The organism is Spirosoma profusum (assembly GCF_014699005.1).
GTDB classification, from domain to species: domain Bacteria; phylum Bacteroidota; class Bacteroidia; order Cytophagales; family Spirosomataceae; genus Spirosoma; species Spirosoma profusum.
In genome coordinates, this window is record NZ_JACWZY010000021.1 from 57,323 (window position 1) to 114,993 (window position 57,671).

Here is a 57,671-nt window from a genome sequence, read left to right on the forward strand (position 1 = left end):
GCTTCAGCGACACCGCTTGACTCGGTCAATTCTGTTTTAGCCATCGCTTCGATGGACGATCTGGCCACCTTTTTTTTCCCTGATAAGATCTGCTGTTTCGCTTCAGGATTTAGTTTATTCAGACCAGCGGCAAAATCACCATCCCGTTTAATGGTCCGGCTACTTACGCCATATTCCTTTCCGAGTACTGCAGAAACATCAACTAATTCAGCTGTTGATGTTTTATTTCCTCCACGTATCGACTTTTGTTGCAGATACCTAAGGCCTCGCAGGTAAGCTATTTGTTCCGTGGAAAGATTACGCCTTCCCAACTGGAAGTCAATCATATAATCTTTGGCTTCCTCTAAATTGGTAAATCGAAGTAGGTTAATCCGGTAATCTAACTTATGCTGTTGACTAATTCGATATCGATTGTGACCGTCAAGGAGAATATAAACAGGCCGATTCTCTTCATCAAGCTGGAGAACGCTTGAACTTGTCTCCCAAACGGTTAGCGGATCTTTTACTCCGTGTTTGAGAATATTTTGCTGCAGTTGATTATATTCTTCCTCCAGTAAGGGGGGGATTAAATCCCGAAGCTGGTCAAGAATCTGAATCTGGCTCTTGATATTTTCCTCGGTCGATAAAAGTGATGTTGGCAGCGAAGATGTTTTCTCGCGCATCGAGCTCATAAAGTCCTTTTTCATATCAAATCGTCATTATTTCAGTGGCCAGATGGTGATACTGCTGCCAAGAGACAGACTTGTTTGAATAGGTATATAAGTCTTCCTTGGCCACCTGGGATTGCTTAATGACGGTAGACACCTCAATGATGGACTGGTAGATGGGGAAGTTTCGGTAGGTATCCCGAATATGGCTCATCATACTTTTATGAATACTCTGGTTTTTATGCACCATGGTAAACACAATTCCTTTCACTGATAAGGTCGGATTAATGTATTTTCGCACTTCCGCAATCCGGTTAAACAGGCTTTCCACCCCGTGATAAGCACTTGCCTCGGGTTGAATAGGCACTACGCAGAAATTAGACGCTACCAGCGAACACGTTGTACAGATGCCCAGACTTGGCGGACAGTCTATAAGAATATAATCAAACTTATCCCGTTCATCTTCCAGTTTCAAGGCAAGGCGGCGATCTGCTCCAATGGAGTTCGCTAGCTCCGATTCCCGATAAGCCATTCGTATATCGGAAGGAGAAAGGAATAAATTACTGGAAATTTCAACCATTGGTAAGTCTGACCCCTCTAATAAAGCATCAATGACCTGTTCATCGGGGTCGTGAACGCCAAAGCATTGGGATAAATTGCCTTGTGAATCCATATCTACCAGCAGTACCCGGTTACCCAGCAAACTTAGGGCTTTTCCCACGTTAATGGTAGTTGTCGTTTTACCCACTCCTCCTTTATGATTGACAACTGAAATCACCTTGGCTTTATCAAACAAAGCATCCGAGTAGCCGTACCGACGCACGGCTTCATCCAGCACCGGTAAGTGCTTAACCGGGATGTCTTTTTGATCCGACAGGGCCTTATGGAGCGTCTTTGAGGGAATACCCGCTTCCTTTTCGATCTGGGATAGATTTAAGGCAGGTTTCGAACGCAGGAACCTAATAAGTTTTTCCTGGTTAATCATGGAAATAAGGATAAATTTTTATCTATTGTAAAAGTATAAAGAACTTTTTTTATCCAAAGTGGACGTCACGATTTTCTGATAAGATATTTAGTAATTCAATGGTTATATAAAATCATAGGCTAAGAACATGGTTAACTGCTTAGTATTTAAACAGCATAAAGTTAGAATCTCTGATATAGATCTTGAATTCTAATCTAAAGACGAGTTAATTAAATGTTTATTCTACTAATTTGATATCCCCTAATTACTAACCTATAGTGCAGACTTAACTGATCCTTACGTTCAAGGAATTCATCATATTCGAGAGCAAACAGCTGCCAACGTAAAACGTACTTTTTTCTAAGCCTGTTAAGTTGAGCACTTATCTGAAATAGGTTTTTAACGATCAATGGATTCTGATTGAATGCCATTTTTACGCCAACTAATTCATCTTTTTGATTAATGAAGAATTCTTCGCCTATGTCATCAATTAGATAGATTACATAAGTAATATCCATTTCACTTCCGTTCCCATCCATTCTTCGTATACTGTTGGTTTCTGTTGGATAAAATTGTAATACGTCATGACTACATTAACAAGTAGTTGAGTTACCGAGTCAACGCCAAAAATCGGCTTAAAAAGTTACCGCTTTGGGGAGGGTTGTACCAACGGGACAAAACTGTGTACCAACGGGACAAAACTGTGTACGAACAGGATTTACCTTTTTCGATTTTGAGCGTTATATACTAGGAGCTAACCTTACCAAAATGAGTGAACCGAATACTTCCAGCCCACTAGGTGAAGCAACGATCCATCAGGATGGTGAGCTGACTTTATCAGTAAGCAGGAAAATTGCTCCAGAAGCTGTTGACCTGTTGAAACGTACCATTTATGGAACACGGGGGGTTCGTTATCAACATACCAACCAGGAGGCCAAAATCCAGGATTTGACCAGGCCCCTGTTTTTTCATTTAAGGAAGGCTGGCCAGCTGATTGGCACTTATTGTCTGGATGAACGAAGCCTGGAACTGGGATCGAGTCTGACCACTGGGTTTTACGGTCGTTATTTAGCGGTGAATGAAGCGTACTCTGGCAACGGGTATGGTCGGCTGCTGAAGCAACAGGCTATTGCCTACGTTGAACAGAATACCCCCTCTCCATTTCTGTTTTATTCCTATATCGAAGGTAAAAACGAGCGTTCCATTGCGATTTCCCAGAAAGAAGGGTTTGAGTCAGTGGCCACCTTAAAAACCTATTTTTTTCGCCGGTATTCCCCTTTTAAGGATAAACGGTTTATTCAGGCGACCTCAGCGGATCTTCTTCAGATGCAACCTTTACTAAATCAGTTCTATGGTTCCTATGGCTTTAAAACATTCGCCCATATCGGGTATAAGGATCAGTATTTCGTTCTCAAGGAACAAGGCCAGATCGTGGCCGGCGTCCAGGCCAATCCGGTTTGTTGGCAATTTCATCAGATGGCAGGCTGGCGGGGGTGGATTTTGATGAATCTGGTCCCGCTGTTTTCAGCATCCCGGCGCTTTTTTAACCCGGCACGTAATGAGTTTCTGGTTCTGGAGGGAATGTATTTTCAAAAAGGCCGCCCTGAACTGCTGCCCATCCTACTGGAGAGCGTACTGGCTCATCATAACCTTCATTCAGCAATGTGTGAGATCGACCAGCGAGATCCCCTGTTGCAGCAGCTGGTGGATCCATCGATGGGACTCTTAAGTGGACTCGAAAAGGATGTCAGTACGCATGTGTTAATCAAAGCGAAAGGCCTTTCCGATTCAGTACTTCAAATTAAAACGCCCGTTTATGTTTCCTGCTTTGATTATGCCTAAATCTACAGACCAGATGAGAAGCGAAGAGATTGGCCTACAGGCGTTACTGGAGAGTTCCCGACAGAAGCTTACCAAACCCTTCGCCCGCACGCAGCGGACGTTGCTGGTGATGCTTAATTGCAGCTACATTTTGCTGACCCCCATCTACCTGATCATGGAAAAGCTGGCAAGTGGTCACTTTGTCCCCCACCCTATTCTAGGATACGTATATGCAGTTGTTGGACTGGCTAACCTGGCTTCCTTTCTTTACAACGGGTCAGTACTACTGGGAAAACAATCGATCCGCATTTTTGGAAAAAGACGATTGTTGACCAATGACAAACAGATTGACATTCTGCTCCGCTGGGCTAGCGTTATCTCGATCATGATGATGAGCGTCTGCCATATGCTAGGGCTAGGCAATCCCAGTAGTGATGCCATCTTAACGGATTTCGCTCTAGCTCATTCGCTCATTGTGCTATCAGCCATGCTACTGGGTCGGCAGGCCTCGTTCATCTGGTTTCTGCTTGTATTGAGCCTGCTCGTTTATGTGTCATTCGTTCAATATGGTTATACTCATCGCTTCAATTATTTAACGCCTACTGAATCGGCACGCTATGAGTCTGCGCTTGCACAGAGGAAACCCTGGGCTTTAGCCCGTCATCAGGAATTGAAAAATCATTCGCTCAACCCACCTGCCGTCTCCAGGTATTTCAACTCCTGGCTTGTCTTTATTGTGATTGCTTTTTTTACAGCTTACTTTTTTATGAGTATCACTCTGGACGTGTTCAATGTGATACCAACCGTGACCGAAGAAATTAAGGAGGCAATTAATACGTCCAAACGCCAGGAGTTGGCTCTGGAGCGGGAACGAAGCCAGGCTGAGGAACAGCGACTTCAGTTGCGGGAGCAAACGCTTCAGGCGGAGTTGAGAGCTCTTAAATCGCAGATCAATCCCCATTTTCTATACAACACCCTGAATTATTTCTACATTAAGAGCTCGGATACTTTACCCGACTTAGGGCAGGCGATTCTGAAACTTTCGGATATCATGCGCTACAGTATGCAGGATGATTTGAACCTGGTTAATCTGGATGGTGAAATAACCTACATGAATCATTTTATTGCCCTTCACCAAGAACGTAATAAAAACAAGCTTTTTATCGACTTTATCGTCAAGGGAATGACGGCCGAAAAAATGATTCCCCCCTTTGTTTTCATAAGCCTGGTCGAAAATGCCTTCAAGCATGGAAAGATGAATGAGGCTGATCATCCGCTGATCATTCGAATTGAGACGACTGACACCAGTATATGTTTTTATGCCAGTAATAAGAAAAATCAGAAGAATCGGCCTGAATCCAATAACATTGGTTTGGCGAACCTGATCAGGCGACTGGATCTAACGTATGAGGGTCGTTATTCATTTAACGTCAATCAGGATGAGAACCAGTACAGTTGTCAATTAATTATTCACACTTAATAACGGATCCACCTCTTTTATGGCTATCACCTGTATTGTCGTCGATGATGAGGAAATGGCAATCGAGCACCTGCTCAGCTATATTGACAAAGTGCCTTTTCTTAAGCTGGAAGCTTCATTCCTTGATCCCACGGAAGCGCTTACTTTTTTAGATGACCATCCCGTTGACCTGGTTTTACTGGACATTGAGATGCCCAATTTTGCGATTGATGGCATGGATTTCATCAAGATATCAGGCCACAAACACAACTACATTTTAACAACGGCTTATCCTAAATATGCCCTACCAAGCTACGATTACGATGTAGTTGATTTTCTCTGTAAGCCCTTTCCCTTTGATCGTTTTTTGAAGGCAGTTAACAAGGTCCGTTCCTTAAGTGAGTCGACTTCCGATGAGCCAGAATCGGATGACCATACCTATGTGCGGGTAGATGGTAAATTGCAACGTATTGACTTTACTGAAATACTCTGGATCGAAAGTGAGCGAACGTACGTATCCATTTACACGCCGACGGATCGGATCAATTTACACCTTTCCTTAAGTGAACTGGAAGCTTTACTGCCCTCCAAGCTGTTTATTCGGGTGCATAAGTCCTACATCGTATCCAAGAAGCGGATTGATTTGATTGAAAAAGAGCAGCTGGGTATCAAGAAAGAAAGTCAAACCAAGCTCATTCCAATTGGGGAGGCTTATCGAAAATCACTCATCAAGGCGATTTTCCCCAATAAAAAAAATAAACCCGCCTGATCAGGGAACGGGTTAACTAAATTGAATAATGGCTCATCAGGACTGTGGCTGCTGAAGCAGTTGGCGACGGTTATCAAATTCAACGCGTTCCACAGCATAAATCCGGCAGACAGGTGGGTACTTGGGCCTCAACTGGTCCATTTTTTTCATGGCCAGCTTGATGGCTTTAAATTCCTGAGGCTCCTGCTTATCTGTCGACGACAAACCGACTAGTTTACCATCACTTGCCAGGTAAAACTCCTTGCCTCCACCATCTTCAATATTGATCACATAAGTCATTAATTTGCTGGACGTCCGCTTTTCAGATCGATCCGTTGCAAAACTAATCAAAGTCGATTGGCTGATCATGCAGGTTTTAGGGTTTTACCGCTGTTTTTTGCGTTGGTGTCGGCTCGGCAACTCCCCCACTTTTGAGGTGCTGACTGGCCAGCTTCTTCTCCGCCTGAACTAGTCCGTCCAGGGCTGGATTTTGGATCGACTTAACGCTTTTCCCCTGCTCTAGAGTCAATTCAGCGAGTGACGTTAAAAATCCGAACTCCGTTCGCTGATATAAGCCAAACGAGCCTGTAAAACCTTCTGTTTCCGCCTGATTTTTAAACTGTTGGAAGGAGCGTGCCATTTTTGCGATGGAATTCCCGTTCAGCAGTTCCATCCCTGTCTCATCCTTAATGACAAAGCCAAACTTTTTTCCCAGGGTAATTTCTCGGGTAAGTTCCAGATTATAATCTTTGGTAAAGGATTTACTGATCTGAATCCGCTGATCAAGTTGGGTCAATTCCAGTAAGGTTTTACTGACGGCCGACAATGGACCTACTGCTTCCGGAATATTCAGAACGATTTGCCCCTGATTATAGCCCAGGGTTATCAACTGGCCATTTAATTCTTTTTTAGCCAGTGGATCCGCTTCCGGCGAAAACTGTGCCTGCACACTTTTATTGTACGTTTCAATCCGATCCAGCAATGCTTCCCGAATGGAACGGGAAGCATCTTGTTCGGGTAATAGATACCCAATCCGATTGATACCCGCTACCGTTGAGGTTAAGGGAAATTTGGTGGCTGATAGCTGCTGAATGAATTGCAGATCAAACAGGTGACCTTTCGAATCATTATCAAAGGCCAGGTTGATTTTCCAATCAGGCGCTTTATCGAACGAGGCGATATACCTCGTGATGGTATTGACCTGCTGAGCTGTCAGCTGGCCACCAGTTGAGAAATAAACAGCATTGAACTGATCGTCTCCCTGAATGGTCCGCAGCTGCTTATGCGAAAGTACATCGATACCACTTTCCAGAATAAAGAATTGCGCTGGCTTTTGGGGTGGATTCGATATAAACACACTGCTGTAGCGATCGCTGCCGGCAGCGTGTAATTTCACATTCTCATTGCGTAATTCTAGCCCTGTCACCTCCGTTGACAGACCGTTGTAGTAAGGGAAAGCTACGTTGCTAAACGTAACGTAGTTACGTTCCGGGTGCTCCTTTACCGTCATAAAGCTTTCAGATTGGCCTTTTTCGGGATCGAAGTAAGAGATTTGCGCAACGACTTTATTGACAAACTCGGGGCTGCTAATTGTCTGGGGAGCGATCTGACGGGAGGTCAGGTAATTACCGGCCTCCAGCGGACGGATATCAAAGATTTCTTTGGCAAAGGCCTGTTTTGGTTTATCATCACTTAACGTAACTGCCGTCTGCCGATTTCGTGCTACTAATGAAGGATCAACCCGCAGGTAGTCATAGAGTACGCTGATCACATTTTTGAATTCATGTTCGGTGGGCCGGTTAAAGGTGGAAAACACCGTGGTCAGCCGATTTCGGATAAAATCAATGACAGTACCCGAATCCGTGAAATCGCCGGCGCGCTGATAAACCTGCTGGGCAGCGTCCTGTGGATTCTTAATAATGATCTTATCATTATACTGCACATTTTCCAGTACCGGGCGGCTCTTACCTTTTTGTCGTTGAGGCTCATAGCCATACTGTAAGGCTAATTCAATGATCGACACATTTGCCCTGAGCTCCTGCAAGGGGATCAGGTTAGGAAATCGCTCCCTGAGCTCATCAAACTTTGTCATTTGGTAGTGAATGTGAAGATTAGTGAGCCTTTCTAGTTCTTTTTACTGATTGCTGTTCCGTTTTTTTATCTAGTAGACCCGTCACCGTTTCCAGTTGTTTATGACTGGTCGTTTCGAAGCCTGCTTTTGTTTCCTGGCTCAGGGTTTGATCGGTCTTTCCTCCTTCATTATTGTGTGCCAACTGCTGGTGAAACTGCCGATCGGGCTTCAATTGAACATCCATCCGGTTAAAGTCTGAGAACTGGAGGGATTGCCGCGCGGCCGACACCGATACGCTGGCCGTAAAGGGTTCACCCTGTTGATCGAGCAGGCCGCTTAGCCGCACCTGATGGCCCGAAGCCAGCTGAAGCTGTTGATCTTTGGTTAGATCAATGCCCAGCAATTTGATAGGCAGCTGTTCGGGTTTGACACGCCAGAACTCCAGGGTATTCGTTTGCTCATCTACCCGAAGATAGGTGGGCACCAGATTGCCATTTTCCAGAATTAGAAACGGACGAGGCAAAGCACCTTCACTTTTTAGTTGTTGCCGCTCACGCTCACTTAACTGGATGCCATCAATTTTTTCCGGAATAGATAGTATGGGCTCAATGGGGGTAACCCGTATATCGGGTCCATGCTCGGTCATCACTATACGTAAGCAACCCTCCAGCTTTATAGTTGGCGTTACAAAAATGGCTAAAGGAACCGTTTGTTGACCGGAAAACAAGGCTTGGGCCACCGTAGGATGGTTAGCCAGATGCTCTGGCCCCCAGCCAATCTGTGCCAGACTTTGCTCGATCTGCGCCCGGTAGGGCTCCAGTTCGTGGCGGAGAACGGCTGCCTGTTCTTCAAGACTGAAAAACTGATCAGTCTGGGCATATTGCCAGGCGGTTTGCCCTTGGGTGAGACTGGGTGCAATATTATCCAGTCCATCCACCTGACTACGCGCATAATTGATGGCTTCTGTTTCCATAAGATGGCGTTTGTAGAGTTGAAAATTGATGATCGGGTAAATGTATTAATTAAACTATCTGATAAAATTAAATTATGCAAATAAGCGCCTATAAAGTTGCATTATTTATAATTCAGTAGGTGAAGACATAAAAAAACAGGTCATTTATTGACCCGTTTTATACTAGTATCAGCTGAGCTGGCGCTATAAGCTCAACAGTTCAGCCGCCTGGGCTAATTCGGTTTCCGAACCAGAAAGATCTTTGTCCTCCAGCGGTTCATAGCCTAACTGACGTAGCTGATTTGTCAGATCCACATAACCTTTATTCAGCAACCGGCTTAGCTGATGAATCTGATTGCTGATCTTCAGAAGTTCATTGCCCGAAGAAATCATCATTGAGAGTCGACTATTGTCCTCAAACAGAATCCAATCCAGATTATAACCGTGGCCACGATAGAATAGCAAAAGGGCCACCAGCGCATGGGTTGTACCTCCGAGGCCATTTTCAAGCCGGTAGACCTTATGCTTCTCCAGACCGCATTTCTCCCCTACGTCCTGGGTGTTGAGTTTAGTACCGAGCCGGTCGCTCAGGTGTTTCCGCAGGTTGATCAACCGCTCGCTAATTACATCTGCCATTACTCGTCTCCAGTTTTGGGTTTACCCGGATCATCTCCGAGCTTGGGTCTTCCAGGAGCCTTATTGACTTTCTTTTCGAGTCTTGTGAGTTCAGATTCGACCAGCCCGTTAATGTCAGCTTTGATCTGTTTGTAATTCTCACGTACCCTGTCTTCCAGGCTCTGCTGAACAAAAATAGAAAAGTCCGGCAATTCCTTCACTTTTTGTTCTTTTTCAAAGTCAGCCACATCAATTGCTAACCGGGCGTGAAACGCCTTTTTATCACTTTCCTGGCCAACATTATCGGACAAAACGCCTGCAAACCAGCCCTGGCTAAGTTGTGCCATCTTAGCGGCCGGTACCATCCAGTTCAATTCCGTTGAAAAACCGTGCGTGGTGTCCTCCGACTGAATATTGATATTCTCTTTACGCTGCACGCTTTTGCCGATCCGGTTCTGCATGGCCTCTGCCGTTTTGTCAAAGACCTGACCTGAAATGATATTACCACAGGTGTTTTTAATCGACTCGGCTTCCTTGGAACCGTAGTCTTTCTCCAGCTGCGAAAAATCCTGCATACCAATCGTAACAGCTACCCGGTTACTACGAGCCGTTTGAATAAGCTCACCAATGCCTTTGAAATAAATGGTTGGTAATTCGTCGACGACTAATGAGGATGGATGTTGTCCTGATTTGTTGATCAGGCTCATAATCCTGTAGTTATACAGGCCCAATGCCGCCCCGTAAGTGTCTTTCACTGTCTGATTGTTTCCTAAACAAAGAATCTTAGGTTCCTGTGGATCATTGATCTCGAGCGAGAAATCATGCGCGCTCATCGTCCAGTAGAGCGCCGGGCTGGCCACCCTGGCTAATGCAATCTGCGCGGTCGATATCTGCCCCTCCAGCTGATCAACGGCCCCCCCCTGAGCAGCCGACGCAAAGGGAATTGTCAGGATGGCCAGATCAGGATGATTCATCAGAATAGGAATGATTTCCCGGTAGTTGCGCGTGGCAAGTTCGATTAAGTGCGGAAACGTGCAGTACTGTCCTTGATCATACGTCCGCAGATACCAGATCAGGGCGGCTACGTAGTTGATGGGGGATTCAACGAAGTACTCTCCTTGTCGGTCGATCCACTTTCGGTTGAGGTTCATCAGCATCATGCGTGAGGTTTCAACCGCGTGTGATATGCTAGGTAAATAGCTTGGATGAAGGGGATTACTGCGGTGCGACTTTCGGGGATCATCGAAATTGATGCAATAGAATTTCAGCTTTTTGGGGAGCTTCTTCTGATGCCGAATCAAGGCATTGTAGGCAACCATGGTGAGCGATGGGTATTTGAAATCATAGACGTACATCGACAGCCCTTTCTCAATGTGCTGCCGGATGACGGAATGAATAACTCCATAGGTTTTACCTGATCCGGGTGATCCCATCAGCAGCAAGGCCCGGAAGGTCGCTGATATATTCAGCCATCCTTTTCGCTTTCCCTCAAATTCGTACTCGGTTGGAATGTTTACCGAATAGGTGTTGGCCAAAAGCTGCTCTTCCTGGGGGAAGGTTTCATTAATCCGGTTAAAGCGGTCTTTCCCAAGCGAGGAATGAAGGAGCCGGTTAATGCCCTGCGTGCCCTTAATCAGATACAACATGCCGGCGATGGTGAGCACCAGGTACACGACGCTAAGGCTGTTGACACTTAGAAAGCGTAGAAAGATGAGGCTATTTTCGCGCAGGATCAACGTACTTCCTACGAACAAAACAAGTCCCAAAACTATCGTTCTGAAGACTGAACTACACGTAAGGGTCATTGATTTAACGCCCCGGTTGGCTGTTCCATAGGCGGCTATGAGACCACCGCCAAAAAGCTTGAGTGTCCATGGTGTAGTAAACACGCTTGAATTTTGGGTCGTCTTACTCAGCATGTTGTTGGTTATCGGAGATTCGATTCCAAAGCTGGCAAAGAATAGATTGAGCTCCACATACAGATGGAGACCTAAGCAGGCAAGTCCTGCCCATAGAAACATCTCCAAATTATTATTTAGCGGTTTGCGGTCTTCTCTCATTGTTTTTACTATTAAATGTTAGGGTAAGGTCAGTTTAGGATAATCGGGCTTTGTGGGCTCGTTTGAGCATCTTTTTAAGTTCGTGCTCACTTTCCTGCTCGTCACCATCTCGTCCGATGGCATACAGGAGTTGGCTTATAAGGTCCAGATTGGGCATAGGCTCTTGATTTTGGGTTAGATGTGTTTGTTTATTGGTAAAATCGGTTTCCTCTGTCTTATTAGTAAGCTTAGTAGTAGGTTCGGGGGCAAGCTCACGTTTACTGGGAGCTATATACGTTTCCCCCAATGCAGCTTTTAAAGATCCGGCCGTAAAGCTTTTTCCGAGCTCACTACCGGTATAAATCGCGCGGGATCGGACGTCGACGAACGAGAGGCCAAACAAGTTATTACCAGTGCCGAAATGGGGAATTACTTCGACACCTACTCCGGAAAGCCGCTGCTGAAAATTATCCCATCCCGTGCTTTGGGCTAGTTGATTAAAAGCAACTTTGCGAAGCCTGGCCACTTTATCCCCTTTCACTTTTTTCCCGGCATTCATCCGACGGCTAACCGTTTCCATAGTTGGCTGACGAGGCAGGCCGCTGGCTTTAAATGTGGCTCCCTGAGCGGCTTTATTGCTGTCAATGGCCGAATACACCAGCCCGGGCTTTTTGCCCTCCAGAGCCACTTCTGTGGCCCTTACGTTGTAAAGGTTCAGCAGCTGATTAAACTGAGAAAAACTACTGAAGGTGAAATCCTGGAGAATACCGTTTACGACGGTAGCAATATCCTGCTTAAGGTCTCCCCTACCGTATTCCACCGGCTGTAGCTGGCCACGCTCGGGACGAAGGGCGGCTTTCTGGGCTACCTGTAAGCCAAATTCCTTTTCGATTTGTTGCCGCAGCTTATTACTGCGTTCCCGCTCGTAGGTGTCGGAGATCTTCTTACCCACGCTATCGACGCGTACTGAAACAATGTGAAGATGCGGGTGATCGGTATCAAAATGCTGGTAGATCACGTAGGGTTGTTTCCCATAACCAAGCCCTTCCATGTACCGATCAGCAATAGCAATCATATCGATGGCCGAAGGTTTTTCACCTTTTGCCATCGATAAACTGGCGTGAAAAGTTGGCTTTCTTATTTTCGGGTTCAAATCGGCCTGCTGTTCCAGCTTGGCAGTTACTGTAGCCAATCCTAATTCCTGCACTGGCAAGATGACACCCCGGTAATTGCGAACAGCCAGTCGTTCTGCATCCCCTTTTCCAACCTTAGTCTCGTTATAGTAACCGGCACCGGTGGGTGAACTTCCACTGCTGATCCGTATAACCATAGTGGGTTCAGTAAGCAGCCTGTGGCTCGGTTGATAGGGACAGTATAACCGCTCGTAACTGTGCATCAATACGCTGCATCTGGCTGGCCATGTTGTCGACTTCCCGCTGTAGATCCTGGTAATCTGTCGTACTGTTGATGCGCTTCGATGATTGATTAATGTTTACACCAATGCGCAATAAATCGGCTCTCATCTCGACTAACAGGGACAATGTTTCATCCTGAAATGTGTCTAGTTGTGTCTTCATCACTAAAGGCTTCTGCAAACAAACGTTCCGTATGAAGGCCGACAAGTCTTTTGCTTTCGTTGTTGATTTACGTTCTTTAAGTAGTTTATGCTCCAGTTTAGTGAAGCGAACTGTAACCTTGAAATCACTCCGTTCCTCTTGGGGTAACTCGGGCCTTCCGCCCCGGTATATTTTGTTTTCCATAGCGAATTTTGATTTAAACAGGCCGACTTCGAAGGTCTGTCAGTGAATACCCCTTTTGGGGTAGGCAATGGTTTTTGTCGGACAAAAACACATCTTGCTATCGTAAGGCGATGCTTTTTTTATTTCAGAATTTGTAATTCTGGAAAACGGCAATAATTCTCAATAGACGTTACTTTACTTGTAAACTTGACCTTTATACGAAACGACGACGTCTTTAGAGGCTCTTGTGTAAATTAGTTTACTACTCTACAAGTTAATCAATTTACTATTTTACTGAAACTGTATTAGTAGTCAAATAGTTAACTAATTTATTTGTAATATAATTGACAAGTTAATTTGCAAATTAGTTACTTAGTTGATTTATATACTAATTAACTAATTAATAAATTAAGTGATTATTTAATTACGTACTTACAAGATTTGTAAAGTTGTAAGTTATGTAATTACTTAGCGTCGTTTTTCAAACAGTTATTCATTGTGATCCCTCCAAAACCTCAGCTCCATTCGGAGACCAATCCCCTGCATTCAGGTCCGACAATCATTGCATTTGCCACCCAAAAAGGTGGAATGGGAAAAACAACACTGTCCGTCCTAGTAGCTTCATGGCTTCACTATCGGCGTGGAATTAAGGTTGCTCTTTTGGACGTCGATGGTTCTCAGCTGTCAGTTTACAATCAGCGACTGCGGGAATCTGAACAGATGGATGAGGACACCGCTGCTCGTCTGGACGAGCAGGACATTGAACCCTACCCAATTCTCTCCGGAAACCCCAGTGATGTGCCGTCACTCCTTAATCAACTAGCAGCGGACGTACAGCTGGTGCTGATCGATATGCCAGGTAACATTGATGTTGAAGGGTACGATACGGCCATCAGTAAACTGGACTACCTGTTAGTGCCCATGGAAACCTCGGAATACTCGGTGACAACCGGCTTCAATTACCTGACGGCTATTAAGCAGATCAATCTGCTACCTACGGGGAGGTGCCGTGTAGTCTGGAATAAATACAAGCCTTCCCGGGATGGCGAGTTAGCTGATCAATTGGAAGAGCGATTTGCCCAATACGGCTTTCAGGCGCTGAAAAGCCGTATACCTCAGCGGGATTCCTACCAGGATGCTACCAACCGCTCAACCCTTTTTGCCATGCCCGTTGCTTACCTGCGCAATAGCGGGCTGAAGGACCTGTTCACTGAAATCGAAACCCTACTTTCAAATCATCAAGCCAATGAGCCAGAACAAGCCTAAACTCTCTGACATTACCCGGCAAAATAACACCGCCCGGGTCAGCAAATTTGCCAGCTCAATGATTCCGACACCTCCGATCCAAACCGAGGAGACAAAACCAGTTGATCAGGAGCCTGTTCAGCCAACGGCTGCAGTTATTACCCAGCCTGAAATAAATAACACGGCACGAGCGGGGGCCGCCCAGCCTAGCGAGGATGTCCAATCGTTCAATATTCCGAATGAGCAGACACCAGTTGTCAAATCAACCCGCAAACGTACAGCATCTCTTAGCCTGGACGATATACTTAGTCCTAAAGCGCCATATGATGAAACATTCAGTAAGATGACCCGAATTGCCGCAAAACATCATGATTTGCTTCGGGAGCTTTCTTTCAGGTACCGCAAGAATATGAATACCATTTTGTATAACCTGCTGGAGGTGCTTGATCAAACCTACCAGCGTGAAAAACAAAACAATGTTTAGTCAATATTCCTGGTGGGACTTCGCCAAAGTGGTTGGGGTTACCTTGGTCGTTTATTACATCTACGTGCTATGGACCTATTACCGGGAAGACATCCGGGAATGGATCAGCAACCGAGGTAGTCAGCCACCTCAACCAGCTCCCATTGAAGAAGAGGAGGATAGTTCAGCCCTGTATTCAGTAAAGAGTTATGCCGGAGTTCCTTCGGAACAGACTCCACAACCTATCCCTGATGATAATAACCATACTGACTTAACGGGTTTGATTGCTAATCAGGAGCAGGCTTTCACCATCCCGCTTACCGGTGAAGTCCAACGACCGGCTGAACAATCCCTAACCCAGTTGCTGAGCGCCGGACAACGAATTCAAACTAACCAACAAGGTGTTTTGGTTGCTAACGACCCAACAGACAAGGATGCAGAACGACTGGCCACTGTGATCAATCAACAACAGGAACACCGGCAGGCATTTAAGGATATCTCCTTTACGCGTTAATCCAAAATGTCAATGAACAGCCAGTGGCATTAACAGGGTGCTGCGTGAGTCACATGAGGCCAGACGAATACGTCTGGCCTTTTTTAGTACCCAACATACCGAGCAAATGTTGTAATAAATTATATAACTATCAATAATATTTTATTCATTTTATGTAATTATATCATATTTTACTTTCTTTTTTCATCTTTAAAAGGCACATTGGAGTTATATATTTGTTTACTCTACAAATGATTTCTACAATTATGAAGGAAATCTTAAATTATAAATAACTGTATTATAGGCCTTTATTAAAATTGTAAAAATTTTATTTATAATAAATTTGCTTAACACTTTACATATTATGTATTATTGAATCTTTAAAGTTTCATAATTTGAATATTAACTATTTTTATCTAACTAAATTTGTTCCTCATGTTTAAACGGACAAGATTTCTGGCTATGCAAGCCGCCCTGTTAGTGGACCTGTTGTTTATGACCACGCTGGCCAATTCTCAGGCCAGCGGTAATGGGGCTGCGGCCTTGAGTACGACTGCCACAACGATCCGTAGTTACGCTACGGCAGCCCAAACCATTATCCTAGCACTTGGGGTTGTAATCGGACTGATCGGCGCAGTGCGGGTGTACTCCAAGTTTCACAATGGGGATCCCGATACTCAGAAAGCGGTCATGAGTTGGTTTGGAGCCGCTTTATTTCTGGTAGCTGTCGGCACGATCCTAACGGCATTCTTCGGGTAATGCTGGAGATCAACAAAGGCATTGGCAAGCCCGTAGAATTCCGGGGCTTGAAGGGTACGTATTTGTACCTCTCCGTCGGAATAGTTATAAGCAGCCTCCTGCTAGCCCTGACGCTCTACGGGTTATTCGGCTTAAATACCTACTTGGCCACGCTCATTGTGATAGGCAGTGCTTTGGGAGGCATCTGGTTCTGCATACGGCTTTCCGCAAAATACGGTGTATCGGGTCTGCTCAAACTGGAGGCAACCCGCAATCAACCCAAGGCTATCTTGATTTCATCTGCCAACCCATTTGCCCAGCTCCGTGAAACTAAACGCTCGAAGTCTTCAAACCGCATTGCCACTGCTGGCCGTTGAGAATAATTGTCTGATCAACAAAATGGCCGATATCACTGTTGGGTTCCGGCTTCATTTGCCGGAAATCTTTACGCTCTCTGGAGAGGATTATCGTACGCTTCACAGTGCGCTGGTGAAAGCCATCAAGCTGATGCCCATTGGTACGCTGATTCATAAACAGGATTGGTTTACTGAGGAGCGTTACCAGCCGGATCTGGAGCAAGGGGACGATAGTTTCCTCACCCAGGCTTTCCACCGGCATTTCGTCGAGCGGCCCTTCCTGAATCATCACTGCTACCTCTACATTTCCAAGCTGCCCAAGCATCGCCAGAAGCAGAAAAGTAATGGCCATAGTTTGACCCGGCGTCGGCTGGTACCTAGAGAGCAAATGACTGCGCGCGAACTACAGCCGTTCTTTGATGCCGTGTCGCAATTTGAGCGGATTCTGTTGGATGGTGGTATTACCGCTCAGCGACTGACCGATGAGGAATTGGTAAGTGGAAAAGGAGATAAAGGTATTGTGCCTAATTATTTCCGTCTTCAGCCCGATGGACGTCGGAAAGTGATTCTGGAAGATTGGGACATTGATGGCCGGGTCCGAATTGGCTCCAAAGATGTGCTATGTTTTACGCTCTCCGATGCCGAAACGCTTCCTCAGGTTGTGGATATAATGGCCAACTACGGGCCACTTTCTTCCGACGGTACCCAATTCGCGGTGGGCAATGTGCTGCCGGTTGGACTTATGCTCCCCTGCAACCATGTTTATAATCAGTACATCAGTCTGGATGATGCCCAGGCGGCTTTGCGTGAGTTTGAGCATAGCGCCCGGCACCTGAATTCGCTCTCGAAATTTTCATCCGAGAACGGAATTAACCGGGACTGGACAAGCCGGTATATTCAGGAGGCCATTCAGCATCAGCGCACGGTCTGCCGTGCACACTATAATGTGATGGTGTGGACCGAAAAACCAGAACAACTGGATTACCTGCGGGCCCGTACCTCCTCGGCCATTGCTCAGCTAGACTGTTTACCCAAGCAGAACACGATGGATGCAGCCAGGTTACTATGGGCAGGTATACCCGGCAATGCGGGGGATCTGCCCTTTGATGAGACGTTTTACACCTTCGTCGAGCAGGCTGTTTGTTTTTTCAATCTGGAGTCAGTGTATCAGTCTTCGCTGTCCCCATTTGGCATTCGGCTCTGTGATCGCCAGGGCAAACCGGTTTGGGTGGATCTGTCCGACGAACCCATGCAGAAAGGGTGGGTAACTAACCGCAATAAGTTTGTGATCGGGCCATCCGGATCGGGGAAATCCTTTTTCATGAATCACCTGGTTCGCCAGTATTATGAGCAGAATACGCACATATTGCTGGTTGACGTCGGCCATTCCTACCGGGGTTTATGCGAACTGGTTCGTCGGAAAACGCGCGGGAAAGATGGTATCTATCTGACCTATGAAGAGGATAAACCCATTACGTTCAATCCCTTCTACGTCGAAGATGGCTCTTATTCAATTGATAAGATTACTTCCATCAATACACTCCTAAAAACGCTCTGGAAGAATGAAACCGAGAGTTTCTCCAGGACCGAGGAAGTGGCGCTATCAGATGCGGTGGAGGAGTTTATCAAACAGGTAAAGAAGGGTAGGGCAGAGGCTTCGTTTAACGGCTTCTATGAGTACTGTAACGATGAGCAGGGGTTTCGGGCCTTCCTCAGGGAAAAGAAGTATACCGACAAGTATTTTGACATCGAGCAGTTCATCATCACCATGCAGCCTTTCTACAAGGGCGGTAAGTATGATTACCTGCTCAACTCAAATATGAAGGTGGACCTTTTGAATAAACGGTTCATTGTCTTCGAGCTGGATAACATCAAGGACCACCCGATTCTGTTTCCCATTGTGACGCTGATCATTATGGAAACCTTCGTGACCAAGATGCGCCGGCTGGATCTGGCTACCCGGAAAATGATGGTGATCGAAGAGGCCTGGAAAGCGATCGCGAAGGAATCGATGGCGGACTACATCAAGTACCTGTTCAAAACCGTCCGTAAACATTTTGGCGAGGCCCTGGTGGTAACGCAGGAGATTGATGATATCATCGGGAATACCATTGTCAAAGATGCTATTATCAATAATTCGGATTGTAAAATACTGCTCGATCAATCGAAGTATCAACACCGGTTCGAAGAGGTTCGCCAGTTGCTGGGCCTTTCAGAGAAACAGAAGCAATTAATTCTTTCGGTCAATAAAGACAACGACGCCCGGCGCAAATACAAGGAGGTCTTTATTGCGTTGGGGGCCCGGGCCAAAGTATACGCTACAGAGGTAAGTCTGGAGGAGTATGCGGCCTATACAACCGAGTCTCCGGAGAAAGCGGAGGTCATTCGTCGAACAGCTCAGAATGGAGGAGATATCCAGGTCGCTATCGTTGATTTTGCGGATGCCAGGCGAAAGTCTGAATTAGCCTGACGTTTTCGAGGCAAGCAAAAACAGACTGCAATCCAGCGACTTATAAGCCTTGTCGTTTTGCCAGTTAAGCAAACAAACACTCAAACAACACCAGCTGGAGCCTAAACAACACGACCTGTCTACTCAATAGACACGAGGTCTTTATCGGTTCATTTTTATTCATCCTATCGGCATGATTTTACTTCAGGCACCCGGTGGTACCTACGTGGACTATGACTTCTATCAAAAGTTTGGCTCCATCGAAGAGGCCATTAAAACCGCTTTTACGGAGGTATTGGAAGGCATGGGCAACCTGGGAGACGTTGCTTCAGCCATTGCGGCCATTGGCGCGACCTTCTACATTGGCATGCGGATTCTGGGCCATTTCGCCCGGGCAGAATCCATCGATGTATTTCCCCTGCTGCGGCCCTTTGCCATTGGATTTCTGGTCCTAAACTTCACACTGGTTACCGACTTTATTGGCGCCCTGATCAAGCCACTGGAAACAGTAACCCAGAATATGGTTGATGTGCAGACGACCCGCATTCAGCAGCTGGAGCAGATGCGTCAAGAAAAGATTCAGGAGAAACTACGTCAGCTTGATGAGAAGATTGGAGAATTCAGTTCGTGGTCAATTGGCCAATACTTTCCGCTCCTAATTGAAAAGATGGGTATTTACCTGGAAGAGGGATTTAATGAATTTCTGAAGAACCTGTTTTATGCCCTGTTCCTGGCCGCCCGGCTGGTGATCCTGACAACCCGTGCCTTTTTTCTAATTGTACTGACCATGGTAGGGCCGCTGGCCTTCGCACTGGCCATCTTTACCGGCTTTCAGGATTCACATCTGATGTGGATTGCCCGGTACGTGCAGATCTCCTTATGGTTTCCCCTGGCCAACATCCTGGGTACCATTGTCACCTATCTGCAAGGCAAAGTCATCACACTCCAGTACCTGGAACTAACTAACAATGTACCGGAAGAAGCCCAGAGTGGGGAGCTGATCTATATCGTCTTCATGATCATCGCAACCCTGGCCTACTTCACGATCCCAACCATCTCCTCGTACATTATTTCTTCCTCGGGAGTAGGCAGCGCCTTGCAGCGCATGACTAATATGACCTCTGCAATGGTCATAGGCACTGTTATGCCTGCTACAGGTATGGTAGGAGCGTCGGCTGTTGCTGGGGGAAAAGGTGCTGCTAGGGGAGCAGGAGCCGTGGCCGGCTTAGGCTGGGAAGTAGCCGCGGGGGTGGGTCAGACGGCCGCTAATTATGCGCAGTATTACGGAACGGCGGCTAAACAGGAATTTCAGAACATGCGAAACATTACTAAAAGCTCCGATTAAGTATGGCCGCTCAAGATCAAACCTTTTTCAAATCGCTCCGAAACCTGGAGACCTCGTACCGTAACATTCGGATTCTGGCTTTTGTGAGCGTAGGCGCGTTCACGTTAATAGCCATAGGAAGCCTGGTTTTTGCCTATAGCGTGAAAACTGACTCGGAAAGTAGAATCTATGTGGTAGAGCAGGGAAAATCGCTGATAGCAGCATTACGCAACGATGTGCGGGAAAATAGGCCGGTGGAAGGGCGGGATCACATCCGACGGTTTCATGAGCTTTTCTTCACGCTCGACCCGGATTCCAAGGCCATCGAAGAGCACATTAAAGAAGCGCTTCCGTATGCGGATGAAAGTGTGTCCAGACTCTATTTGGATACCAAAGAGAAAGGCTACTATAGCCAGTTGATTCAGGCTTCCGCTTCGCAGGAAATTCAGGTCGACAGTATTCAGTTAGATCTGAATCAATACCCGTATCAGTTCAGAACCTTCGCCCGGCAACAGATCATCCGCCTGACCAACATCACCGTGCGAAAGCTGGTCACCACGGGATACCTACGTAATGTGAGCCGCTCGGAGGTGAACCCGCACGGCTTTCTGATTGAGAAATTTGCGGTTCTGGATAACGCTGACCTGGAAGAACGCATACGACAATGAAAAGAGCCATTATGCTAATGAGTGGACTCGGCGACTTCCTGATGAGCCTGTCCGATCGGAATCGACTCCTGATGGTAGTGGGGGCACTGGGGTTGCTGGGTGGAGGTAGCGTTTACAAATTAGCCGTTAGCCTTCGAAAGCTTCAGGAGCCCCTTCCAGTGGCCACGCCAGAGCAACTCATTGATCCGATGCGGCAACTGTTTCGCCAAACCTCTACTAAAGCCATACAATACGAACAGGCTCGAAGTCGTGAGCTCCAGCGCCTGGACAGTTTGGCCAAAAAGTATTCAACGATTAAACCTTAGGACTGATCATGAACACCGTTTTAACTGCCCCTCATAGCGATGCGGCCTTTTATCGAAAACGGCAGGCCATGTTAATTTTTCCGCTTATCGTGCTGCCCTTTATAGCCGTTTTGTTCTGGCTGTTTGGGGGTGGGAGAGGGCGACACAACCAGGCCGATGAAGTGGCAGCTGGCCACGGGCGATTTACGGGCTTCAATGCGATGGTACCCAATGCCAAGAACGGATCGATTAACGGCCGGGAGGTGGATGGACCGGGGTATGGTAAAGCCCCGATTGGGCAAATGCTGTCCACTTTCACCAATACGCGTCAGGATTCGATTTCCAGGGTATTAAAAGCAATTCCGGTTGGCCATTCGGTTAATGCGAATCCAACTACGCATGCATCGAGCCTGGCCAGTGTGCCGGTTATGAGTTCAACCCCTGCGCGTTTTGAAAGGCCCTCGAATGCTGCGGCTCTTGCCGCTACCCAGTCCACACCACGCACTCCTGTAAAAGCGTATACTTACAACGCACCCGGTAGAAGATCCTATCAGACGACACCGGATGCTTCTCAGCCAGTAGAGCCGCATCCGGTTGAAAGCAGTCGACAACTTCCTGCTGCAACGAGGCGGGTTTCAACCGGCCAAGCATCAGCAGGGACTTCGGAAAGCAATCCTGCTTCGGTTCGGTTAACTGATAACTTAACTGCCAGCAGGCTATCGGAGCCCCTGGAACCTGAAAGTCCGTTTCTAACGGCACCAACTGGAGGCTCCCGGCCGCAACCAACTCAGGCGGTTCTCAGTGGAGGAAGTTATGGACAGAAGAAAGCCATTGCCTGGATGATCCCGGTTGTGGTTCATGAGGATCAGACCCTGCGGGATGGCCAGCAGGTGAAACTGCGGCTGTTAAAGGAAATAACGGCGGATGGGGTAACTATTCCCTCAAACACCATTCTATACGCCCTTTGTCAGCTCTCCGAAGATCGGCTGCGGTTAGCGGTCAGGAATCTGCAATTAGGCAACCAACTGATTCCACTGGATCTGGATGTATATGATACCGATGGTTCACCAGGCATTAATGCACCGGGCTTAAGTGGAAACAGTCAGATGGGTGGCCAGCTCCGTTCTTCTGTGGTGCAAGGGGTGCAGTTGCCTGGCATGGGGAGTCTGGGCAACACCGTTCTTAATTCCGCTCGTATGGGCGCCTCGAATGCTGTTCGTCAGACTACTATCCGACTACGGGCCGGCTATAATCTTTACTTAAAAGCGCAATAATCTCATGAAACGTATCCTGATTCTACTTAGTCTGCTGGCTGGCCTGACTGCTCAGCCAGCAGTGGCTCAACTGGCTTTTGTGTTGCCAATGACCAATTCGAGCATACGTCCCTCGTATGCTATTCAGGTATCTACCAATAAAACTACGCACATTATATTCCCCTATGAGATCCGGTATGCCGATCTGGGCAGTAAGGAGATTGCTGGGGAAGCTGTTGAAAAAGCGGGCAATGTATTTCGCCTGAAAGCCGTTAGCCAGAATCCATTTCTGGAAACAAACCTGACTGTGGTAACGGCCGATGGACGGTTGTTTAGTTTCCTGTTGACCTATAAGGATCATCCTAATGCTTTAACGTACGATTTGACCAAAATCCTGTTAGACGGGGACGTGTCCAAAAGTGCCAGGGTCAGTACGGGATCTCAGGCTCGTTTAGCCGATAATCTGAATCGACAAGGGGAGCTGGCCATGCATAGCCGCCGAAAAATCCGTCATGTAGGCTATAAAGCCATGGGGATCAATCTTTACCTGAAGAATATCCTTTACAAGGATGACCTCATGTTTCTGGTGATGGGAATTGACAATGCGTCCAAACTGGATTATGCAATCGATTATCTACGCACGTATGTGATGCAACTTAAACGGGTAGGGGAGAGCTCCGCCACACAGGACGTCCCCATCGACCCCATTAAAGAGTTCGATGCTAGTGAACGGGTGATTGCCCGGCACGATGCAATCACCAAAGTGATAGCCATTGACCGGCTTACGCTGGAAAAAGACCGCCGGCTCATTGTGCAGATCGGTGAAGAAAGTGGTGGCCGTCAACTGTCGATATCCATTGGTCCTGAAGAATTAGCTACTGCACGTCCTTTATGAGAACTCGGTTAATAGGGCTGTGCCTGGCCAGCCTTCTATATTCATTGCCCACCGCTTCTGCCCAGATTCACCAGGGGGGGCAATCGGCTGTTGAGTTATCAGCCGGTACGCTGGATGGCTTCAGGCTTCCAGGCAAGGATAACTTTGGTTACTTCGTTTCGGTCTCGTATAGCCGTTACCGTTCGCGCTATATTTACTGGAAAGGAGGCCTGCATTTGAATCAGAAATTTTACACCTACGATCAGCGTCTGATTCCGGTTTCCCAGTGGCTCGGCGAAGCTACCTACTTCGCGCGGGTTATAGGCATGGTTGGGCGGTCCTGGGTGTTAAACATCGGCGGAGGCATTGCAGGGGGCTATGAATCCATTAACCAGGATCAGCAATTGGTGGAAGGGGCTACCCTTTTAAACCCTTCTAAATGGTTATTGGGCCCAACAATTGCCCTGGAAGGGGAATATATTTTGTCAGGCCGCACGATCCTTATCGCCCGGATTCAGGAATATTACCTGTTCCGCTCCAGCATTATACCGACTCGGTTTAATCTGGGCCTTGGTATCAAATTCATTTTACCCTCTGATTCAAATCAAGAATGAAAACATGGCTTTGCCTGACTGGCCTGGTGTTATTTCTGGGCTGTCAAACGGAAACACTCGACATCCGGGCAAACTACCGGATCAAACTCAATGCGGCTTCGCCCGGCGCTACGCTGAAACTACATCAGCCTTACGCGTTATCACTGGAGCTATCGACCGATTCTTACTACCAAAAGTACGGGTATCAGCTTCAGTTCTACCAGCAAAGCGGATTGGGCAAGCTGGAGCGAACTAACGATAAAGAAAAGACCAGCGTCCTTCAGAAAGTAGCCGTCTCCCTGCCGCTCGGCCTATCGGCCTGGCAGTATACGCCTAAAGCAATTGGCAGTAGCCAGGTGGTACTGGTTGCCCAGCAGGAGCGGGGGTATACCCAGCCCGATACGGTTCGGTTACTCTTCCAGGTCATGCCCTAATATTCATTGAACTATAAATTCTGCCTTTCTATGAAAACTCGCTTTATCCCCATTCTCATTGTCGCAATCCTGGCCAGTAACACTGGATACGCCCAGAGCGGAAGTGGTGGTAGTACAACGACCATTAGTCTCAAAGGAGACTCAGGCACTGAACAGGCGGCCAAGCTGGAGTTGATCCGGATCCTTCAGGAACGACTTAATAAACTAACGGTAAGTCAGCTAAACGCCCGAATTATTGTCTCCAGGGGCGTTACGGATTACTATAAGGTAAAGGAAATTATGGATATGCAGGACAAGATGTGGGCCTTCCGCTCGCGCTACGTCACGCAGGCCAACAAGCTGGAGGATGCCAATAAAGGGTTCGCTACGGGAGGTTTTGCCTTCAAATACATCAGTGCTTTCAATGCCGCATTGAGCACTGCTGACGTGGTCAAAAAGCAGCTAGATGCAGTTATCAGGTCAGGCACCCCAATTATCCTGCCGGCCATGCCCACCTTTGATATTTCACCGGCTAACAGTGATCCGGGAGAAGATGTAGTTGTGGCGATGAATAGTATCCTGAGTTCGTACGGAATAAACTCACAAGCGGACTTCGATCAGCTACCCAAGGAAAAGCAGGATGAAATAAAAGCCAAGATGCAGGAAGCCGCTAAGCCATTAGAGGATGCTATCAGGCAACAGATGAAAGATTCCAACAAACAGGTACTGGCTACCCTGGGTAACATTGTAGGCGCGGCTTTTGGGGTAGCTGGTGCCGGCAACATGTTAGTTGGTCTGGCCAGCGGAAACACCAGTGGCCTGTCAGCTTTAGTAGGCAGTATTGTCGATAACTTTCAGATACCGGCGGACTACTATGACTCGCCGACGTTAAAATTGACCGATTCAGAACGCATCAAGATCATCGATGAGCTTCACGTCCGTATTTCGGAGGCTTATCAGCAGACCCTTGCGCTGGGTGCCAGCATGAGTTCAGACACCAAAGACCGCTATAAGGAGTTGAGCCAGCCCCGGAATGATGTGATTCTCTACGGACCCAAAAAACCATGATCGTTATGAAAAACTGGATCCGTTACGGCTTAATTCTTTTGCTGACAATAAGTTGGGGCTGTTCACCCAAACAGCCAGCGCCTTTGTTGCCTGATTACATGAAAATACCTCAAGACCTGTCCAACTTCAGGGGATCTGGCCGTATCACTATCGATGGTGGTCTGTCGTTGCGGACTGAAGGAGCTGAGCAGCTGGATGCCGCGACAAAAACCTATTCGGGCCTCATCGCTTCTGTCATAGGCGGGAGTCTGCTTGCCGAGTTCACCGCTGGCCAGCCCCTGGCTTATCGGGATAATAATTCGGTGCCGACAGAATACCGGTCTAATGGGTCGCTTCGCATAAACAGCGCGCTGGTAAACGGTACCTACCCAATGGGGATTAATAGTCCAGCTGGCCCACGTGGTGAGCGAGCTGATCTTACACTCCATTTGCCTGGCCCTCAGATTTATTTTACGCAGGATGGAAGTTTGACCATCACTCTCGCGGAAAAGCTCAGCCAGCAGGGATCGCTAAATCTATACCAGCTTAGGGGTTCGTTCACGGCAACGCTAGGGGCAAGTGGAGTAGGCACATCCCCTGGTAAGCAGACACGGGTAGATGGTACGTTTGATTTGTTAGTAGTTTCCAATCTGTAATTACTTTATCATGATCTCTTTGCCGACTGGGCCTTTAGTTAGGCTGGTAAATCAGGACTAGACTTACTACCTTTTAGTTTCCAATAAAGTTATGCCCTAATTAGTGTCCAGTAAAAGGTAGTAAGTTCACTGGCTACTGCAAAGGCCGATTATACAGTATATGGAATCTAATGGTTGGCTACCGGCTTGTGTCCATACACGCCGGTAGCATAGAGAATTCGTTATACCAAGGGTGGCTGACTATTCGCCTCAAGTCGTAGGCGGGCGTAGAGGGTGTGTTTCCCCGCCTCGGATTGAATCGAAAAATTAGCCAAGTATCCTTCCACTTCCCGGTTCTGGTAAGGGTGCTCCCGGTGAATCTCAACCGGATCAATAAAGAGGATATTATATCGGTTCTGGGTAATGTTACCCAGTCGGTCGCGCTGGGTGTTGAGCAGATGTTCCTGTTCGTTGGCGAAATCCCCAGAATCCAGTCGGTATTTATAATTCACCGTCACGTACATGTGCTGGCGCGAGTAGTTAGACAAAGCCATTTCGTAGCGCTCCGGCGTGGCTAAAATCGCTTCCCACTGCTGGATCTGCTGCTGATAAAGGCCAATCTTACCGCTTGCTTCGGCCCGCTTGGGAGCGGGTAAAACGGCCAGTTTTTGGGCAAGTACCTGGCATTTGACCAGCAAATCATTAAGGTAGGTCTGGATTTGATTTATTTTTTCGGCCGGCGGTAAATCCTTGTCTTTTAGTAACCAGTACCGGTGCTTTCGGTAAAACGTCAACCGCACGGCTGGCCGGTCCAGATTAACCAGCTTGATGGTGCGGCAGTCAAAAGCACGCAGGGGCTCAAACAGGGGTTGGTGCACCGCATCCACAAAAAAAATTGTGCCCGTGGCCGCCCAGTCCCCTTCAATGTCCCAGGCATCCCGGTTGGGCCGCAGTTTGGGTACTTCTTCCATAAGCTGGGTAAAATCCGCTAGCAACCGAGCATAGGTTTGGGGATCGTAGTGTTTGCGTTTCGCATGCGAGGCGAAGTCTTCCGTTTCTTCCATGGCAAATTAGTAGGGTCGGTTGCAAATATATTTCCCTTTAAGGGAAACTTACAAGTTTTTTGTTGCTAAATTTTAGTATGATTTTTCTTGTTGCCTTGATTTTCTGAGGAGTAACCGACCGTTTTTTCCCCTAGATAACCGTATAATCTATATTAAAAAAGAAATTAAAAAGTCATTTTTAATGATAGATTAGACAATTAAGATATTATAGGATGTGGATAACTTTCTTAACTAACTGTTAATCAATTAATTACAAGTGAATAAGTAAGCTTATCCTAACGCATGATAGCAGGAGCCTAACATGTGATAGCAGGAGCCTAACATATGATAGTCGAAGACGCACAGGTAATAGTCGAAGACCTAACAGATAATAGTCAGTAGCCTAACCAATGATAGTCGAAAGCCTAACGGATAATAGTCAGGTTGACTAGGGGCAGGGACAAATTGTCGTTTTCTAAAGCCCTGATGTTCCTAACAAATGATAGTCGGTATCCCTAACAGATAATAGTCGAAACGGGCGGGAAGGCCTAACAGCCCACCTAGCGGGCGGGATACAGGTGGAATTACGCATAAAGAAGCCCGTAAAGTCCTATTTTTTGCCAAGGTAGGAACAAGAGTGCCTCGTTTCACCCATGCAAAAGAGGCTGACCCTAACAGATAATAGTCGAAACGAGTCAGAATACCAGTGTTTAACTAAGTTTCTTGAGAGTAAGTGAAGTCGCTATTAGCTGATAATCAGCTTTTTATTCCTAACAAACAGAAAATTGTTTGTTAGGAATAAAATCGGTTGTACCTTGTATTCACTATTATCTGTTAGGCAATGCGTAAATCATCCCCGGCTACGTCCTCACTTCAGCTCTCTAGTAATCAGCTCTCACTTACCTTTGAGAGTAGCACCGTTACGGCGCCCGTTGAGGTTAACCCGGAGACGATTGTGCTGCGAACCTCCAACAATAAAACCATTCTGATCCGTGAGCCGCTGAAGCTGTTGACTTCCACGACTGAATTTGGATTTTTCGAGCGGCGGTTGTACTGGCTGGTGCTGCGGGAGATTCGCAATATCCAAGCCATTGATAAGCTAAAAATCAAGCCCTACGAGGAGATTAAGTTTCGCTTTCATTACTCGGAGGTGATCAAGGGTCACCCCAATGCCACCATCAAAAAAGTCATTGACCTGATTCAAAAGCGCACCATCAACTGGGAGGACGAGAATGGCAAGCACACCAATGTGGTGGTGTTTCCCATGGCGGAGTACTGGCCTAAAAAGGGAGTCATCGAACTGACGATGTACCACGCGGTCATTCCCGTTTTTTTGTATTTAGGCAGTGGCTACGCCCAATATGGCTACGAGGATGCGCTAATTCTCAGCAGCGAATACGCGCAGCTCCTGTTTACCAACCTGGCCCGTTTTCGTACTACGGGGATCTGGCGCGTGAATCTGGTGGAGCTTCGTCAACTGATCGGCGCTCACGAAAAATCCTACAACAATTACTCGGCCTTTCGGACCCGTGTGATTGATCTCTCGCTTCGGCAGATCAATGAGCATACCAATCTGCAAGTAAGCTACGAACCCCTCATGCAGGGCCGGGCTGTTATCGGACTTGTGTTTAGTATTCAGACCAAGGCTGCCCCGGAGGAACTGGAAAAGGAAACCAAGAAGGCCGAGATCCGCCAGCGGCTGGACGAACTGCTGCAAACCGACATTGCGGATTTAATTTCGTACGCGGCTAAGCAGCTGCAGACCTATTATCCTTCGTTCACTAGCCAGCAGCGGAAGGCCATTTTAACCAATAGCGAAAATCTTAAAGCCTTTATCCGGGCGGATCTATACGCTGAATACGGCTTTGCCGAAAAAGATCCCGAGGCCTACGTCGCCCAAAGCGTGTTTAATTATAAGAAAAACAAAGCGGGGGAACAGAATTAGTAATTCGTTAGCCCCTAAGAATTAGGGTAGGCAATGAGTTTTCGGACTTGATTCGGACGTTTTCGTGGACGATTTTGATTGAAGGCGCTACCAATGTAAACCATTCATCTATCGGTTATTTTATAGGGAAAAAGTAGTTCTATGCACCCTTTTATTGGACGAAAATCTCGATGATCCAACAAAGGATATCTCACGGTTAGTCTCGGAGTCGCGCTCGACTTGAGTTTGTTTGTAACAGCCTGATGATAAAACGTCCCAAGAACAGAGCGTTTTGTCCGACTCTGGGCGATGAATTTTTCATTAAATTGACTAACAAAAGATTGACTTCTGCTCCACAAACACTGATGCATAAATAGCGAGTTTTAGTCACTAGGAATTTACTATCAGTAGCCTATAACCAGCCATCAACTCCTTATCGGCTTGAAAATGCTTCACCTTCTGCGGTTATCAAACCTTTTAGCTTGGTGTTAAACTAGTCAAAACCCTGGTCTTGAAAGAGTCAGGTCACTAAACGTCTCCTACCTTATAGCTAACCACTAGCCACTTACGAAAGGGCTCGGTTAATGGAGTGACTGACATTGGATAGCCAGAGGTGGCATTACCCGTTACTCATTCATTCGGACGACTTAGTGTCCACCAAGAAATCCTTCGTTACCAGATGGCGTACAGGTTCCAAAGAATATGCAATACGATGGGTACGTAAAGTGACCGGCTTTGCAGCAGCGACAGAGTCAAAATGATTCCATTGAGAAATAGTAGGCTAATCACCGACCACTCATAATCCAGATGGATAACGGCCCAGATGGCTGAAAGAAGAATAATGGATAGCCCTTTTGGTAAACCCCAGTGCCCCAACTTAACAAACAATAAGCCCCGGAATACCAATTCCTCCAGTAGGGGGCCGACCAGGCAGACGCTTAATACCCTGACAATCGATAGCCACAGGGGTTGTCTGGCCCAAGGGCTAAAATCCCAGGTACCCCGCCAGTTCATCAGCCAATCAGTGCCCATCATCCACACAAGCCAAATCCCGATCCACCCCACTAACCTGAGCCCAGCCGGTTTTACTAACTGTAAGTCATCCCTGGCCGAGAGCTTAAGGCGTACCGTACTGATGTACCAAATGACTCCAAGACCCAACAAGGGTATTAGTAATTTACTCATTTAATCGTTGAAAATAGGGTTAATTCACCTAGACCAATCGCTATAAATTGCTACTTGGGTGCTTGCCTGCCAAGCGATCGGCGAGCGATTAGCAGGCGAATTTAAGTGTGAGTTAAAAGTAGTGAAAAATATTAGTAGCAAAATATTATACGATAATTTTATGCTAAAAACGGGTTTATTTGGCGAAAGAATCGGAGATGGCACAACAAAAGGAACTCCTCATTTCACTGGGGTTGAATGACTTGGAAGCGGACGTCTATTTATTACTCTTGCAGGAAGATGCCCTGACAGGTTATAAAGTGGGGAAGCAACTGGGTAAACCCACCGCTAATGTCTACAAAGCGCTGGATAGTCTGGCTAAGAAAGGCGCTGTGCTGGTAGAGGACGAAAAGAACCGACGCTGCAAAGCGGTTTCTATCCAAGAGTTATGTGATTTAGTGGAAGCGGGGATCCAGCGCAAAACCAGGCAAGCCCGGGAACTCTTCCAGCAGCCCAAACGCGAAACCTACGACGAAAGAAGTTATCAGCTACAGTCGGTGGACCTGGTTCTTAGCCGGTGTCGGCAGATGTTAAGAAATTGTACGACCATTGCCTTGTTGGATCTTTTCCCTAAGTTGGTTAAAACGCTTCGACCGGATATCGATCAGGCCATTGACCGGGGCATCGAGGTGTACCTGCAGGTCTACCAGCCGGTCGAGATCAGAGGAGCAAAGCTAACCGTACTGGATATGCCCCAGGTATTGGCCTACTGGCAAAGTCAACAGCTAAACCTGGTCATTGATGGCAAGGAACATTTGTTAGCGCTGTTAAGTGGTGAACTGTCGGAGGTCTATCAGGCCAGCTGGAGTCGGAATCTGTACCTGTCGGCGATGTTACACATGGGCTTTAGCAACCACTTTACGGTCAATTGTATTCGGCAACTAGGCGGAGATAAAGCGTATGAAACAAAGGTCGAGCAGCTTCTTGAGCAACAAAGTATTTTGAGCAGTGGCAAGATTCCCGGTGTGGGGGAAATGCTAGCCCGGTTTGGTCTTTCAAAAGAAAGGGTGGATAGCTAATGAGCCTTTCGTGAGCATATTCCCAGATGTAAATTGGAGATCATACTAAATGGTCCAAGACTACCTAGTACCGGACATCTTTTGTACGGTTTCGGACATATACTCAATATCCATTAAACTATACCACTGAAAATTAAACAGTTATCAAATTGGCACTCTATTTGTTCAACAAGTATCAAAGAAATATGCCTTTTAAGCCTATTTGGTATGAGTCGAACCTATCTGGGCGAGTTTGAAGAATTGGTCTTACTCGCCGTGGCCCTTCTGCAACAACATCCCACGGGAGCCTATGGCGTCACCATTGCCGATGAACTCCAGCAACGAACCCACCGAACCACCTCCGTGACGGGGGTGCACGTGGTCTTGTATCGCCTGGAGGAGAAGGGCCTCGTCGGCTCGGAATTAGGTGGAGCTACCCTGGCCCGGGGCGGTCGGCGCAAACGCTTATTTACCTTGACGGCCGCTGGTCAGCAAGTACTGCGGGAGATGCGTCAACTGCGGATGGGATTTTGGGAGGCTTTACCCACCCCGTTCTTTTCCTAACTGATGAACAAGTCTTTATTCGACCCAACACCTCAGCCTCAGCGCCGAACGTCGGCCCGGCCACCCCGCTGGGCCGACCGCCTGCTCAGTTGGTTGACGCCCACTGATCTGCTGGAAGAGTTGCAGGGTGATCTGCACGAGCAATTTGCCCAGCAAGTGGGCCAGGTCGGCTCCTGGCGAGCCCGCTTCTGGTATGGTCTGGAAGCACTGAAGGTCATTCGACCCTATTATCTACGGCGTCGAGTAGCCAGCCTGGCCAACCGGCAAAAAGAGCCCTTCCCCAAGCGACGGGCTACCACCCGTCCTTACTTTACCCCTGAATACCCCTCGCCATCTTTACTTCATCCGGATATGATTCGCAACTACGTTAAAATCGCCTGGCGCACCCTGTGGAAAAACAAACTGTTTTCCCTAGTCAATATCCTGAGCTTGTCACTGAGTATGGCCGTTGGCGTTATTCTGTTTACAGGCCTGAAAGCCACGTTTGATACCGACCAGTTTCATCCAAAATTAAATCAACTCGTACGCATACTCACCCAGGAAACAACCGAGGGGGTACAAACCAACTGGGCAACTGCTCCATTGCCCTTGGCAACTCAACTTGGAAGCGTCTCCTTGGTGGAAAAAACGGTTAAAGTAGGCCTGGCCGGAAAACATAACCTGCAAACCGACAAAGGGGATGTACCGATTGACCTGAAATTTTCAGAGCCTTCTTTTTTTGATGTGTTTGGCTTTAACCTGTTGTCAGGTAATGCACAAAGCCTGACCAATAATCCCACCACTCTTTTTTTAACCCAAAAAACAGCCAAAAAACTATTTGGCAACACTAATGCGGTAGGACAAACGGTTCAGTTTGAAAAGTTAGGCTATTTTACCGTTGGGGGAATTATCCAGGACCCGCCTTTAGAAACCCATCTGCCCATTGAGGCCATGTTATCCATTCGTGCTGCTGAACTGCTGGAAAAAAAAGGAGCCATCCCTACGAGTTCACAAGATTGGGGAGGCTTCAAGAGTTCAGCCATTTATGCCCGTTTACAATCAGAGGGTAATGTAGAGCAACTGAATGCAACGCTCCAGCACTATACTCGGACATTGGATAAGAGCCATCTTCAATTTTTGGCACAACCCATCGAAGAGATTACCCCTGGAAAAATCGATCTTAAAAATAACCCCCATGCGGGCACGAGTTGGGAAGACGTAAAAACGCAGCTAGTCATCATTCTATCGTTGACCCTTTTAGCGGCTTTCAATTATATCAGTTTGGCCTTGGCGCGTGCTTTCTCCCGGGCGCAAGAAGTCGGTGTTCGCAAAACTATAGGCGCCACAAGAGGACAAGTTATCGGTCAATTTTTAATGGAATCGACCCTGGTTGCCCTGTTGGCGTTGGCCTTTACCGTGCCCTGTGTTACTGTTTTAGCCCACTATATACCCGATATGGATGATGTGACATTCTCCTGGGATATAGCCTTAGTAGTAAGCTTGATAACCTACGCCCTGATCACCGGCTTAGTGGCAGGAGCACTTCCGGCCTGGCTATTGTCAGCGTTTGAGCCTATACAGGTTTTGCGTAAAATGAAGAATATAAAGCTGTTCCGGGGTGTTGCTGTTTACAAAGCGTTGATTGTCGTTCAATTTTCGGTGACCATCCTGTTTATGATCTTGGTTGTCATCGTAGCCGATTATGATCGAAAAAACAAGGCAATCATCCGCTCAACTGTGCCATCCAATGTGCTGACACTGGATTTGAAAGGTGAACACTATCAAAACCTGCAAACCGAACTAAGTCAGCTAAGTCAGGTAGAAAAGACGTTGGCCACCAACTGGTATTATGAGCCCCTTAAACTGGGTAAAGATTCGGTAACGATAAACGATAAAACGCTGGCAATACATTACGTAAGTATTGACCCAAAAGCAATTGAAACAGAAGGTATCCGCTTACTAGCCGGGCAAAATTTTCCTGAAACTATGCCCCAACGTACGGAGCAATATGTGTTGGTGAATGAAGCTGCCGCAACATTATTGGCCTCTAAATCGGAGACCCTAGTGGGGCAGAATCTCTTGCTGGACTCTGCCTCTGTACAAGTCATTGGCATCCTACCCAATGAGCTTATTGGCCAACAACGCCCTTTACTGTATCGGTATTTGCCCCAAGAAATAACCACCTTGACCATAAAAATAAAGCCCGATACAGAACTGGAAGCGATCAAGGCTATTCAATCGGTATGGAAAGAGCATTTTCCCCAGAAAACGGCCAATCTTTATAACTTAAAAGCGTATCGTTATTCAGGAGAAATCAATGGAGAAATCAGTGGAGAAATGGAAATTTTGGGAGGCTCTGCCCTGATTGTGATGATCATCGCTGCGTTGGGCATTTTAGGCATCGCCAGTTACTCGGTAGAAACGCGCACGAAAGAACTGGGTGTACGAAAAATATTAGGAGCAAACAATATAAAATTGGTGTGGATAGTTACCAAGAATTTTGGTCTTCTTATGCTACTTGCTGGCCTTATTGGTGTTCCCGCTGGCTTGTTTTGTGGTGATTTACTCAGGAAAGAACTGGGCAGTTATCTTGATTTGGGTCTTATCAATATAAGCATAGGCTTTATTTCGGTTGCCCTGGTCGGACTACTGACGGTCCTATCCCAAACCATTCGAGCGGGGCAAATTGAGCCGGTAAAGGTTTTAAAAGCCGAGTAAAAACGATAAACCATTCATTAGAAGGTTATGACGCTAGCGAGACAATGAATTTTATTGGGCGACACCATGACGACCGACCCTGTAACGACCGACTAGGAGTTGCGAGAAGAAGGACATACGTTGCTAATAAATGTTTCTGCAATGGAGCGGTGTAAGCCGTACGTGTATGTCGTCAGCTGAAAGTAGACAGATGCGGCCGGGCCCGCACGGGCGGTGGTGAGGCCCGGCCTGGATTGGCATTCCGACAGTGCCGGAGTAGTGAAAAGAGAAGAAAGCCTATTCCCTGGCAGAGTAGTTAAGCACTAATTCATGGATGTCGGTCGCTAAAAATGCTCCATTTAATAAGTTCAGCTCTTCGCCTTAAGCAGGAGCGTGGCTGTTGCACAACTCCCAGTCGGCAAGGTATCCACTAGAATCCGCTTCTATTGAGCACAATTTAAGCCCTAAAGACGATAGAACAACAACGAGAATGCAGCTTATTTGAACGATTATGATGGCCCAGATGAGTTGTGCAACAGCCACGAGCCTTATTTAAGATTGACTAAAGGCCTTCTTTTTGATTTCGTCCGGGACCGCCCGTGCGTTCGTACTGTCTCCTTGTTTTCATGCCGGGCCGCCGGGCGGTCCACTAAGTTAGATCGTCCTTAACTTAATGTCCAGTCAGATGTAGCAGCTCAACTACTAAAGATAGGCCAACGAAAATTAAGTACAAACGCAGCCTACTGTAATCCCTTCAGCAGTTTATAAAAAGCCTCGGCATAGGTATCACTGATCGGAATGAGTTGGTCTCCAATCTGAATCCTGTTTTTCTCGATGTGGTCAATTTTATCAATAGCGACCAGAAACGACTTGTGCACCCGGGCAAAATCCTGAGCCGGTAGCAGCTCTTCCAGTTTGGCAAAGTTCAGCAGCGTCATGATCTTCTCCTCCCGGGAATGAATTCGCAAATAGTCTTTCATCCCCTCCACAAAGAGAATATCGCGGGTAGCTATTTTCTGAATGCGGTGGCCGACCTTCAGAAAAATAGTCGCCTGTTCATTCTGCGTTTTAGCTATTTCCTCCTTCCTTTCCACAGCAGGCCGGGGACTTTGTTCCTGATATAGGCGTAAAACGGCTTTATAAAACCGCTCGAACGTAAAAGGTTTTAACAGGTAATCCTTCACCTCTAATTCATACGCTTTCAGTGCATACTGATCATAGGCAGTTGTTAGGATAATCATGGGTTTTGGGGTTAACATTGGGATGAAACGTAGCCCATCCAGATCCGGCAGGTTGATGTCCAGAAACAGGAGGTCTGGTTTATCTTCCGCCAACTGAGGGGCGGCCTCAAAAGGGCTCACGTAGGACCCTTTCAACTCCAGGAAAGAGACTTTTCGGATGTATTCTTCCAGTATTTCCTGGGCTAAATACTCGTCCTCAATGATCGAGCAGGTGAGCTTTGGGTTCATAGACTTTTGAGTAAAGAGTGTGGATGGTAAGATTGACCGTAAACGTTTCGCCGGTATTCCGAATGGTCAGTGTATGCTGGTCAGGATACAACAACGACAGCCGTTTGCGGACATTGGTCAACCCGATGCCACCAGTTTCTTCCAGCGGAGTAGCCGAACGGCCTCCGATTGGGTTTTGCACGCAGAAGCCCAGGCTATCTTCGTTTATCGCTACCCTGACCTTCAGGTCGCCAGGTTCCAGCCGGGCGGGGCTGTGTTTGTAAGCATTTTCCAGCAGGTGGATGAACAGCAATGGAGCAATGGAGCAGGAGGCTGTCTCCCCCTCGATCTGTAGGTCTACCACCGGACTGTTCTTGTAGCGGAGCTGCTGCAAACTCATATAATCCTGCAAATAGTCCATCTCCCTGACCAGCGGAACCGTGAACGCATTGGACTCATAAATCATGTAGCGCATCAACGAGGCCAGGTGCATGATTGCCTCAGGGGCGGCTGGGGCCTGTTTATACACCAGCGTGTGAATGTTGTTGAGGGTATTGAATAGGAAGTGCGGGTTAATCTGCGATTTTAGATAAGACAACTCTGCCTCCACAGCCTGTTTTTCCAATTGCTCTTTCCGGATGGTGTTGAGTACCAGATTCTCGGTGACCCGGGCAAGCCAGCTTAGACAGAGAAAGATGGGTACTGTGGAGACCAGGTGCATGAAGTAATTCCCAAAATCCAGCGGTGTGTGGCGGAAGAGCAAAAACGGAACCGGCCCGGTCAAGACGATTGTCGTCAGTCGGAGCCAATAGCGCTTGTCCTTTCTCTTCCCTGTATGCCAAGTCAATACAAAGAAATGGCTGTAGAAAACATACTGGCAAGTCGCAATAAATCCGGCCGTAGTGCTAAGCCAGTAGACATCATTGTCATGCCCCAGTTGACCACCCACCAGCAAGATGAACAAGACCCAGACAACTAGGTGAGTCAGCCAGAAGATTTTTTTGACGCGCTTCATAAAACAAAGTTATTTTTTCCGGCCATACTCACCCCAGCTTCTCGACCAATTGCTCTTTCTACTCTACGAGCGGTGAAAAAGAACCTGCAATCGCTTTGGTGGCAGCAAAGCCATACTTTGTCGATTACTTCACCGCTTTCGTATATCGCGTTTCGCTTTCTGACGGGGCAACCATTGTTTCGTGCCAAACTAACGAAAGAAAGCGCCGGACAAGGAGCTTCACGTCCCTGCTGTTAACCGATGAATCGAAGCAAATCCGATAAAATGGATAATCACCCCGTTGGCCTAACCATCCGCAATGTCTCCAAAACGTACCCGAATGGAGTAGAAGCATTGAACAATATATCACTGGACATTCCGCCGGGTATGTATGGGCTACTGGGTCCGAACGGCGCTGGAAAATCAACCCTCATGCGCACGCTCGCTACGCTGCAGGAACCTGATGAAGGGCAACTGTTTTTGGGAGACATCGATATGGTGAACCAGAAGGACGCCGTGCGCCAAACGTTGGGCTACCTGCCCCAGGAATTCGGCGTATACCCCAAAGCTACGGCGGAGAGCCTGCTAGACTACTTCGCGGTACTGAAAGGGATTACATCCCGGGCTGCCCGAAAAGAAACCACCGAGGTCTTACTCAAACAAACCAATCTGTGGGACAAGCGCAAGCAGAAGTTGGGCGGCTACTCCGGCGGCATGCGGCAACGCTTCGGCGTGGCGGTGGCCTTGCTGGGCAACCCCCGACTGTTGATCGTCGACGAGCCAACGGCCGGTCTTGACCCCGCTGAGCGGGTTCGTTTCCTCAACCTGCTCAGCGAATTGGGAGAGGCCAGCGTCGTCATTCTTTCCACTCATATCGTGGACGACGTCTCTGAGCTGTGTACCAACATGGCCATCATCAACCAGGGCCAAATTCTACTGGAAGCGCAGCCACTGTCGGCCGTGGCCGCTCTGAAAGGTCACATCTGGCGCAAACTGACCGATAAACAGGATCTGCATGCGCTGAAGCAGGCGCACCCGGTCATTTCGGCCAAACTGCTCAGTGGCCGCACCCTGGCGCACGTGTACAACCCTGAAATGCCCGGCAACGGGTTTGAACTGGTGGAGCCGAACCTGGAGGATGTTTATTTCAGTACCATGGCCGGCCACATTGGAAACCAAAAACGGGAGATCGCACGATGAAGCTCTGGAAGATCTTTCGTTTTGAGTTCACCTATCTAGTGCAGCGCATCACCACCTGGCTCTATGGAGCAGTCCTTCTCCTGTTTACCCTCGTGATGAATCTGCTCATCTCACCGGGGGACGGTATATACGCGAACAATACCTTCCACATTACGGCCATCACGGTCATTGGTGGCTTAATCTGGCTGGTCATCGGAGCAGCCATAGCGGGAGAAGCGGCCGCGCGGGACGTGAAGATGCGCATGCATCCGCTTACCTTCACAACGCCGGTTACGAAGCGTGATTACCTGGGTGGGCGGTTTTTGGCAGCCTTTGCCGTGAATGCCATTCTGATCCTTTCGTTGCCGTTGGGTGTGCTGCTTTCCTTTTACGTGCCAGGTTTGGATGGGGAGGCATTATTACCCTTCAGGCCATGGGCATATCTGAGTGTCTACTTCCTAATTGCCTTACCGAATACGTTTATAGCCACAGCACTCCAGTTCGGCCTGGCGGCACTGAGCCGCCAGGTAATGGCTAGTTATCTGGCCAGCTTGCTGTTGGCCCTTGTTGCTCAGGTTTTTGCCGTCGCTACGGCAAAGCTCTTCGGAAACTGGGACCTGGTGAAATTAGTGGATCCGGTAGGTGTTGCCGGTATTATAGGCAGCGATCTGGCAACCTGGACGGCAAGTGAGAAAAATACGCGTCTCGTTACGCTGGATGGCCTATTTCTTTGGAATCGCGTCTTGTGGCTGAGTGTCGCTATAGGGACGTTGGTGCTTACCTATGTTCGCTTTAAGTTGGCTACTGTTGTAACGGATAGCTGGTGGAGTCGTTTTATATGGCGGACAAATGTACAGGACAAAACGGCTGCTGAACCTGCGGTAGCTAAAGCTACAGGGATTAGGGTTCCGTCCGTTCAGCGAACGTTCGGCGTAGCGACTTATCTGCGTCAGACGCTCAGGATTGCGTGGATATCGTTTACCAAACTAGCCAGGCACCCTGTAGGACTTACGGGTGTTGGTGCTATTGCCCTGGTCTCTGCCATATTCGGCTACCGAATTATGACTCAGTTTGACATTCCGATGCTGCCAGTTACCCGGCAGGTGTTAGCCTACTTAACTCCTCCTGTTGGTAACCTGAGCACCCCATGGGGCATTATTCCGCTAATGATCATCTACTTCATGGGTGAGCTTGTCTGGCAGGAGCGGGATGCAGGCTTCAGTGATCTGGCTGATGCAGCACCCGTACCGGAATGGGTATTCCTGACCGGCAAGTTTCTGGGGTTAGGCCTTATTCTCATAGCCTGGTTGGTACTGATGATGGCAGGAGGTATAGCGATGCAGTTAGGCCTGGATTACGATGGCTTGGAGATAGGCTTGTACTTGCAGACGCTCTTTGGACTTCAGCTAATAGATTACCTGCTCTTTGCCTTGCTTGCCTTGGTGGTACACGTCGTGGTGAATCAAAAACAGATAGGTCACCTGGTAATGCTTTTAGTTTTCAGCCTCATGGCCTTTCCTTCCCTATTCAGAGTCGAGCACCGTCTGCTCATTTTCGGAGCAGATCCGGGATGGTGGTACAGCGATATGCGTGGCTTTGGGCCTACACTTGGGCCATGGCTGTGGTTTAAAGTTTATTGGATAGCCTGGACTTTGTTGCTTGCAGTAGGGGCGGGATTACTGTGGGCACGGGGAAGAGAACAACGTCTGAAAGAACGTCTGAAGGTAGCACAGCGCCGTTTCTCCCGCTCAACAGCGTGGATCACCCTACTCGCTCTAGGCCTTATCCTTTCCCTGGGTAGCTTCATTTTCTATAACACGAACGTGCTTAACGAGTACCAAAGCAGCGCCGACCTTGCTGAACGGAAAGCGGAATACGAACGACGGTACGGGCAGTACCGAAACACCCCGCAACCCCAGCTAAAGGCGATAAAACTGCACGTCGATATCTACCCCGAACGGCAGCACGTCAAGATCCGGGCCGCGTATACGCTGGTTAATACCAGTACACTACCCATCGATTCTATTCATGTAGGGAGTGTTTCGGGCATCGCGTTTTCTGAGGTAACGTTTAATCGGCCCGCTGCTGCCGTTCGAATCGATAACGAACTGATCCACCACATTTATGCCCTGAAACAACCTCTTCGGCCAGGCGATTCACTACAGCTAAACTTTATCGTACACTATCAGCAGCATGGATTCGGTAATAGCAGCACAAACACTTTGGTGGTAAAGAATGGTACTTACTTCACTAATTACGACCTAATGCCCGCCATTGGCTACCAACCCTACCGGGAACTTACTGATGCGGTCATTCGGAAAACGTATAAGCTTGCAGCACGCCCTGTTATACCTTCGCTGTATGATCGGGAGGCCCGTAAAAAGCCAGCCAGCACCGATCAGGCTACTTTTGAAGCTATTGTCAGTACGGTAAAAGGTGAAGTAGCCGTCGCACCGGGTGTTTTGCTCCGGACCTGGACAGCAGGCGATCGGCGCTATGTTCATTTCAAAACGGATACTTCTATCGGGGGTGAGTACGCCATCTTATCAGGGAAATACAGGGTGCAGGAAAAGGAGTGGAATGGCGTTTCGATCAGGATGTATTATCATCCAGACCATGCTCTCAATATTGATCGGATGCTCCAGAGCGTAAAAGCGTCGATGGCCTATTATACGGAGCAGTTTGGTCCATACCCGTACCGGCATTTCACGGTAATCGAGCGGGCCGGTAATGGGGGGGGAGCCAGTGCGGATGCCAGCATCATCTATTATGGAGAACAGTATTCACTGATGAATCCCGATGATGGGCCTGATGGTTTTGACCTACCCTATTATATATTGGCTCATGAAGTAGCGCACCAGTGGTGGGGACTTTCCAGATTAACACCTGCTAATGTCGAAGGAGGGGGTGTTCTGATTGAGGGGCTTGCCGTTTATTCCGGTATGCAGGTTCTGGAAAAAGCCTATGGTGAAAGGCATTTGCGACGATACCTTACCTATCTGCATTCTTCGTATGAACTGCCCCGTTCACTGGCATCCGCGTCCTTACTTCAGGCCAATGAAGACTTTTTATACTATCGAAAGGGTGGGCTTGCCCTATATGCCCTGAGTAAGTACCTAGGTAAAGAAGAGGTGAATGGTGCACTTGGGAGCCTGCTCCAAAAGCACCATTCAGGAGCGCTACCACTGCCAACTACCCTTGATCTCTATCAGGAGATCCAACAGGTGACTCCCGACTCCTTGAATTACCTGTTGAACGATCTGTTTAAGAAAAATATGTATTGGCGCCTGAAAACAGAGAAACTTGCGGTAGCGCAGACTAAAGCAGGCCAGTGGCAAGTAACGATGAATGTCCAGGCTCAAAAGGTACTCATTGATAGTATTGGTACTGAACATGAAATGCCGATGAATGATTGGCTGGAAGTGGGCTTGTATGAGAAAGGGGCAGACAAGCCACTCTACCTTCAGATGCACTGCATTCAGTCTGGTAAACAGACCATAAATGTGACCGTGCCGCGAAAGCCTGATCGTGGTGGCATTGATCCTAACTTTCTAATGATCGACCTTCGACTCGACGATAATATGGTCCAGCTGGAAGAGGAGTAAGGTAAACTTATAGCGGGCTAAGACAGGTTGACACTTATTCTTGTATGAGGAATCTCTTGCGATGAATCACTACAGGCAATGCGGGCGCTGGATTGAGCATTTTCAGAAATTATTTAGCTGACATCGCTTGTACAACAGTAATTTTTGCCTTTACTTTGAATTTCAAAGTGAATCTAAATGAACGAAGAGCAGGATTATATTCGGGATATAGCCCAGATACGCTCCATCATGGAGCGTTCCTCAAAATTTCTGTCGCTGGCTGGCTGGGCGGGCATCATGGCGGGTTTGTATGCTTTGACAGGTGCCTACGTTGCCTATACCGTTTTTGAGTTTAATCCGGATGAACTCATCTACAGCAGTACGCAATCAGCTAACTTACCTAAAGTCATTTTAGTAGCTCTCTTCGTCTTATTTCTGGCTATTAGTACAGCCATTTTTCTTTCGTCTAATAAGGCGGCTAAACGGGGCGAAAAGCTCTGGAATGCGCTAGTTAAGCGACTGCTAATCAACATGGCAGTACCGCTTATTACGGGTGGGTTGCTAATTATTATTTTGATTGCTAAAGGATTTATTGGCCTAATGGCCCCATTTGCCTTATTATTTTATGGAATAGCCTTATATAATGCCAGCCAGTTCACGTATGAAGAAATAAAAAGTTTAGGGCTTATTCAGATTGGACTAGGCTTATTTAGTACCTACTTCGTTGCCTACGGATTAGTATGTTGGGCGTTAGGCTTTGGCGTAGCCCATATTGCGTATGGCATTTACATGCATTACTGGTACGAAAGGTGAAGATATCGATCAATGGTTTACAGAAGGCATTTGAAAGCCGGATCAAGCTCGGCATCATGGCAGCCCTGGCGGTTAATCATACGCTTGATTTTAATTCACTGAAAGACTTTCTGGATGTGACAGACGGAAACTTGGCAAGCCATCTCAAATCATTGGAGAAAGAAGCGTTTATCAAGGTGGAAAAATTATTTATTGACAAAAAATCAAACACCACCTATGCTGCTACGGAACTTGGCCGGAAAGCCTTTAGCGACCATTTAAATGCCTTGGAGAAACTGATTAAGGGAATTACTGAATAGTCAGTTAGTCGGGTGGAGACGCCTATTTTTTTATCCATAAACTTTGAATTTCAAAGTAGCTTTCAATCTATGAACATGAACCGATTAGTTACCACCCTATTGACGCTGGTTGTATCGATCATCAGCATCTCACCGATTACCAGTACACGAGTGACGTTGGCGCAGGGGCCGATTGAGCCACCGCGCGAGAATCTAAAAAACAAGCTATAGAGGCATTATGGAATTGCAAATTCGTAACGTATCCAAAACGTATACAAAGGGCCGCGGGGGCGAGGTACAGGCACTAAAAAACGTAACGCTCACCATTCCCAACGGTATGTACGGCCTGCTTGGTCCGAACGGGGCGGGCAAATCGACGCTTATGCGCATTCTGGCTACCTTACAGGAACCGGATGAAGGCAGTGTCCATCTGGGCAACATCGACGTAGTGAACCAGCCCGAGCAGGTGCGTCAAACGCTCGGTTATCTACCCCAGGAGTTCGGCGTCTATCCGAAAGCCAGAGCGGAGGAGTTGCTGGATCATTTTGCCATACTCAAGGGATTTTCCCAGCGTAAATCTCGCCGGGAAGTTGTCGGAGCCCTGCTCCAGAAAGTAAACCTGTGGGATGTGCGGCATCAAAAGCTGGGTGGCTATTCCGGCGGGATGCGGCAACGGTTCGGGGTGGCCGTAGCCCTGCTTGGTAACCCGAAACTCCTGATTGTCGACGAACCAACGGCCGGGCTCGATCCCGCCGAACGGGTGCGATTCCTGAATTTGTTAAGTGAGCTTGGCGAGAACAGCGTGGTGATTCTGTCGACTCACATTGTCGAAGACGTCAGCGAGTTATGTACGCGTATGGCCATTATCAACAAGGGAGAAATTCTGCATGAGGCAGAACCACTGGAAGCCATGAACGCCCTGCACGGACGAATCTGGCAAAAAGTAATAGCGAAGAATGAACTGGCCCAACTGGAGCGGGAGCATACGATTATCTCTACCAAACTGCTGGGCGGACGCACGGTCGTGCATGTCTACAGCGAGGAAACACCCGCTATGTTTGACCCCGTTCAGCCCGATCTCGAAGATGTTTATTTCTCTGTGATGGCAGACCATATGATGGCAGGTCGTGTTGCTGATTCTCAGGGTGGCCAGCAGAATGATCAACAGGCAAATGAGGCTTAACATGAAATTCCGGGAAATTTTTCGCTACGAATTGGCTTATCAGGGGCGCCGTCCCTGGCCCTGGCTCTTCATGATGGTAATGGTTGTATTTGCTTTTTGCGCTACCCGAATAGCGATCATTCCTGTTACGCTTCCCCAGGACTTTATTCTCAACTCGCCGTTTATTATCACGGCCGTCACGGTCTTCAGTTGCCAGATCTGGTTACTGCTTGCGCCAGCCATAGCGGGTGAAGCAGCAGGACGAGACGTACAAACCGGGATGTATCCACTCCTGTTCACAACGCCCGTCGGCAAAGCTGCGTATATCGTTGGGCGCTTACTGGCGGCTCTTGCGTTAAACGCGCTCATTCTGCTTGGTGTGCAGATCGGTAGTCTGCTGGCAGTGTACGGGCCTGGTGCCAATCCCGACATAGTAGGCCCATTCCGCCCGATGGCGTACCTGGCTGCGTATGGGTTCATTGGTTTAAGTAACGCGCTGGTGGCCACGACTTTCCAATTCTCTGCTACGCTTTTCAGCGGTCGGCCAATGGCAAGTTATCTCGGAAGTCTGATCTTGTTCTTCCTTTCGTACCCCGTGACGTTGACACTCTATACGTCCGGCCTACACGAAGGGGCACTGCTGGCAGACCCCATCGGTATCATGGCCATCATGAACGAGATGATGTCGAACTGGACCATTGTCGAGAAGAACGTTCGGATGTTCACCCTCGAAGGCGCAATGCTGTGGAATCGGTTGTTGTGGATCGGCATCGCCCTCGGAACGCTCTCGTTCATCTATCTACGCTTTCGATTTGCTCACCGAACTGCCACCTATTGGTTAAGCTGGGTAACCCGCTGGTTTACAATAAAAGCGCCGATTGCTTCAGGTACGTTGTCAGTAGGTACGTTGCCGGTGCCGTATGCGCCCCAGACGTTCGGCTTCACAACAAATCTGCGTCAGACAATCACGATGGCGCGGAGTTCATTTCACCTGATTGCGACGAGTCCCGGCGGCCTTTTCCTGCTGGTCGCCTTTCCACTTTTACTGACGTTTATGGTGCTGGAGGGAATGCAGCACTGGGGGGTATCGCTGCTACCGCGAACGCCTTACCTCCTGACAAAACACCTGACAGGTGTGCTCACCTCACCTTCGAACTACTGGGTGATGGTGCCACTCCTGATCATCTACTTTTCGGGTGAGCTGGTTTGGCAGGAACGGGATGCCCGCATGAGTAGTAACGTTGATGCGACACCAGTGCCGGAATGGGCTCTACTGCTGGGCAAACTCACCGGTCTGGGACTGGTTCTTGCCGCCTTGATGGTGATCATCACCATAGTTGGCCTTACCGTTCAGGTGATAAAGGGCTATCATCATGTCGAGCTTCTGCGATACATGCAGGTCTTGCTGGGCTTTAAACTGGTTGATTATCTCCTGTTCGCCACCCTCGCCATCACAATTCAGGCGGTGGTAAATCAGAAATACGTAGGGCAACTGGTCGCCCTTGTTGTGTATATGCTGATGGTCTTCTCGTCGTTCATCGGCATCGAACATCATCTGCTTGTCTATGCTTCCGGGCCAGAATGGTCACTAACGGATATGCGCGGCTTTGGCCAGTCTGTTTGGCCCTGGCTTTGGTTCAGACTGTATTGGGTTGCCTGGGCAATCCTGCTAGCCGTGGGTGCCAGACTGCTGTGGGTACGTGGTAACGACGCTGATCTGGGCAGGCGGCTGAAAACCGCGCGGCTCCGTTACACACGGGCAACAGCTGGTGTCGCCGTGTTCGCGGGGGGACTCGTTCTCCTGCTGGGCGGTTTCATTTTCTACAACACCAATGTGCTCCATGAGTACGTCATCGATGGCGAAGTAACACAACGCCGGGCCGATTATGAGCGGCTATACGGAAAATACGAGGGCATTCCACAACCGACGCGTGTGGCTACGAATCTGAATGTGGACATCTACCCCAAACAGCGAACCGCAACGATTCAGGGGAGTTACCGGCTGGTCAATCGTAGTGCAGTGCCAATCAACGCCATCCATCTGGAACCCGCTTTTTACGTCAAAACGCGCCTATCGTTCGACCGCCAGACCCGTGTCGTAGTGGCCGATGATAAACTCGGGCACTTCATATACGCGCTGGACAAACCACTCAGGCCCGGCGACTCGCTGACGCTCAGCTTCGAGGTTAAGTTCGAATCGCGCGGGTTCCGCAACGATGGCCTCCGCAGCAGCGGAGCAGGGCAGGGTATTGTCGAGAACGGCACCTATTTAACGGGCGAGGCCCTGCCGGTGATTGGCTACCAGCCTATGCGCGAGCTATGGAGCGCCGAGGACCGGCGTAAGTACGGACTGCTCCGCCAGGTCACCCTACCCCCGCCCGGAGACATTGATCCGGGTGTGTCGGCGGGGGCAGCAGCAACTGTCAACGCGATTATTAGTACCGATGGAGATGAAACAGCCGTGGCACCGGGCGCTTTACGCCGTACATGGAGTAAGGCAGGGCGACGCTATTTCCAGTATGGCAGCGACGTACCGATCAATGGGCGGGACGTTTTCTTCTCGGCCAACTATGCCGTGCATCGGGAGCAATGGACGTCTCCGTCGGTAGCAGGGCGGGCTGTGGACATTCAGGTGTACGTTCATCCGGGGCATAAAGAGCACCTGGAGCGTCTACTGCGTAGTGTGCGGGCGGCACTGACGTATTATTCGGCGCAGTTCGGGCCTTACCCGTATTCATTCATGCAACTTGTTGAGCAGCCCGGCAACTTCATGGGAATGGGTGTCGACGGGAGTGGCGTGATAACCGGCGGGGAAGGCTTTTTCCAGCTTGACCCACAGGGCAACGGTTTCGACGCGATCTTCGAAATTGTGGCCCATGAAATGGGGCATCAGTGGTGGGGTGTGCAGCTCAAGCCCGCTTTAGCAGAGGGAGGTGGCGTCATTTCCGAAAGCCTGGCCTGGTATTCTGCCATGCAACTGGTGAAGCAGGTAAAAGGTCGCGAAGCCCTGCGACGGTTTATGCGCATCATGCGTGAACCTGAACCCTGGCCACCCATGCGTACAGGGCTTCCGCTGCTTCGCGCCATGGACCCCTGGGCCAATTACCGCAAAGGGCCTTATGCAATGTATGCCCTCAGCGAATACATTGGTGAAGCACGGGTCAACGGAGCACTCCGCACGCTGATAACGAAAAAAGTATCATCGCTGGCCACGACCCTCGACCTGTACCGGGAGCTTCAGACAGTTACTCCCGACTCGCTCAAGCCCCTGCTGCATGACCTGTTCGAAGTGAATGCGACCTGGTCGTTCGACACTAGGCAAGCCACGGCGAAGCAGACGGCAGACGACTCCTGGCAGGTGACGTTCGATGTGGAAGCTCATAAAGTCGTTACGGATAGCGCCGGTGTAGACAGCCCAAAGCCGGTAAATCAGTGGGTAGAGATCGGGGTTTTTGCCCCTGCCAGGCCAGGTGAGCAACTAGGTAAGCCACTGTACATACAGAAGCACTTTATCCACTCGGGTAAGCAAAAGATCACGGTGACACTGGCACAAAAGCCAGCGCGCGGAGGCATTGACCCGTACAACCTGCTCGACTGGGAAGAGGGCGACAACATTGAGGAAATAACGCTATGACATTCGGGGAGATTTTTCGGTTTGAGATCAGCTACCAGTTCCGCCACGTATCGACCTGGTTGCTGTTTGCTTTCTTTTTCCTGTTCGGCTTTATCATTCTCCGACTGGTTACGCTCACCGACGGAACGTACCTGAACGCTCCGGGCACTATTACATTTTTCACCGTTTTTGGTAGCGCCATCTGGGTAGTCATTGGTGGAGTGATTGTTGGCGATACGGCTACCCGCGATGTGCAAACGCGCATGCATCCGCTTACTTACACCGCGCCGGTCAGCAAGTTTGGCTATCTGGGAGCCCGGTTTCTGGCTGCTCTGGCCCTGAATTCACTCCTTCTATTGACCCTTTACGCGGGATTTTTGGGCTCGCTTTATGGCCCTGGCGCCAAAACTCAGTTTGTCAGCCCGTTCCGTCCCGATACTTACCTAGCCAATTTTGCCTTCCTGGCATTACCAACCAGTATGGCCACCACGGCTATTCAGTTCATGGTTGCGGCTTTAAGTGGTCGCGCTATCGCCAGCTACATCGCCAGTATCAGCATCATCCTATTTTCTCAGTTTGGAGGCACAACCGTGCGATTTGCCCTGGAATGGAAAACGTTGGGGGGACTGATGGATCTTCTGGGCACCAGTATTATCGCTGAGATGGAAGGCTGGACGCCGATCGAGAAAAATACGCGACTGGTGCTGCTCGAAGGCCCCTGGCTCTGGAACCGCCTAACGTGGTTGGGTATAGCTGTTAGCGCGCTTGTCTACACCTATTTCCGCTTTCAGATGAGTCACCAAGCCAGTAGCAGCAGACGGAGCCTGTTTCGTAGCCGACAAGCTGCCGTGTCGTCGGCGGCTCAGCCAACCCATACACGCATTGAATATACCAGTCTGATTAACGTACCTGACGTTCCGCGCTATTTTTCCCGCCAAACGCAGCTCCATCAGGTGCTCGCCATTGCGGGACAGTCGTTCTGGAGCATAGCCAAAAGCTGGACAGGGCTCACACTAGTAGCTGTGTTAGCGTTGGGCACCGGTCTGCTGGCTACCGAATACATGGAGTGGCTTGGCGTCCCGTTGTTGGCCCGGACGCAGGAGGTACTCAACGTATTGACACCACCGTTGAGCAGTTATAAAACGCATTGGATCATCATTCCGCTGCTTATCATCTTTTACGCTGGCGAACTTATCTGGCGCGAACGGGAAGCAGGGCTACATGAGCTTTCCGACACCACGCCGACGCCCGAATGGGTACTTTTTATCGGCAAATTCGGCGGCCTTACACTTATCATCACCATTTGGGTTGCCTTCCTGATGCTGGCTGGCATCATCAACCAGCTTGTTATGGGCTATTACCAGTTCGAACTCGATGTTTACGTAAAGGCGCTCTTCGGCATTCAGCTAACAAATTACTTACTCTTTGCTCTTCTCATCTTTGTGCTCCATGTGTTGGTGAACCAAAAGTACATTGGCCATGTGGTAGCATTTGGGGCCTACGGGTTTCTGCTTTTTGCTTCTATGCTCGGCGTTGAATACAAGCTGCTGATCTACGGATCTGATCCCGGTTGGTCGTACAGTGATATGAGCGGTTTCGACCCGTATAGTAAACCCTGGCTATGGTTCAAATTATACTGGGTGTCCTGGGCAGTTCTACTGGCTATACTGGCGATCCTGTTCTGGGTGCGGAGCAAAGAAGGCGGCCCGACCGCACGGTTTCAGCGGGCAAAGCACCGGTATAGCCGACACAAAATGGCTTTGTTTGTGGCGTTGGCCTTTGTGGTCGGTACAGGTGGGCTTCTGTTTTACAACACCAATGTGCTGAACGTGTATTTGACCAAATCGGATCGAATGGCCTTGCGCGCCGACTACGAGCGACGCTATGGGCGATACGAACATGCAGCACGACCCGTACTGACCCATACTAAGTTACAGGTCGAAATCTATCCTGAAGAGCAGGCGGCCGACATCAGAGGTACCTTTTCTCTGATTAACCGAAGCAACAAGGCCATTGACTCTATCCACCTGTCTACGATTCCGTTTAACCCGCTCGAAGCCATTTCATTTAATCGGCCGGCTTCTTCGGTTGTGGCTGATGACAAACTTGGTTACCACATCTATTCTCTGAAAAAGCCGCTTGCTCCCGGCGACTCCGTGCAGATGCGTTTCGTGGTGCATATCAAACCCACAGGCTTCAGCAATGAGGGTATAGATGCCTCCATAGTCGCGAATGGGTCACATATTACCAGCGACTGGATGCCGGTCATTGGCTACCAGGCAAACCGCCAGATCCGCAGTGTCCAGGACCGACTGGCGTACGGGCTCCCTCCACGTGCGGAGCGACCCTCACTATACGATGTGGCAGCGCGCAACGAAAACCAGCACGCCGAGCTTATGGGTTTTGACGCTCTTGTCGGTACCTCAAAAAGTCAGATTGCCGTTGCGCCGGGCGCGCTGCAACGTACCTGGACGAAGGGAGATCGTCGGTATTTTCAGTATGCAACCAATGCTCCTATCCTCAACGAATATGCCTTCTTCTCGGCGAAATATGCGGTGCAGGAACGACAATGGGTACACCGTTTGACGGGTTATCAATACGCCTTTCAGGGCCCTGAACGTGTGGTAAAGCCCGTTATAATTCAGATCTTTTACCATCCTTCCCATGCCGGCAATGTAGCACGCATGATGAAAAGCGCGCAAGCCTCGCTGGCCTATTATACGCAGGAATTCGGTGCTTATCCGTATACCCATTTCCGGGTACTGGAGCGACCAGGCCACGGGCGGGGCATGCATGCTGAACCGATGACGATTGATTACCAGGAAGGCTATTCGTTGATGAATCCTCAACCAGGCGGCCTCGATCTTCCTTACCACATCATGGCCCACGAAGTGGCACACCAGTGGTGGGGTTTGTATCTGGCTCCCGCAGCGGTTGAGGGGGCTGGTTTACTCGTTGAAAGTTTAGCAACCTACTCGGCCATGCAAGTGGTTGAGGAAACACTGGGGCGGGAGCATCTGCTCCGCTATTTATCCCAGATGCGACAGGAGTATAAGGTGCCCCGGTCCAGGGCGGCTCCACCGTTGCTACGGTCCAATAACTCGTTTCTGAATTACCGCAAGGGGCCTTTTGCGTTGTACGCGTTAAGAAATTACATTGGAAAAAAACGCGTCAACGATGCACTCAGGCAGTTGCTTCGCACGTATACGCCAGCCCATCCATTGCCGACAACGCTCGACTTTTACCGCGAACTGCAAGCAGTAACCCCCGATTCGCTGCATTACCTGCTGCATGACCTGTTTGCCACAAACACGTTCTGGGATCTGAAAACAGAACAGGCAACCGCAAAACAAACCAAAACCGGTGCCTGGCAGGTGACGCTTACTGTAGACGCGCGCAAGATGAGGGTTGACAGTATGGGCCGGGAGACAAACGTACCCATGAACGATTGGATCGAAATCGGCGTCTTCGCCCCCGCCAAGAATGGACAAAAAACTGGCCTGCCAATCTACTTACAAAAAAAACGCATCCGTTTTGGAAAGCAGCGTATCACCGTGATGGTGCCAGATAAGCTAATCCAGGTCGGGCCAATCCAGGCGGGTATTGACCCCAATCATCTGCTTATTGATTACGAAATGAACGACAACATGAAGGCCTTAACGTTTGAACGGTGAAATTTGACCTTCCATTTTCATGGTGCTCAAAATATCATTTGATGCCAGTTGATTTGGCTTTCATGTACAAGGTATGCGATCAATCGCATTGGATAACTATAAAATTGCGAATGCGGTTACAAAAGGAATTGGAGGGTTTACTGAACGATTTTAATTGGGGGCCAATCTTAAGTAAACAATCCATTATTAGTGCATTACAATTTAATTCAATCTAGCATTTTCCCTTTTATTGGCCGTTTTCGGTCAATTGCGTAGAGTAGGAAAGTGTGCATGGTAATAAACCTGTACGTCTCGTAAGTAGCTTGTCGAAGTGCTTTCGAGTTAGTGCTAGCCTAAATAGTGCCCAGTCGTACTATACCAATAAAATCACTACGGATCAGGGGCTATGTTGGTCCAATTATGGACAACATTTGTACGAATTCGGACACCACCCCAACCACACACAGTGGCTTCACAGTGCAGAATTGCCCGTTTTCAACACTGGCACCAGATTTGATTTAAGATATTATATCTAATCGCTTACCATGAAAAAAACTATACTGGGCGAACTAGAAGAACTGGTCCTACTGGTGGTAGCAGCCAGTACCCAGGAGGCCTATGGTGTGCCCATCTGTGAACAGCTTCAGCAGCATACCGGCCGAAGTTTCACCATTGGGGCGGTGCATACCACTCTGTACCGACTGGAAGAAAAGGGCTTTCTCTCTTCCCATGTTGGCGGAGCGACCGCCGAACGGGGAGGGCGCAGCAAACGCCTGTTCACCCTGACAACTGCCGGGGGCCGGGTCTTGCTGGATATGCAGCAGATGCGGAGCCGGTTGTGGCAGGCCATTCCACAGGCCAAACTTCAACTATTGGGATTATGAACCAAAATTGACCCAACCCCATGACGCCCAATCGACCCGACCCGCAACCCGAAAACTCGTCACCGCCCCAATGGGCCGACCGTTTACTCGAATGGTTCGTGGCGCCACACCTGCGGGAATACCTCCAGGGGGACTTGCACGAAGCTTTTCACCAGCGGGTGGCCCAAGTGGGCCTGGCGCGAGCTCGACGCCAGTACGTCTGGGCGGTTTTGCACTGCCTGACGCCCTTCTTCGTCAAACGATTACCCCCGGTTTCGGTTCGGCACACGACCGGCTATAACAATGAATATCAACCCCTTTCTAACCTGCATCCGGCTATGCTGCGCAACTACTTCAAAATCGCTTTTCGGACTCTGGGCCGACACAAGCTTTACACGGCCCTCAATTTGGCGGGCCTTACCTTTGGCATTACCTGCTTTTTGTTAATTGGGCTGTATTTGTTCGATGAACTTACCTTCGATCAGCAACACCGCAACGCGAGCCGAATTTACCGGGTTATTGAGCACAAAACGGTAAACGGTGAGGCCACCACCCTTGCCGCAGGAAGCTATAAACTGGCCCAGGAATCCAGGAAAGTACTGGCTGAAATCGAAAATACAACCCGTCTATTAAGACCCGGAAGGGCCAACCTGATTAATCCCGAACACCCGGTGAATTTTCAGGAGACGATTACCAATGCCGACGAAAACTTCCTGCAAATCTTTGATTTTCCGTTGGTACTTGGCGACAAACGGACGGCCTTAAAAGAGCCCAATTCAATCGTTATTAACCAGGACTTGGCCCGGCGGCTGTTTGGTCACACCCAGGTACTGGGCAAAACGCTCCAGTTCAGCCACATGGAATCACCCTTGAAAGTAACCGGTGTGCTGAAAAATCATCCGCCTAATTCCAGTTTCGATTTCAATTCGCTGGTGTCGGAAGCTTCCCTTCGGACGACCGATTATTTCAAGCAAACCATGACCAGTGACTGGTCGTCCACCGATTTTTCGGTGTATCTACTGCTCAAACCCAATGTAAATTCTCAAAGCGTTTCCACGAAACTAACTAATCTGGTCCTGGCTAATGACAAACCAGCTCCGGGAACCAGCCTGTCTTTTAGCCTACAGTCCCTGAACGACATTCACCTGGGGTCAGAAGCAATAACCGATGGGGCCCGAAATTCAAACGTGGCAGCGATGGCCCAGGGAAGTCCCTTTTATATCCGCATCTTCGGATTTGTGGCGCTCTTTGTGCTGTGCATTGCCGGCATCAACTACATGAATTTGTCGACGGCCAGAGCCTCAAATCGGGCAAAGGAAATCGGGGTTCGTAAATCGATTGGTGCCGTCCGGAGCAGCCTGGTGTCCCAATTTTTAGTAGAAACCCTCTTACTTACGGGTATTTCGCTGCTCTTGGCGCTGGTACTGGTTAATGTCGGGCTGCCTTATCTGAATCAATTTGTCAATAAACAACTGACGCTTGGTTTGGGAACCGACTACCGAATCTGGCTGATGACCTTAGTCGCTGCCTTACTGATTGGGCTGTTGTCGGGGAGTTACCCCGCCTTGTTGTTATCGGGTTTGCGACCCGTTTTGCTCTTAAAAGGCATAAAAGTAAACCCGCCGGGCAGTCTGAGCTTGCGGAAAGGCCTGGTTATTTTTCAGTTTACAATTTCTACGATCCTAATTATCAGCACCATCGTTCTCTTTCGGCAGGTGCAGTTTATGAACACCACCAGCTTAGGGTTCAATAAAGACCTGTTGGTTGTCATCGATGTCAATACCGGCGCAGCCAGGGACCGCTTCGAGACCATCAAAGCCGACATGGCCAAAATTCCTTCGGTGAAAAGCGTATCGGTTAGCTCCCGGGTACCCGGTGAATGGAAAACGATTCGCCGGGTTAAGATCAACACCCAGGGTAAAACGGATGCTCCCAAAATTGCTTACCTGATTGGGGCAGATAAAGACTTTCTGAAAACCTTTGCCGTGGATTTAATAGAAGGTCGCAACTTTATCAATCCAACGGATTCCACGGCTGTGCTGTTGAATGAAACAGCGGCCCGGTTGTTGAACATTACCAAACCGTCTGACCAACTGGTGGAGATTCCAGCCATGTCGCGTGGGGGCGAGTTTGGCCCCATTAACGATGACAATACGCCGTTCAAGGCCCGGGTAATCGGGATTGTGAAAGATTTTCATTTTCAGTCGCTACACGCCCGGATTGAGCCGCTGGTAGTAGCCTATAACCAGAATCCGATTCATGGGATTGACTATTACTCCGCCCGTATTGAGGCCCAGGGCATCCCTGAAACTTTAGAAAAACTAAAAGCCGTATTGGTAAAGGCGGATGGCGACGAGCCTTTCGAATTTCATTTTCTGGATCAGCAACTGGCCCTCTTTTACCTGGAAGACGCCCGTCGGCAAACCCTGCTGATCTGGGTAGCCCTGGCCACCATCTTCATCGCTTGTTTAGGTCTTTTCGGCCTGGCCACTTACTCGGCCGAACAACGCATTAAAGAAATCGGTGTGCGGAAAGTGCTGGGTGCCAGTGTAGCCAATCTAGCCTCACTACTCTCGATGGACTTCCTGAAATTGGTGTTGATTGCCAACAGCATCGGCTTCCCGCTGGCTTGGTGGGCCACCAACAAGTGGCTGCAGGAATACGCCTACCACATCGACTTGGACTGGTGGATATTTGCCTTAGCAGGACTGCTGGCCATCGGGATTGCCCTCTTAACTGTCAGTTACCAAAGTATCCGGGCTGCCCTGACGAATCCAGTGAAGAGTTTGCGCAGTGAATAAGCCCCTACCTACCAGGCGCCGAACGAGCCGGCTCACCCACGCCTGTAAACCGATGAATCGATTGGTCTTTCTGCTAGTCATAGTGTTGTATGCCCAGGCCACCCTCGCTCAGCGTAAGCAACTTCCCCTAAGCACGACAAACGAGCTGACGCCAGTTCATGTGCAAGTGTCGGCCGAGACGTCTCTGGGCAAAGCGGGTGTGTGTCTGGTTGATGCGGGTAACCCAATTAACTCGGCCGTCATGCTTGCCCGCATCAACCACCTGCGCTTTCGCAATGGCACTATTGAAAAGGAACTGGCAGGTAAGCCCCTGCCTAGCGCCGGCTAGTCGGCACGTGGCTTTGTGGGCATCGCCTTTCGGATGGCTGAGGACGATTCGACATTTGAGTGCCTCTACCCAGGCTCGACCAATGGACGGGCCCAGGATCAAGTGCGGCAGAATCATTCGGTACAGTATATGGCGCATCCGGACTATACCTAGCAGAAATTACGCAAAGAAACACAGGAGCAGTATGAGTCATACGTGGACTTAGTGGCTGGCGAATGGACGAAGATAAAGATTGAGGGGCAAGGCCAAACAGCCCGGCTGTACATGCATGGGGCGAACCAGCCCACACTGATCGTCAACGATTTGAAGCATGGTCCAACGCAGGGAGGGAGTCTTGGGTTGTGGATTGGCCCAGGAACCGATGCTCATTTTGTCAATCTGGGAAAAACCCCAACCACTAGGTATGCCAAACGAGCAGTCCTCCTCCAACCTGGCTATCATTCAGATAACATCCGAGTCGGTTCGGGACCCGTGTGCACTATTTTTAATACCTGTCGACTCACTCATAGAGCATATGCGTAGCCAGATCAGAATTTAATTCGGACGTTTAAGTGAACTGTGACTGGGTAGGAGGGAAGGGTCTGGAAACGGCCCTTTTTGCGTTCAATAAATCCGTTCACTTTAATAGTTCACGGTTTCTGCTAGCTCCAGGCTTTTTCTGAACGATTTTTGGCGCAATAGCAGATTGAGTAATTAGCCTTGTGTTCTCTTAAAGTATTTGGCTCTACTCTTCATTTTCCGGGAAGTCTAATCGCTGACGAGCTTGCTCAATAGCTAAATGTAGTTTTTGCTCCAACACGGTGGTTGGTAATTGATGGGTTAGATATTCCGCCACTCGTATATCCCCCTTATCCAATTGCATTAGTTCAATGTGCTCCCGTGTTTTCTCGGCGCACAAAATTAAGCCGATCGGCGAAGCTTCGCCTTCGAGCATTTCATACTGTTTCAACCACCCCAGATAAAGCTCCATTTGGCCTTTGTAAGCTGCCTTAAAGCGACCTAATTTTAAGTCGATGGCTACAAGTCGCCGTAATCGACGATGATAAAATAGTAAATCAATTCGGTGATCTTCCCCGTCGATGACAATACGCTTCTGCCTGGCCATAAAGGCAAAATCACTGCCCAGCTCGATAATGAATTTTTGAAGTTCTGACAGGATGGCATCTTCCAACTCCAGTTCAGAGTAATTATTCTCTAGTCCTAGAAAGTCAAGTACATAGGGATCTCGAAAAACTAAGTCAGGTGAGAGTTGATTACCATCCCGCAGTTGGGCTAACTCTTGTCGAATCGTCTCTTCGGGTAGCCGTGAAATGGCCGTGCGTTCATACAGCATACTATCCATCTTCTTTTGAAGGGTTCGGACGCTCCATCGCTCCAACCGCGCCATCTGCATATAAAAGTCTCGTTTCAACTCATCTTTGATAGTAACAAATGTGACGAAATGAGACCAACTAAATTGTTCAGACAGTGTCTGAACAATTTCAGTATCGGGATATAGTCGGGCCAGCTCGACGGCATTGGTCAAATTGGCTACGCTAAATCCTCGGCCGAATTCAGCAATCAACTGCTCACTGAGTCGACGGACCGTCTGTTTGCCATATTCAGCTCGACCCTGATTTAATATTTCCTCATTAATTCGTTTCCCGATAGCCCAGTAGAGCCTAGTAATTTCCGAATTAATAACCGAGGCCATTTGTTGGCGCGATTGGGCAATGAGACTACGTAAATCATTAAGAAGGGGATCAGAACCGGGTATGACTGGATTCATGTAGTTTTAAAAGCTGATCGGAAAAGTCGAAAAGGGAAATAAGTTTTTCGTTGCACTTCTTTAGCCAATACGATAGCTAAGTAAATAAAAGTAGGCTCCTAAAGTGATTATCACTTTGGTAAAGACCCACCTAATTGACTTGCGCCTTCAAAAATAGCTTCGAAAAACAACTTGATTGCTTCATGGTCCCGATTGTAAAAGGCCTCTAGGAGTTTTCTCAAATTCGTATTAACGGCATCCTCTCGACGATAGAATTTGGCATTTTCCAAGACAACTCCGAGTGCTAACTCAACTTGAGACTCTACTTCATCCATTAACATAAATATACGACCAGGGCTTATTGCGATTTTGGGACCAACTAATTCAATGGCGGGTGCTTTCGCTAAGGTTTGCAAGGCAACATTAAAATTTTCTGCACGCTCAACTTGAATGTGCCGCCAATACCAATTTAACAGACGCCGTACTGAACGAACTTGTAAACGAGGTACAACCTTCCCAGGAATGAATGCCCATGTAGAACGCAAAATCAAATCAAGTTGCTCAGCTAAAAAATCATCTTCGCGATTCTTGACAGTATTTACCGAATTCATTTTAACATAATCCAGCTGATGAATTAGTGCATACAAATCGGCCATATAGTCTAACTCTTCCAAACAATTTTCGAACCGACCGATATCCCTAACCGTAAACTTATTCAACGAATGATGCCCATGTACATATTCGTGAAAGAAAAATAACCGGATTAATTGTTCTAATTCCTCTTCGTCTTTACAGGCTTTATCTAAGCCAATTAACAACGAATCACTTAACTTCCATTGATTCCTTAGGTTAGTGTACTCATTACCTGGATAAGGTATTGGGTCGATGG

General features: G+C 48.5%; 51 protein-coding genes and 1 pseudogene (2 of these 52 running past the window's edge). 36 read left to right on the forward strand and 16 right to left on the reverse strand.

Annotation, left to right across the window (positions count from 1 at the left end):
• From IC229_RS22150 to IC229_RS22160, 3 genes are all read right to left on the reverse strand, one after another.
• Window positions 1–686 carry the 5' portion of a ParB N-terminal domain-containing protein gene (locus IC229_RS22150; RefSeq protein WP_190889209.1) on the reverse strand. It extends 166 nt beyond the left edge of the window, so 686 of the gene's 852 nt are visible here — the first part of the coding sequence; it begins with the start codon at window positions 684–686; its stop codon lies off the left edge, out of view.
• Between the two features lies 1 nt (window position 687).
• Window positions 688–1,632, reverse strand: a complete 945-nt coding sequence (locus tag IC229_RS22155; RefSeq protein ID WP_190889210.1) for a ParA family protein — start codon at window positions 1,630–1,632, stop codon at window positions 688–690.
• Window positions 1,633–1,841: 209 nt separating this feature from the next.
• Window positions 1,842–2,150 carry a hypothetical protein gene (locus IC229_RS22160; RefSeq protein WP_190889211.1) on the reverse strand — a complete coding sequence of 103 codons (309 nt, stop codon included), beginning with the start codon at window positions 2,148–2,150 and terminating at the stop codon, window positions 1,842–1,844.
• A gap of 229 nt (window positions 2,151–2,379) precedes the next feature.
• Between IC229_RS22160 and IC229_RS22165 the strand changes: the two genes are divergently transcribed.
• Genes IC229_RS22165 through IC229_RS22175 form a run of 3 tightly spaced genes read left to right on the forward strand, consistent with a single transcriptional unit; the run spans window position 2,380 to window position 5,660 of the window.
• Complete coding sequence (locus tag IC229_RS22165) at window positions 2,380–3,453, forward strand: GNAT family N-acetyltransferase (RefSeq protein ID WP_190889212.1); 1,074 nt, start codon at window positions 2,380–2,382, stop codon at window positions 3,451–3,453.
• Window positions 3,446–4,912 (forward strand): sensor histidine kinase, encoded by a 1,467-nt coding sequence (locus tag IC229_RS22170; protein ID WP_223834127.1) that lies wholly within the window; start codon window positions 3,446–3,448, stop codon window positions 4,910–4,912. The genes IC229_RS22165 and IC229_RS22170 overlap by 8 nt, the downstream gene beginning before the upstream one ends.
• A gap of 19 nt (window positions 4,913–4,931) precedes the next feature.
• Window positions 4,932–5,660, forward strand: coding sequence for a LytR/AlgR family response regulator transcription factor (locus IC229_RS22175; protein WP_190889213.1), 729 nt, complete (start codon window positions 4,932–4,934; stop codon window positions 5,658–5,660).
• A 36-nt stretch (window positions 5,661–5,696) separates the two neighbouring features.
• On the opposite strand, the gene IC229_RS22180 is transcribed toward IC229_RS22175, so the two are convergent.
• The 7 genes from IC229_RS22180 to IC229_RS22210 form a co-directional block, all read right to left on the reverse strand.
• On the reverse strand, window positions 5,697–5,939 hold the full coding sequence (locus IC229_RS22180; RefSeq protein ID WP_190889214.1) for a hypothetical protein: 243 nt from the start codon (window positions 5,937–5,939) through the stop codon (window positions 5,697–5,699).
• A 76-nt stretch (window positions 5,940–6,015) separates the two neighbouring features.
• The gene (locus IC229_RS22185) at window positions 6,016–7,731 is read right to left on the reverse strand and encodes a toprim domain-containing protein (RefSeq protein ID WP_190889215.1); all 1,716 of its coding nucleotides are present in this window, start codon (window positions 7,729–7,731) and stop codon (window positions 6,016–6,018) included.
• A gap of 19 nt (window positions 7,732–7,750) precedes the next feature.
• Window positions 7,751–8,683, reverse strand: a complete 933-nt coding sequence (locus IC229_RS22190) for a DUF3945 domain-containing protein (RefSeq protein ID WP_190889216.1) — start codon at window positions 8,681–8,683, stop codon at window positions 7,751–7,753.
• A gap of 183 nt (window positions 8,684–8,866) precedes the next feature.
• Window positions 8,867–9,298 carry a hypothetical protein gene (locus IC229_RS22195; RefSeq protein ID WP_190889217.1) on the reverse strand — a complete coding sequence of 144 codons (432 nt, stop codon included), beginning with the start codon at window positions 9,296–9,298 and terminating at the stop codon, window positions 8,867–8,869.
• A complete protein-coding gene (locus IC229_RS22200; protein ID WP_190889218.1) occupies window positions 9,298–11,337 on the reverse strand; it encodes a YWFCY domain-containing protein in 2,040 nt (679 codons plus the stop codon). The genes IC229_RS22195 and IC229_RS22200 overlap by 1 nt, the downstream gene beginning before the upstream one ends.
• Before the next feature lie 34 nt (window positions 11,338–11,371).
• Window positions 11,372–12,646, reverse strand: coding sequence for a relaxase/mobilization nuclease domain-containing protein (locus IC229_RS22205; protein ID WP_190889219.1), 1,275 nt, complete (start codon window positions 12,644–12,646; stop codon window positions 11,372–11,374).
• 7 nt (window positions 12,647–12,653) lie between these two features.
• The gene (locus IC229_RS22210) at window positions 12,654–13,076 is read right to left on the reverse strand and encodes a plasmid mobilization protein (RefSeq protein WP_190889220.1); all 423 of its coding nucleotides are present in this window, start codon (window positions 13,074–13,076) and stop codon (window positions 12,654–12,656) included.
• 477 nt (window positions 13,077–13,553) lie between these two features.
• Here IC229_RS22210 and IC229_RS22215 point away from each other — a divergent pair, with 477 nt between their 5' ends.
• The 15 genes from IC229_RS22215 to IC229_RS22285 all read left to right on the forward strand — a co-directional run bounded on the left by IC229_RS22215 (window position 13,554) and on the right by IC229_RS22285 (window position 25,911).
• Window positions 13,554–14,321 carry a ParA family protein gene (locus IC229_RS22215; protein WP_317171614.1) on the forward strand — a complete coding sequence of 256 codons (768 nt, stop codon included), beginning with the start codon at window positions 13,554–13,556 and terminating at the stop codon, window positions 14,319–14,321.
• Entirely contained in the window at window positions 14,302–14,784 is a 483-nt protein-coding gene (locus IC229_RS22220; RefSeq protein WP_190889222.1) for a hypothetical protein, read from the forward strand. The genes IC229_RS22215 and IC229_RS22220 overlap by 20 nt, the downstream gene beginning before the upstream one ends.
• Window positions 14,762–15,277, forward strand: a complete 516-nt coding sequence (locus IC229_RS22225) for a hypothetical protein (RefSeq protein WP_190889223.1) — start codon at window positions 14,762–14,764, stop codon at window positions 15,275–15,277. The genes IC229_RS22220 and IC229_RS22225 overlap by 23 nt, the downstream gene beginning before the upstream one ends.
• Window positions 15,278–15,691: 414 nt before the next feature.
• The gene (locus IC229_RS22230; RefSeq protein ID WP_190889224.1) at window positions 15,692–16,015 is read left to right on the forward strand and encodes a DUF4134 family protein; all 324 of its coding nucleotides are present in this window, start codon (window positions 15,692–15,694) and stop codon (window positions 16,013–16,015) included.
• Window positions 16,015–16,371, forward strand: coding sequence for a DUF4133 domain-containing protein (locus tag IC229_RS22235; RefSeq protein ID WP_190889225.1), 357 nt, complete (start codon window positions 16,015–16,017; stop codon window positions 16,369–16,371). The genes IC229_RS22230 and IC229_RS22235 overlap by 1 nt, the downstream gene beginning before the upstream one ends.
• The gene (locus IC229_RS22240) at window positions 16,319–18,820 is read left to right on the forward strand and encodes a TraG family conjugative transposon ATPase (protein WP_394355976.1); all 2,502 of its coding nucleotides are present in this window, start codon (window positions 16,319–16,321) and stop codon (window positions 18,818–18,820) included. The genes IC229_RS22235 and IC229_RS22240 overlap by 53 nt, the downstream gene beginning before the upstream one ends.
• Before the next feature lie 172 nt (window positions 18,821–18,992).
• Entirely contained in the window at window positions 18,993–20,144 is a 1,152-nt protein-coding gene (locus tag IC229_RS22245) for a hypothetical protein (protein ID WP_190889227.1), read from the forward strand.
• A gap of 2 nt (window positions 20,145–20,146) precedes the next feature.
• On the forward strand, window positions 20,147–20,791 hold the full coding sequence (gene traK / locus IC229_RS22250) for a conjugative transposon protein TraK (RefSeq protein WP_190889228.1): 645 nt from the start codon (window positions 20,147–20,149) through the stop codon (window positions 20,789–20,791).
• Window positions 20,788–21,096: a hypothetical protein gene (locus IC229_RS22255; protein WP_190889229.1), complete on the forward strand. Its 309-nt coding sequence runs from the start codon at window positions 20,788–20,790 to the stop codon at window positions 21,094–21,096. Before traK ends, IC229_RS22255 begins: the two co-directional genes overlap by 4 nt.
• A gap of 8 nt (window positions 21,097–21,104) precedes the next feature.
• A complete protein-coding gene (gene traM / locus IC229_RS22260; protein WP_190889230.1) occupies window positions 21,105–22,349 on the forward strand; it encodes a conjugative transposon protein TraM in 1,245 nt (414 codons plus the stop codon).
• Window positions 22,350–22,353: 4 nt separating this feature from the next.
• Window positions 22,354–23,223, forward strand: coding sequence for a conjugative transposon protein TraN (gene traN / locus IC229_RS22265; RefSeq protein ID WP_190889231.1), 870 nt, complete (start codon window positions 22,354–22,356; stop codon window positions 23,221–23,223).
• A complete protein-coding gene (locus IC229_RS22270) occupies window positions 23,220–23,816 on the forward strand; it encodes a conjugal transfer protein TraO (RefSeq protein ID WP_190889232.1) in 597 nt (198 codons plus the stop codon). Before traN ends, IC229_RS22270 begins: the two co-directional genes overlap by 4 nt.
• The gene (locus tag IC229_RS22275; RefSeq protein ID WP_190889233.1) at window positions 23,813–24,229 is read left to right on the forward strand and encodes a TraQ conjugal transfer family protein; all 417 of its coding nucleotides are present in this window, start codon (window positions 23,813–23,815) and stop codon (window positions 24,227–24,229) included. Before IC229_RS22270 ends, IC229_RS22275 begins: the two co-directional genes overlap by 4 nt.
• Before the next feature lie 30 nt (window positions 24,230–24,259).
• Window positions 24,260–25,276 (forward strand): hypothetical protein, encoded by a 1,017-nt coding sequence (locus IC229_RS22280; protein ID WP_190889234.1) that lies wholly within the window; start codon window positions 24,260–24,262, stop codon window positions 25,274–25,276.
• A 5-nt stretch (window positions 25,277–25,281) separates the two neighbouring features.
• Entirely contained in the window at window positions 25,282–25,911 is a 630-nt protein-coding gene (locus tag IC229_RS22285; protein ID WP_190889235.1) for a hypothetical protein, read from the forward strand.
• A 221-nt stretch (window positions 25,912–26,132) separates the two neighbouring features.
• Here IC229_RS22285 and IC229_RS22290 read toward each other — a convergent pair whose 3' ends face one another.
• Window positions 26,133–26,861 (reverse strand): hypothetical protein, encoded by a 729-nt coding sequence (locus IC229_RS22290; protein ID WP_223834128.1) that lies wholly within the window; start codon window positions 26,859–26,861, stop codon window positions 26,133–26,135.
• Window positions 26,862–27,774: 913 nt separating this feature from the next.
• Between IC229_RS22290 and IC229_RS22295 the strand changes: the two genes are divergently transcribed.
• A complete protein-coding gene (locus IC229_RS22295; RefSeq protein WP_190889237.1) occupies window positions 27,775–28,878 on the forward strand; it encodes a replication initiation protein in 1,104 nt (367 codons plus the stop codon).
• 651 nt (window positions 28,879–29,529) lie between these two features.
• Here IC229_RS22295 and IC229_RS22300 read toward each other — a convergent pair.
• Window positions 29,530–30,042, reverse strand: a complete 513-nt coding sequence (locus IC229_RS22300) for a CPBP family intramembrane glutamic endopeptidase (RefSeq protein ID WP_190889238.1) — start codon at window positions 30,040–30,042, stop codon at window positions 29,530–29,532.
• Between the two features lie 233 nt (window positions 30,043–30,275).
• Here IC229_RS22300 and IC229_RS22305 point away from each other — a divergent pair, with 233 nt between their 5' ends.
• The 4 genes and pseudogenes from IC229_RS22305 (at window position 30,276) to IC229_RS22315 (ending at window position 34,340) form a co-directional block, all read left to right on the forward strand.
• Window positions 30,276–31,100, forward strand: a complete 825-nt coding sequence (locus IC229_RS22305; RefSeq protein ID WP_190889239.1) for a TrmB family transcriptional regulator — start codon at window positions 30,276–30,278, stop codon at window positions 31,098–31,100.
• Between the two features lie 207 nt (window positions 31,101–31,307).
• Window positions 31,308–31,643: a PadR family transcriptional regulator gene (locus tag IC229_RS22310; protein ID WP_190889240.1), complete on the forward strand. Its 336-nt coding sequence runs from the start codon at window positions 31,308–31,310 to the stop codon at window positions 31,641–31,643.
• Between the two features lie 3 nt (window positions 31,644–31,646).
• Window positions 31,647–31,874, forward strand: a pseudogene (locus tag IC229_RS36155) (permease prefix domain 2-containing transporter); the annotation flags it as partial.
• A 120-nt stretch (window positions 31,875–31,994) separates the two neighbouring features.
• Entirely contained in the window at window positions 31,995–34,340 is a 2,346-nt protein-coding gene (locus IC229_RS22315) for an ABC transporter permease (RefSeq protein ID WP_190889241.1), read from the forward strand.
• 719 nt (window positions 34,341–35,059) lie between these two features.
• Here IC229_RS22315 and IC229_RS22320 read toward each other — a convergent pair.
• Window positions 35,060–35,788, reverse strand: a complete 729-nt coding sequence (locus IC229_RS22320) for a LytR/AlgR family response regulator transcription factor (RefSeq protein WP_190889242.1) — start codon at window positions 35,786–35,788, stop codon at window positions 35,060–35,062.
• The gene (locus IC229_RS22325; RefSeq protein ID WP_190889243.1) at window positions 35,757–36,782 is read right to left on the reverse strand and encodes a sensor histidine kinase; all 1,026 of its coding nucleotides are present in this window, start codon (window positions 36,780–36,782) and stop codon (window positions 35,757–35,759) included. Before IC229_RS22325 ends, IC229_RS22320 begins: the two co-directional genes overlap by 32 nt.
• A gap of 72 nt (window positions 36,783–36,854) precedes the next feature.
• On the opposite strand from IC229_RS22325, the gene IC229_RS22330 reads away from it, so the two are divergent.
• From IC229_RS22330 to IC229_RS22385, 13 genes are all read left to right on the forward strand, one after another.
• Window positions 36,855–37,019, forward strand: a complete 165-nt coding sequence (locus IC229_RS22330) for a hypothetical protein (protein WP_190889244.1) — start codon at window positions 36,855–36,857, stop codon at window positions 37,017–37,019.
• A 3-nt stretch (window positions 37,020–37,022) separates the two neighbouring features.
• On the forward strand, window positions 37,023–37,961 hold the full coding sequence (locus tag IC229_RS22335) for an ABC transporter ATP-binding protein (protein WP_223834129.1): 939 nt from the start codon (window positions 37,023–37,025) through the stop codon (window positions 37,959–37,961).
• Window positions 37,958–41,545 (forward strand): ABC transporter permease/M1 family aminopeptidase, encoded by a 3,588-nt coding sequence (locus IC229_RS22340; protein ID WP_190889245.1) that lies wholly within the window; start codon window positions 37,958–37,960, stop codon window positions 41,543–41,545. Before IC229_RS22335 ends, IC229_RS22340 begins: the two co-directional genes overlap by 4 nt.
• Before the next feature lie 177 nt (window positions 41,546–41,722).
• A complete protein-coding gene (locus IC229_RS22345; RefSeq protein ID WP_190889246.1) occupies window positions 41,723–42,337 on the forward strand; it encodes a hypothetical protein in 615 nt (204 codons plus the stop codon).
• Window positions 42,334–42,636, forward strand: coding sequence for a transcriptional regulator (locus tag IC229_RS22350; protein WP_190889247.1), 303 nt, complete (start codon window positions 42,334–42,336; stop codon window positions 42,634–42,636). Before IC229_RS22345 ends, IC229_RS22350 begins: the two co-directional genes overlap by 4 nt.
• Window positions 42,637–42,711: 75 nt before the next feature.
• Window positions 42,712–42,846 (forward strand): hypothetical protein, encoded by a 135-nt coding sequence (locus IC229_RS35780; protein ID WP_262893401.1) that lies wholly within the window; start codon window positions 42,712–42,714, stop codon window positions 42,844–42,846.
• 7 nt (window positions 42,847–42,853) lie between these two features.
• Window positions 42,854–43,798 (forward strand): ABC transporter ATP-binding protein, encoded by a 945-nt coding sequence (locus tag IC229_RS22355; RefSeq protein ID WP_190889248.1) that lies wholly within the window; start codon window positions 42,854–42,856, stop codon window positions 43,796–43,798.
• A gap of 1 nt (window position 43,799) precedes the next feature.
• Window positions 43,800–47,411, forward strand: a complete 3,612-nt coding sequence (locus tag IC229_RS22360; protein WP_190889249.1) for an ABC transporter permease/M1 family aminopeptidase — start codon at window positions 43,800–43,802, stop codon at window positions 47,409–47,411.
• On the forward strand, window positions 47,408–51,064 hold the full coding sequence (locus IC229_RS22365) for a hypothetical protein (protein WP_190889250.1): 3,657 nt from the start codon (window positions 47,408–47,410) through the stop codon (window positions 51,062–51,064). The genes IC229_RS22360 and IC229_RS22365 overlap by 4 nt, the downstream gene beginning before the upstream one ends.
• A gap of 524 nt (window positions 51,065–51,588) precedes the next feature.
• Window positions 51,589–51,927, forward strand: a complete 339-nt coding sequence (locus tag IC229_RS22370; protein ID WP_190889251.1) for a PadR family transcriptional regulator — start codon at window positions 51,589–51,591, stop codon at window positions 51,925–51,927.
• Window positions 51,928–51,947: 20 nt separating this feature from the next.
• Window positions 51,948–54,707 (forward strand): ABC transporter permease, encoded by a 2,760-nt coding sequence (locus tag IC229_RS22375; RefSeq protein ID WP_190889252.1) that lies wholly within the window; start codon window positions 51,948–51,950, stop codon window positions 54,705–54,707.
• Between the two features lie 52 nt (window positions 54,708–54,759).
• Complete coding sequence (locus IC229_RS22380) at window positions 54,760–55,035, forward strand: hypothetical protein (protein ID WP_190889253.1); 276 nt, start codon at window positions 54,760–54,762, stop codon at window positions 55,033–55,035.
• A 195-nt stretch (window positions 55,036–55,230) separates the two neighbouring features.
• On the forward strand, window positions 55,231–55,557 hold the full coding sequence (locus IC229_RS22385; RefSeq protein ID WP_190889254.1) for a hypothetical protein: 327 nt from the start codon (window positions 55,231–55,233) through the stop codon (window positions 55,555–55,557).
• 202 nt (window positions 55,558–55,759) lie between these two features.
• On the opposite strand, the gene IC229_RS22390 is transcribed toward IC229_RS22385, so the two are convergent.
• A complete protein-coding gene (locus IC229_RS22390) occupies window positions 55,760–56,803 on the reverse strand; it encodes a PDDEXK nuclease domain-containing protein (protein WP_190889255.1) in 1,044 nt (347 codons plus the stop codon).
• A 110-nt stretch (window positions 56,804–56,913) separates the two neighbouring features.
• On the reverse strand, window positions 56,914–57,671 hold the end of the coding sequence (locus IC229_RS22395) for an SAVED domain-containing protein (protein WP_190889256.1). The gene runs 1,033 nt beyond the window's last position; 758 of the gene's 1,791 nt are visible here — the last part of the coding sequence; its start codon lies beyond the right edge, outside the window; it ends in the stop codon at window positions 56,914–56,916.

Coding starts and splice junctions, on each gene's coding strand:
- IC229_RS22175 (WP_190889213.1), top strand. CDS start 4,932: ATGGCTATCACCTGTATTGTCGTCGATGATGAGGAAATGGCAATCGAG.
- IC229_RS22210 (WP_190889220.1), bottom strand. CDS start 13,076: ATGGAAAACAAAATATACCGGGGCGGAAGGCCCGAGTTACCCCAAGAG.
- IC229_RS22280 (WP_190889234.1), top strand. CDS start 24,260: ATGAAAACTCGCTTTATCCCCATTCTCATTGTCGCAATCCTGGCCAGT.
- IC229_RS22180 (WP_190889214.1), bottom strand. CDS start 5,939: ATGACTTATGTGATCAATATTGAAGATGGTGGAGGCAAGGAGTTTTAC.
- IC229_RS22275 (WP_190889233.1), top strand. CDS start 23,813: ATGAAAACATGGCTTTGCCTGACTGGCCTGGTGTTATTTCTGGGCTGT.
- IC229_RS22365 (WP_190889250.1), top strand. CDS start 47,408: ATGACATTCGGGGAGATTTTTCGGTTTGAGATCAGCTACCAGTTCCGC.
- IC229_RS22375 (WP_190889252.1), top strand. CDS start 51,948: ATGACGCCCAATCGACCCGACCCGCAACCCGAAAACTCGTCACCGCCC.
- IC229_RS22345 (WP_190889246.1), top strand. CDS start 41,723: ATGAACGAAGAGCAGGATTATATTCGGGATATAGCCCAGATACGCTCC.
- IC229_RS22360 (WP_190889249.1), top strand. CDS start 43,800: ATGAAATTCCGGGAAATTTTTCGCTACGAATTGGCTTATCAGGGGCGC.
- IC229_RS22295 (WP_190889237.1), top strand. CDS start 27,775: ATGCGTAAATCATCCCCGGCTACGTCCTCACTTCAGCTCTCTAGTAAT.
- IC229_RS35780 (WP_262893401.1), top strand. CDS start 42,712: ATGAACCGATTAGTTACCACCCTATTGACGCTGGTTGTATCGATCATC.
- IC229_RS22230 (WP_190889224.1), top strand. CDS start 15,692: ATGTTTAAACGGACAAGATTTCTGGCTATGCAAGCCGCCCTGTTAGTG.
- IC229_RS22245 (WP_190889227.1), top strand. CDS start 18,993: ATGATTTTACTTCAGGCACCCGGTGGTACCTACGTGGACTATGACTTC.
- IC229_RS22320 (WP_190889242.1), bottom strand. CDS start 35,788: ATGAACCCAAAGCTCACCTGCTCGATCATTGAGGACGAGTATTTAGCC.
- IC229_RS22185 (WP_190889215.1), bottom strand. CDS start 7,731: ATGACAAAGTTTGATGAGCTCAGGGAGCGATTTCCTAACCTGATCCCC.
- IC229_RS22155 (WP_190889210.1), bottom strand. CDS start 1,632: ATGATTAACCAGGAAAAACTTATTAGGTTCCTGCGTTCGAAACCTGCC.
- IC229_RS22270 (WP_190889232.1), top strand. CDS start 23,220: ATGAGAACTCGGTTAATAGGGCTGTGCCTGGCCAGCCTTCTATATTCA.
- IC229_RS22340 (WP_190889245.1), top strand. CDS start 37,958: ATGAAGCTCTGGAAGATCTTTCGTTTTGAGTTCACCTATCTAGTGCAG.
- IC229_RS22335 (WP_223834129.1), top strand. CDS start 37,023: ATGAATCGAAGCAAATCCGATAAAATGGATAATCACCCCGTTGGCCTA.
- IC229_RS22300 (WP_190889238.1), bottom strand. CDS start 30,042: ATGAGTAAATTACTAATACCCTTGTTGGGTCTTGGAGTCATTTGGTAC.
- IC229_RS22195 (WP_190889217.1), bottom strand. CDS start 9,298: ATGGCAGATGTAATTAGCGAGCGGTTGATCAACCTGCGGAAACACCTG.
- IC229_RS22315 (WP_190889241.1), top strand. CDS start 31,995: ATGATTCGCAACTACGTTAAAATCGCCTGGCGCACCCTGTGGAAAAAC.
- IC229_RS22160 (WP_190889211.1), bottom strand. CDS start 2,150: ATGGATGGGAACGGAAGTGAAATGGATATTACTTATGTAATCTATCTA.
- IC229_RS22200 (WP_190889218.1), bottom strand. CDS start 11,337: ATGAGAGAAGACCGCAAACCGCTAAATAATAATTTGGAGATGTTTCTA.
- IC229_RS22380 (WP_190889253.1), top strand. CDS start 54,760: ATGAATCGATTGGTCTTTCTGCTAGTCATAGTGTTGTATGCCCAGGCC.
- IC229_RS22205 (WP_190889219.1), bottom strand. CDS start 12,646: ATGGTTATACGGATCAGCAGTGGAAGTTCACCCACCGGTGCCGGTTAC.
- IC229_RS22310 (WP_190889240.1), top strand. CDS start 31,308: ATGAGTCGAACCTATCTGGGCGAGTTTGAAGAATTGGTCTTACTCGCC.
- IC229_RS22190 (WP_190889216.1), bottom strand. CDS start 8,683: ATGGAAACAGAAGCCATCAATTATGCGCGTAGTCAGGTGGATGGACTG.
- traM (WP_190889230.1), top strand. CDS start 21,105: ATGAACACCGTTTTAACTGCCCCTCATAGCGATGCGGCCTTTTATCGA.
- IC229_RS22325 (WP_190889243.1), bottom strand. CDS start 36,782: ATGAAGCGCGTCAAAAAAATCTTCTGGCTGACTCACCTAGTTGTCTGG.
- IC229_RS22285 (WP_190889235.1), top strand. CDS start 25,282: ATGAAAAACTGGATCCGTTACGGCTTAATTCTTTTGCTGACAATAAGT.
- IC229_RS22170 (WP_223834127.1), top strand. CDS start 3,446: ATGCCTAAATCTACAGACCAGATGAGAAGCGAAGAGATTGGCCTACAG.
- IC229_RS22220 (WP_190889222.1), top strand. CDS start 14,302: ATGAGCCAGAACAAGCCTAAACTCTCTGACATTACCCGGCAAAATAAC.
- IC229_RS22165 (WP_190889212.1), top strand. CDS start 2,380: ATGAGTGAACCGAATACTTCCAGCCCACTAGGTGAAGCAACGATCCAT.
- IC229_RS22290 (WP_223834128.1), bottom strand. CDS start 26,861: ATGGAAGAAGTACCCAAACTGCGGCCCAACCGGGATGCCTGGGACATT.
- IC229_RS22370 (WP_190889251.1), top strand. CDS start 51,589: ATGAAAAAAACTATACTGGGCGAACTAGAAGAACTGGTCCTACTGGTG.
- IC229_RS22355 (WP_190889248.1), top strand. CDS start 42,854: ATGGAATTGCAAATTCGTAACGTATCCAAAACGTATACAAAGGGCCGC.
- traN (WP_190889231.1), top strand. CDS start 22,354: ATGAAACGTATCCTGATTCTACTTAGTCTGCTGGCTGGCCTGACTGCT.
- IC229_RS22235 (WP_190889225.1), top strand. CDS start 16,015: ATGCTGGAGATCAACAAAGGCATTGGCAAGCCCGTAGAATTCCGGGGC.
- traK (WP_190889228.1), top strand. CDS start 20,147: ATGGCCGCTCAAGATCAAACCTTTTTCAAATCGCTCCGAAACCTGGAG.
- IC229_RS22255 (WP_190889229.1), top strand. CDS start 20,788: ATGAAAAGAGCCATTATGCTAATGAGTGGACTCGGCGACTTCCTGATG.
- IC229_RS22390 (WP_190889255.1), bottom strand. CDS start 56,803: ATGAATCCAGTCATACCCGGTTCTGATCCCCTTCTTAATGATTTACGT.